We start from the raw sequence: 56,941 nt of genomic DNA, 5'->3' as shown, positions 1-56,941 counted from the left end.
CGCACCCTGGGAGCCCACGGCGGGCCGGCGGAAGACGAAGGTGTTCCCGCCGTCACCCCCTGCCTCACCGGAGGCGGAGCCTGATGCCGCTGCGGAAGCAGAAGGGGACGAGGAAGGAGAAGGAGAAGGGGAAGGAGAAGCGGAAGCGGAGGACGGAGCCGTACCGGACGCGGCGGCCGGAGCGGTCCGGGCGGCGTCACCCCGCGCACCCGCACCGCCCTCGGGGGACGGTGCCGCCTGCCGGGCGTGCGGGACCCTCGGGTCGGCGCCCCGCGCCGCACCCGGCCAGGCGACCGGCTGGTCCGGCCCGTCCGCGGAGCCCGAGGCGCCGGAGCGGTCGGCGCCCCAGGCGGTGGCGGACTCCGGACGGCTGCCGTGCTGGGACGCGGCGGCGGGCGGCGGGTCCTCGACCGGGTCCTCGTCGAAGAAGTGCGGTCCGGTCTCCTCGACGGAGGGCCGCGCGCCGGGCGGGGGCGCGAGCGGCTCTCCGTCCTTGGGGGCGGGCCGGCTCGTGCCCGCCACCCAGGAGGCGCCGTTCCAGTACCGGACATATCCGGGGATGGACGGGTCCGGGTAATACCCCTCGCGGGGCCTGTCGTCGCCGGGGGCCGGGGTTGGGGCGCTCATGTCCGTCGTCCCGTATCTGCTCGGGGGTTGATAGAGGGGCTCCAACATCTATCAGACGGGCGCAATCCGCACCGCCGGTCCCGCCGTACCCACCCCTTTCCGGGCAACCTCGTGCAGAGACCTTCACACCCGGGCCGGCAACCGCTCCCCCGGAGGCGGAAAAAAGTTCGGTGGACCCGCGTAATGCTCACGCCCCGGGCCGCTCTCCCTCGTGCACGGACCGCGCGAGACACGGGAGAGGAACCCGCCATGCACACCGACCCCACCGGCCCCAGCCGTCCCACCGGCCCGACCGTCGTGCAACGCGAGCTGGAGCTGCGGCTCGTCCTGTCGCCCGAGTGCGGCGTCCCCGTGCCGGCCCGGCTCGGCTACCACAGCGACGATCCCTACGCCGTCCACATCACCTTTCACATCGACTCCAGCCACCCGGTGCACTGGACGTTCGCCCGCGATCTGCTGGTGGAGGGCGTCTTCCGGCCGTCCGGGCACGGGGACGTGCGGGTGTGGCCGTCGAAGGCGGAGGGCCGCAGCGTCGTCCTGATCGCGCTGAGCAGCCCGGAGGGCGACGCCCTGCTGGAGGCGCCCGTACCGCAGGTGTCGGCCTGGCTGGAGCGCACCCTGCGGACGGTGCCGCCGGGGACCGAGGGAGCGCGGCTCGGCATCGACGACGGGCTGGCCGAGCTGCTGGCCCGGTGAGGAACGGCGCGGCCCCTCCGTCACCTGCTCAGAAGAGCTTGCCCGGGTTGAGGAGGCCCAGCGGGTCGAAGGCCTGTTTGACGGCCCGCTGCATCTCCAGGCCCACCGGTCCGAGCTCCCGCGCCAGCCACTCCTTCTTCAGCACGCCCACCCCGTGCTCACCGGTGATGGTGCCGTCGAGTTCCAGGCCGAGGGCCATGATCTCGTCGAAGGACTCGCGGGCCCGCCGGGACTCGTCGGGGTCCGAGGCGTCGAAGCAGACGGTGGGGTGGGTGTTGCCGTCGCCCGCGTGGGCGCAGACGCCGATGGTGAGGCCGTACTTCGCAGCGATCCGCTCGATGCCCGCCAGCATGTCGCCGAGCCGGGAGCGCGGCACGCACACGTCGTCGATCATCGTCGTGCCCTTGACGGCTTCGAGGGCGGTGAGCGCCAGGCGCCTGGCCTGGAGGAGGAGTTCGGACTCGGCCGCGTCCTCGGCCGGGACCACCTGGGTGGCGCCGGCGGCCTCGCACAGCGCGCCGACGGCGGCGAGGTCGGCGGCCGGGTCGGCGGTGTCGAAGGCGGCCAGCAGGAGGGCCTCGGTGGTCTCCGGCAGACCCATGCGGGCGAGGTCGTTGACCGCCTTGACGGTCGTACGGTCCATCAGTTCGAGGAGGGAGGGGACGTGCCCGCCCGCCGTGATCCGGCAGACGGCGTCGCAGGCGGCGGACGCGGAGGCGAACTCGGCGGCCAGCACCAGCTGCGCGGGGGGCCGGGGCCGCAGCGCGAGGACCGCCCGTACGACGATGCCGAGGGAGCCCTCGGAGCCGACGAAGAGCCGGGTGAGGTCGTACCCGGCGACGCCCTTGGCGGTGCGGCGGCCGGTGGACATCAGGCGGCCGTCGGCGAGGACGACGTCGAGACCGAGGACGTACTCGGCGGTCACCCCGTACTTGACGCAGCACAGCCCGCCGGAGGCGGTGCCGATGTTGCCGCCGATGGTGCACGTCTCCCAGCTGGAGGGGTCGGGAGGGTAATAGAGGCCGTGTTCGCCGACCGCGCGGGAGAGCGCGGCGTTGACGACACCCGGTTCGACGACGGCGACGCGGTCGACCGGGTTGATCTCCAGGATGCGGTCCATCCTGGTCAGGGAGAGGACCACGCAGCCCTCGGTGGCGTTGGCCGCGCCGGACAGGCCGGTGCGGGCGCCCTGCGGGACGACCGGGACGCGCAGCTCGGTGGCGGTGCGCATGACGTGCTGGACCTCCTCCACGGTGCGCGGCAGGACCACGACGGCGGGGGCGCCCGCCGGGCAGAAGCTCGCCATGTCGTGGGCGTAGGAGGCCGTGACGTCGGGGTCGGTGAGGACGGACCCGGCGGGGAGACCGGCCAGCAGCCGGTCGACGAGGGTGCTCCGGCCGCCGGGGGTGCTGTCGACCGCGGCGGCCGCGTCGTCTTCGTCGCGAGGCGCTTCGATACGGCTCATGATCAAAGGCTCGCATCCGGGGCCATCGGTGTGAACCCCGCGGGCGGCACCCGTCACCCTGCCCGGTGGGATCGTCGTATTGACGCACAGTGAGCGCCATGGACGCCAGGAACACCATGGACGCCGCGCACCGGAACACCGGAGACGGACGGCTGCCTCGCCCGGGGCGCGGGGGACGGCTGCCGCGCCCGGGACGCCCGGTGCTGATCGCCTCCGTCGCCGGGGCCGCCCTGCTCGGCGGTGCCCTGGTCCTCCTGGTGCCCTGGGACGGGGCCGACGCTCCCCCGCCCGCGCCGGGGCCTGCGGCGATGGCACGGGGCGCGGTCACCGCGGGGGCGCCCGCCGCGCTGCCCGACCTGGCCGCGCTGATCGGCGACCGGGAGTCCCACCTGCGGGCGCATCCGCTGGACGGTGCGTCGTGGGCGGTGCTCGGCGCGGCCTACGTCGAGCAGGGCCGCAGGACCGCGGACGGCGCGAACTGGCCCAGGGCCGAGAAGGCGCTGCGCACCTCCCTGAAGACGGGTCCCGAGCGCAACCCGCAGGCCCTGGAGGGGCTCGCGGCGCTGGCGGTGGCGCGCCGGGACTTCCCGGCGGCGAAGAAGTGGGGCGAGAGCGCGGTGAAGGCGGCGCCGAAGCGCTGGACGGCGCACGCGGTGCTGGTCGAGGCGTACACGGGGCTCGGCGACGGCAAGGGCGTGGGCCGTGCGCTGGACAAGGTGCTGGAGCTGCGTCCGGGCGATCCGGCCGTGGCGGCGCTGGCCGCGGCCGTCTACCGGGACCGGGGCTGGCGGGAGGACGCGGCGGCCCGGATCTCGGACGCCGCGGCGGCGGCCGGGGCGCCGGCCGAGCGGGCCGCGTACCTGGAGCAGGCCGGGCGGCTGGCGTTCGAGCGCGGGGACCGCGAGGAGGCGCTGCGGTTCTTCCAGGAGGCGCTGCGCACCGACCCGGACCAACGGGCCGCGCGGGCCGGGCAGGGCCGGGCGCTGGCGGCGCTGGGCCGCACGACGGAGGCGCTGTCCGCGTACCAGGCGGCGCTGGCCAAGCAGCCGATCCCCGAGTACGCGCTGGAGCTGGGCGAGCTGTACGAGTCGCTGGGCCTCGGGCAGGCGGCGCGGGTGGAGTACGACCTGCTGCGGGAGCGGGCGCGGGGCGCCGAGGCGGCCGGGGCCGACGAGCAGCTGGTGCTGGGGCTGCTCGACGCGGACCACGGTGATCCGGCGGCGGCGGTGGAGCGGCTGCGGGTGGAGTGGGGGCGGCAGCCGGGGACCGCGGTCGCCGACGCGCTGGGCTGGGCGTTGCACCGCAGCGGCGCGGACGAGGAGGCGCTGGAGTTCGCGACGATCGCGACCGACGGCGACAAGGGCGGCGGGGTGCGCAGCGCGCCGTACGTGTTCCACCGGGGAGTGATCGAGAAGGAGCTGGGGCGGTCCGGGCCCGCGCGGCGGCATCTGCGGGAGGCGCTGACGATCAACCCGTACTTCTCGCCGCTCGGGGTGCCGGAGGCGAAGCGGGCGCTGACGGAGCTGGGCGAGCCCCCGGTGGAGGGCCCGCCCGACTAGGGGGCGTCGTTCGGATCGTGCCGAGGGCCGCGGGCCGGCAACAGGGCACCGTCGCCCGGAGCCGGCCTGATCCGGACGACACCCCCTGGCCCGGCCGGCCCGAGCGGCCCGACCGGGTGGTGTGCGTCAGAGGTTGCCGCGCTTCTCCTGCTCGCGCTCGATGGCCTCGAACAGGGCCTTGAAGTTGCCCTTGCCGAAGCCCATGGAGCCGTGGCGTTCGATCATCTCGAAGAAGACGGTCGGCCGGTCCTGGACCGGCTTGGTGAAGATCTGCAGCAGGTAGCCGTCCTCGTCGCGGTCGACGAGGATCTTCAGCTCGCGCAGGATGTCGACCGGCACCCGGGTCTCGCCGGCCCACTCGCCGAGCGTGTCGTAGTACGAGTCGGGGGTGTCCAGGAACTCGACGCCGGCCGCCTTCATCGCGCGGACGGTCGACACGATGTCGTTGGTGTTCAGCGCGATGTGCTGGACGCCGGCGCCGCCGTAGAACTCCAGGTACTCGTCGATCTGGGACTTCTTCTTGGCGACGGCGGGCTCGTTGATCGGGAACTTGACCTTGAGGGTGCCGTCCGCGACCACCTTCGACATCAGCGCGCTGTACTCGGTGGCGATGTCGTCGCCCACGAACTCCTTCATGTTCGTGAAGCCCATGACCTTGTTGTAGAAGCCGACCCACTCGTTCATGCGGCCGAGTTCGACGTTGCCGACGCAGTGGTCCACGGCCTGGAAGACGCGCCGCTCGGGCGGGGCGACCATCGGCTTGGCGGTGACGTAGCCGGGCAGGTAGGGGCCGTCGTAGCCGGTGCGCTCGACGAGGGTGTGCCGGGTCTCGCCGTAGGTGGCGATGGCGGCGAGGACGACGGTGCCGTGCTCGTCCTTGACCTCGTGCGGCTCGGCGAGCGAGCGGGCGCCGTGCTCGACGGCGTAGGCGTGGGCGGCGCGCGCGTCCGGGACCTCGATGGCGAGGTCGACGACGCCGTCGCCGTGCTCGGCCACGTGCTGGGCGAGGAAGGTGCCCCAGTCGGTCAAGGGCTTGATCACCGAGGTGAACACGAAGCGGGCGGAGCCGCTCTCCAGGACGTAGCTCGCGGTCTCCCGGCTGCCGTTCTCCGGTCCGGAGTACGCGACCAGCTTCATGCCGAAGGCGGTGGAGTAGTAGTGCGCGGCCTGCTTGGCGTTGCCCACGGCGAAGACGACCGCGTCCATTCCCTTGACCGGGAAGGGATCGGCCTGCCGGGCGGTGTCGGGAGTGTGGTGTGTGGTCTGCGTCATAGCCGCAGGTTCTCCCGCCTCCGCAAGGTGCGCAATAGTTTGCGTTTTCACTGGGCAACCTGACCAGTGGTACGGCGCCGGTGACGGGCGATCTGTACAGGATGACCAGCCGGGAGGGTGAGGGGCATGGCGGGGACGGGCATCGACCGGCTGGACGGGCGGATCATCGGCCTGCTGGCGCGGGAGCCGCGGATCGGGGTGCTGGAGATGTCCCGGCGGCTGGGGGTGGCGCGCGGCACCGCGCAGGCGCGGCTGGACCGGCTTCAGTCGAACGGAGTCATCCGCGGCTTCGGTCCGGAAGTGGATCCGGCGGCGCTCGGCTACCCGGTGACCGCGTTCGCCACGCTGGAGATCCGGCAGGGCCAAGGGGCCGACGTACGGGCGCACTTGGCGAACGTGCCGGAGGTCCTGGAGTTGCACACCACGACCGGTACCGGGGACATGCTGTGCCGGCTGGTGGCCCGGTCCAACGCGGATCTCCAGCGGGTGATCGACCGGGTTGTCGGTTTTGATGGCATCGTCCGGGCCGCCACGGCGATCGTGATGGAGAACCCCGTTCCGCTGCGGATCATCCCGCTGGTGGAGCAGGCGGCCGAGGACAGCGTCGGACACGACTGAGGCCCGGACCGATCCCGGAGGTGAGCGGACGTGAACTTCTGGGACTTCCTGGGCAGCCGCCACCAGCAGCTGCTCGCCGACGCCTACCAGCACGCCAGCGCGGTCTTCCAGTGCATGGTCGTGGCGACCCTGCTCGGGGTGCTGATCGGCGTCGTCACCTACCGCAGCGACTGGGCGGGGAACGTGGCGACCCTGTCCACGTCGGCCATCCTCACCATCCCGTCGCTGGCCATGATCGGTCTGCTCATCCCGATCCTGGGGCTCGGCGTGCCGCCGACGGTGACCGCGCTGACCCTGTACGGGCTGCTGCCGATCGTGCGCAACTCGATCGTGGGCCTGCGCGGGGTCGACCCGTCGCTGGTGGACGCGGCCAAGGGCATCGGGATGTCGCGTGCGGCGCGGCTGCTGCGGGTGGAGCTGCCGCTGGCGTGGCCGCCGATCCTGACCGGCATCCGGGTCTCCACCCAGATGCTGATGGGCATCGCGGCGATCGCCGCCTACGCCTCCGGGCCCGGCCTCGGCAACGAGATCTTCCGCGGGATCGCCTCGCTGGGCAGCAAGAACGCGCTCAACCAGGTGCTCGCGGGCACGCTCGGGATCATCGTCCTGGCCCTGCTGTTCGACGCGGCGTACGTGCTGCTGGGACGGCTGACCATTCCGAGGGGGATCCGTGTCTGACGACCTCGTGTCCGAGAAGGCCGGCGCCGGGGCGGGCAGCGCCACCGGGGCGACCATCGAGCTGGACTGCCTCACCAAGCGCTACCCGGGCACTCCGCAGCCCGCCGTCGAGAACGTGTCGATGGAGATCAAGGCCGGGGAGACGGTCATCTTCGTGGGGCCCTCGGGCTGCGGGAAGTCCACCACCCTGAAGATGATCAACCGGCTGATCGAGCCCAGCGGCGGACGCATCCGCATCAACGGCGAGGACGTCACCGACATCGACCCGGTGAAGCTGCGCCGCAAGGTCGGCTACGCGATCCAGTCCTCCGGTCTCTTCCCGCACATGACCGTCGCCCAGAACATCGCGCTGGTGCCGAAGATGATCGGCTGGTCGAAGGCCCGCATCCGCTCCCGGGTGGAGGAGATGCTGGACCTGGTGGGTCTGGACGCCGGGGAGTTCCACGGCCGCTATCCGCGCCAGCTGTCCGGCGGCCAGCAGCAGCGGGTGGGCGTGGCGCGGGCGCTGGCGGCCGATCCGCCGGTGCTGCTGATGGACGAGCCGTTCGGCGCGGTCGACCCGATCACCCGGGACCACCTCCAGGACGAGCTGATCCGGCTCCAGCACGAGCTGCACAAGACGATCGTCTTCGTCACCCACGACTTCGACGAGGCGATCAAGCTGGGCGACCGGATCGCGGTGCTGCGCGAACGCTCCCACATCGCGCAGTTCGACACCCCGGAGGCGATCCTCACCAACCCGGCGGACGACTTCGTCTCGGGCTTCGTCGGCGCGGGCGCGGCCCTCAAGCGCCTGAACCTGACCCGGGTGCGGGACGTGGGCATCACGGACTACCCGACGGTGACCGTGGAGGACCCGCTCCAGCACATCTTCGCCCGGCTGCGGGAGTCGGGCACCAACGAGATCCTGCTCCTGGACCGGCGCGGGCGCCCCTACAAGTGGCTGCGGCGCGGCGACCTGATGCGGGCCAAGGGCTCGCTGGCGCGGGCCGGGACGCTGGTCCACGACACGGTGACCCGGGACGCGACGCTGCGGGACGCGCTGGAAGCGGTGCTGACCGACAACGCGGGGCGGGTGGCGGTCACCGGGCGGCGCGGGGCGTACGAGGGCGTCGTGGACATGGAGACGCTGATGAACTCCGTGCAGGAACTGCTGGAGGCCGACCGGCTCGACGCGCTGGAGCACCAGCACGACCTGGAGGAGACCCGGGCCACCCAGACGCACAGCGAGCAGGAGGGCTTCGGCGAGGTCGGGGGCCGCGCGTGAGCGGCTCCTCCGGCCCCTCCCCCGGCCGCCGGCCCGAGGGCGGGCACGAGGTCGACGGGCTCGCCACCCGGGACGAGCGGGACGACGGGGTCGAGCGGGACGAGGAAGAGGCCGGGACTCCCCCGCCGTCCCCGGCGGCGCGCCCCCGGGTCGGCTGGCGCAAGCTCACCTTCCTGCCCGTGGTCCTGATCGCCGTACTGCTGGCGACCTGGCTGTGGTTCCGGCAGGCCGACCTGGACGCGCTCAGCCGCAACGCGCTCGGCAACGGCCAGGTCACCAAGGCCCTGTGGCAGCACGTGCAGCTGACGGTGATCTCCACCTTCTTCGTACTGATCATCGCGATCCCGCTGGGCATCCTGCTGACCCGCAGGGCGTTCCGGAAGGCGACGCCGTTCGCGATGGCGTTCGCCAACATGGGCCAGGCGACCCCGGCGATCGGTCTGCTGGCGCTGCTGGTGATCTGGCTGGGCATCGGCCGCAGGGCCGCCCTGATCGGCATCATCATCTACGCCGTCCTGCCGGTCCTGTCCAACACCATCGCCGGTCTGAAGGCGAACGACCCGACCCTGCTGGAGGCGGCCCGCGGCATCGGCATGTCCCCGCTGGGCGTCCTCACCCGGGTGGAGCTGCCCCTGGCCGTCCCGCTCATCCTGGCCGGGGTGCGCACGGCGCTCGTCCTGAACGTCGGCACGGCGACGCTGGCGACCTTCGGCGGCGGTGGCGGGCTGGGCGTGCTGATCACCACGGGGATCACCAGCCAGCGGATGCCGGTGCTGGTGCTGGGCTCGATCCTCACCGTCGCCCTGGCCCTGCTGGTGGACTGGCTGGCGTCGCTGGCCGAACTGCTGCTGCGACCGCGGGGGCTGGAGGTGGGCACATGAGACGGCGCGTCTGCTGGGCGCTGGCCGCGGCGCTCCTCGCCGCTCCCGCCGGGTGCGGTCTGACCAGCGGCTCCCCGATGGTCGACGACGTGGAGCCGGGCACCATCGGCGAGGGCAAGCCGCTGGAGGGCGCCGATCTGACGGTCACCTCGAAGGAGTTCACCGAGCAGCTGGTCCTCGGCGCGATCATGGGCATCGCCTTCGAGGCGGCCGGCGCCGAAGTGCTCGACCGCACCGGCATCCAGGGTTCGGTCGGCACCCGCGCGGCGGTGGAGAACGGCGACGCCGACGCCACGTACGAGTACACGGGCACCGCGTGGATCACGTACCTGGGCAACAGCAAGCCGATCCCCGACCCCACGCAGCAGTGGGAGGCGGTGAAGGAGGCCGACGCGAAGAAGGGGCTGACGTGGCTGCCGCCGGCCCGCCTGAACAACACGTACGCGCTGGCGATGAACCAGGCGAACTACAAGAAGTACCGGACGAAGACCCTTTCGGAGGTCACCGCCCTGTCGAAGTCGGACCCGGACGCGGTGACGCTGTGCGTGGAGGGCGAGTTCGCCAACCGCGCGGACGGGCTGCCCGGCCTGGAGAAGGCGTACGGGATGTCGCTGCCCGCCGGGAACATCACGCAGATGGACACCGGCATCATCTACACCCAGACCGCGAAGGGCGCGTGCACCTACGGCGAGGTGTACACCACCGACGGACGGATCAAGTCCATGAACCTGGTGGTGATGGAGGACGACAAGAAGTTCTTCCCGAACTACAACGCGGCGCCCATGGTCCGCACGGCCACCCTGAAGAAGTGGCCGGCGATCGCCTCCGTCCTCGACCCGGTCACCAAGGCGCTGACCAACGACGTGGCCCGGACGCTGAACGCGAAGGTCGACGTGGACGGCGAGGACCCGCACCAGGTGGCGCTGGACTGGATGAAGGACGAGGGCTTCGTGACGGAGGGGTAGGCCCGGTCAGCAGGCGGGCACGTCGCCCTTCCCGCTCTCCAGTGCCTTCAGCGCGTCGATCGCGCCCTTGAGCGTCGTCACCGGGACCAGCCGCAGCCCCTCGGGCAGTTCGGACCGCGCGTCCGAGCACTCCGCCTTCGGCACCAGGAAGACGGTGGCCCCGTCCCGCCGGGCGGCCTGCGTCTTGAGCGGCACCCCGCCGACGGCGCCGACCTTGCCGTCGCCGGTGATGGTCCCCGTGCCGGCGACGACCTTGCCGCCGGTGAGGTCGCCGGCGCCGAGCTTGTCGACGATGCCGAGCGAGAACAGCAGCCCGGCGCTGGGCCCGCCGACGTCCTCCAGCCGGAGCTTGACGTCGACGTCGCCCTTGTCCATCCGCAGATAGCCGAGCGCGGCCGTGGTGGCCGAGTCCTGCGACTCCTTCATCTGCTCCTGGTTGTACTGCTCGATCTCGCTCACGTCGTCGCCGCTCGGGTAGACGGCGTCGCGCGGCATCACGGCCCGGTCGGTGTCGAACCAGCTGCCGAGCACGTCCCCGAGGTGGATGCTCGCGTCCGGCCCGGTCGCCTCGATCGTCGTCATCCGCAGCTGCCCGCTGGTCGCGTGCGTCGGCGCCCCGCTGATCGTGATCACCTCGGCCCCCTGGTTCTCGCCCAGCACGTCGGCCGTCAGCCCGGGCTGCGCCACGGAGAACGGCAACGGCGCGAACACGGCGGTCGCGAGCAGCGCCACGACGGGCACACCGCAGACGGCGAGGACCTGGGGACGCGTGAGACGAGAGAGCACGGGGTCAATCTAACGTGGTGCGGTCCCGCGGGCTCCGACGCCCGGGCACCGCGACGCCTCACCGCAGCGCTTCCGCCACCTCCCGGGCCGCGTGCATCACGCGCTCGCCGACCCGTTCCGGGACGACGTCGGCCAGCATGACCACCCCGACGCTGCCCTCGACGCCCGTGACGCCGAGCAGGGGCGCCGCCGCGCCGCAGGCCCCCGCTTCCAGTTCGCCGTGGGTGAGGGTGTAGCCGGGGCCGTCCACGGCCTCGCCGGCTGGCTGCGGGGGCCGGCGGGCGGCGAGGATGGCCTTGCCGGCGGCGCCCCGCTCCAGGGGGTGGCGGAAGCCCGCGCGGTAGGCGACGTGGTAGTCGGTCCACGTCGGTTCGACGACGGCGACGGCGAGGGCCTCGGCGCCGTCCACCAGCGTGAGGTGGGCCGTCGCCCCTATGTCCTCCGCCAGTGCGCGCAGGGCCGGCATCGCCGCCTCGCGGACCAGGGGGTGCACCTGGCGGCCCAGGCCGAGCACACCGAGGCCGACGCGGGCGCGGCCGCCCAGGTCGCGGCGGACGAGTGCGTGCTGTTCCAGGGTGGCCAGCAACCGGTACACGACGGTCCGGTTGACGCCCAGCTTGTGGGACAGCTCGGTGACGGTCAGCCCGTGGTCCGTATCGGCCAGCAGTTTGAGGACCCGCAGTCCCCGGTCGAGCGTCTGAGAGGTCTCCGCGGTCACGACGCCCACTCCTTCGTGGTGAGGTCGGCGGCCCTCCTCGCGGGGATGCGTCACCGAGTCCCGTCAGTGACGCGCTTCAGAGGCCGCCGATCGGCTGACGGCCCGGCGTTGTCGCGGGCCCAGTCGCTTCACGGCTGCGCTCCGCGGCGGCGCTGCCACGGGGCGTGTGCGTAGCGGGACAGTAACGACCAGGTCCGCTCAGCGGAAGGCTCCGTCCAGAATCCGGGCGCCAACCGTTACCGACGGTCTCCTTTTGTCCTCATACGTGCGACACCCGCCCGCGCGCGGCGGCGACGTCACTTCATGCGGGTCGCCCACTCCTGCACCTTGGCGATGCGCTGGCGCAGCTGGCCGCCGGTCGCCTCGGCGCTGGGCGGGCCGCCGCACACGCGGCGCAGCTCGGTGTGGATCACGCCGTGCGGCTTGCCGCTCTGGTGGACGTAGGCGCCGACCATGGTGTTGAGCTGCTTGCGCAGCTCCATCAGCTCCTTGTGGGAGACGACCGGGCGGCGGTCGGCGGGCAGTTCGAGCAGGTCGGCCTCTTCGTCGGGCTTCCTGCGGCTGTGCGCGATCTGCCGGGCCTGCCGCTTCTGGAGCAGCAACTGCACCTGGTCGGGCTCCAGCAGGCCGGGGATGCCGAGGTAGTCCTGCTCCTCCTCGCTGCCCGGGTGGGCCTGCATGCCGAACTCGGCGCCGTTGTACATCACCCGGTCGAAGGTGGCCTCGGACTCCAGGGCCTCGAAGGCGAACTGCTCCTGCTCACCGGTGTCCTCGTCCTGCTCCCGGTTCGCCTCGTCCATCTCCTTCTCGGACTCGGCGTAGGGGTCCTCCTCGCCCTCCTTCTTGGGCTTGTCGAGGACGTGGTCGCGCTCGCGCTCCATCTCGTTGGCGAAGGTGAGCAGGTCGGGCACGGTCGGCAGGAAGACGGAGGCGGTCTCGCCGCGCCGGCGGGAACGCACGAAGCGGCCCACGGCCTGGGCGAAGAAGAGGGGGGTGGAGATGGTCGTCGCGTAGACGCCGACCGCGAGCCGGGGGACGTCGACGCCCTCGGACACCATGCGGACGGCGACCATCCAGCGCTCGGTGCTCTGGCTGAACGTGTCGATGTTCTTCGAGGCGCCCGCGTCGTCGGACAGGACGACGGTGGCCCGGTCGCCGGTGATCTCGCGGATCAGCTTGGCGTAGGCGCGGGCGGAGTCCTGGTCGGCGGCGATGACGAGGGCGCCGGCGTCCGGGATGGCCTTCCTGACCTCGGTCAGCCGCTGGTCGGCGGCGCGCAGCACGGCCGGCATCCACTCGCCGCGCGGGTCGAGCGCGGTACGCCAGGCCTGGCTGACTGCGTCCTTGGTCATCGGTTCGCCGAGCCGGGCGGCGATCTCGTCGCCGGCCTTGGTGCGCCAGCGCATGTTGCCGCTGTAGCTCATGAAGATGACGGGGCGCACGACGCCGTCGGAGAGCGCCGAGCCGTAGCCGTAGGTGTAGTCGGCGGCGGAGCGGCGGATGCCGTCGTTGCCCTCCTCGTACGCCACGAAGGGGATCGGGTTGGTGTCGGAGCGGAAGGGCGTGCCGGTGAGCGCGAGACGGCGGGTGGCGGGCTCGAACGCCTCCAGGCAGGCCTCGCCCCAGGACTTGGAGTCACCGGCGTGGTGGATCTCGTCGAGGATGACCAGGGTCTTGCGCTGCTCGACGCGGTTGCGGTGCAGCATGGGGCGTACCCCGACGCCCGCGTACGTGATGGCGATGCCCTGGTACTCGCGGCTGAGCGGGCCCGCGCTGTACTCCGGGTCCAGCTTGATCCCTATCCGCGCCGCGGCCTCGGCCCACTGCTTCTTCAGGTGCTCGGTCGGCGCGACGACGGTCACCTGCTGCACGACGTGGTGGTGCAGCAGCCAGGACGCCAGCGTCAGCGCGAAGGTGGTCTTCCCGGCGCCGGGGGTGGCGACGGCCAGGAAGTCCCGGGGCTGGTCCTGGAGGTACTTCTCCATCGCCCCCTGCTGCCAGGCCCGCAGCTTGCCGGCGGTGCCCCAGGGGGCACGGCCGGGGAAGGCCGGGGACAGGTGGTGCGAGGTGCTGGAGCTGGCGGTGGTAGTCACGGTCTCCGAAAGGGGGTAGAGCGGCTCGGCCACGTATGACAACCGGGCCACCCTACCGGCGGGCCGCCGTGATCAACGCGCGCCCGGGGCCGGGTCACCCCCGGGTGGGACGGACGTCACAGCCGCCCCGCGCGTCGCACCGCGGTTCCTCCCGCTCACCGCTCCCGCACCCGGGTCGCCACCCACGCCCCCACCAGCGCCACCGCCGCCATGGGCAGGAACACCGCCGCGAAGGCCGCGGGGTGGGAGCCGGTGGCCTCGGTGGCCGCGTGGCTGACCGTGCCGCCGCCCAGGGCCGCGAAGGCGGCGCCGCCGGCCGACAGCAGGACGACGTTGGAGAGGCCGTCGGAGATCTGGAGGGCGGCGGAGTTGGCGCCGGCCTCCTCGGGGGCGGAGAGCTTGAGCAGGAGCACGCTGGTGGAGGAGATCACCAGACCCATGCCGAAGCAGCCGAAGCCCCAGGCGACGGCCACCGTCCAGGCCGGTACGCCGTCGATCAGCACGCTGGGGGCCGTGGCGACGGCCGCCGCGACCAGCACCATGCCGAGGGTCATCAGCCGCTCCCGGTGCGGTTCCAGGCGCGAGCGGGACTGGAGCCAGGACCCCGCGGCCCAGGTCGCGCCGCCCGCCGCCAGGGACAGTCCGGCGAGGGTCGGGCTGAGCCCGCGCTGGGTGACCAGCATCAGCGGGACGAAGGACTCGGCGGCGATGAAGGACCCCGCGGCCACCCCGCGCAGCAGGACCACGGAGGGCAGCCCGCGCACCGCCCGGTAGGTGCCGCGCGGCAGCAGCCCGAGGACGGCGGGGACGAGCAGCGCCAGGCCCGCCGCTCCCGGCAGCAGCGACACCCACCGCAGGTCCTGGGCGGCGTACTGGAGCAGGCCGGCGCCCAGCGAGATGCCCAGGGCGAGGCGGATGCGGCGGCGGTCGAAGGAGGCGGGCGCGTCCCCTCCCGCCACCGGGCCGGACGCGCGGCTGCGTATCTGGGGCAGCGCGAGGGCCAGCGGGACGACGACGAGCACCGGGATGCCGACGAACACCCAGCGCCAACCGAGGTGTTCGGTCACCGCGCCGGAGGCCAGCGGGCCGACGACCGAGGGGACCACCCAGCCCGCCGCGAACGCGCCATGATCGCGGGCCGCAGCCGCTCCGGGTAGGCCCGCCCCACCACGACGTACAGCGCGACGATCACCAGTCCGCCGCCGAGCCCCTGCACGGCCCGCCCGAGGATGAACAGCCACATCGCACCCGCGGTCCCGGAGAGCACGAGCCCGGCCGCGAAGGCGGCGATGCCGGCCGTCAGCGGCGCCAGCGGCCCACGCCGGTCCGACCACTGGCCGGAGAGCACCATCCCGAACAGGCTGGTCGTGAAGTATCCCGAGAACGCGAACGCGTACAGCGACACCCCGTCCAGCTCCCGCGCCGCCACCGGCATCGCCGTGCCGACCGCCGTCGCCTCGAAGGCGATCAGCACGATGACGGAGACGATGCCGACGCTCAGCGCCCGGTAGGCGCGGCTCAGCACGGTCTCGTCGGGGCCGGGGTCGGCGACGGTGGGCTCGACGGCGAGGGCGACCTCGGTGTCGCGGGGTTCGGGGATGGTCATGGTCGCCAGCGTAAGGTCCGCTGCCCGCTTTGACCCCTGTCGGGAGAAGGTGCGGGACCGGGACCCCGGTCGTACGGCCGGGGTCGCTTCATGAACGGGGTGTGGCGGTCGTGTTGCGGCCCGCCCGGATCCCTTGAGCCCCTCCCCCGCCCCGGCCTACCGTCGGATCACCGAGTCACAGACCCGGCCGTGTGCCCGAGTGGTTGAGGGGCTCGCCTGCAAAGCGAGTTACGCGGGTTCGATCCCCGCCACGGCCTCCATGCGCGTCGCGCGTCGCAGTGCCCAGAGGGTGAGGGCGAGGGCGGAGACGTCCGACATCAGGGGGTGGAGGGTGCCCGCGGGTGCCCGCCACGTCAGGACGGCGCCCGTGGTGCCGTCGACGGCCACGTGCGCGCCGTCCGCCAGCCGTCCCAGGCGTACGAGGTGGTCCGCGCCGGCCGGGACCGGGAGTCCGGGGTGCTCGTCGCAGTACTCCGCCAGGGTCGGCAGCGGCAGGTCGTCCGGGTCGTGGCGGAAGGGGTGGGCGTCCGCGGGCAGGCCCGTGTCGCGCAGGAAGCGGCGGGTGGGCCCGTGGCGGAGGGCCGCGGGGAAGTCGAGGTCCTCGAAGCGCGTCACCCGGGCGCGGCCGAACTCGCGGTCCAGGAACCGGGTCGGGAGGTCGTGGGAGGCGCCGGGTGCCGTGCGGTGGCTCACCGCCAGGAGCAGGCAGCTCATCAGGGTGGACGTGTTCCACAGGGACGGGCGCTCGCAGCCGCCCTGGGACCGGGTGGCGGCGCGCGTCCAGGACGGGTCCTCCACCGACGTCACGAGGCGGAGGCGGGTCACCAGCGAGGGCCCCGGTGTCCGGGCGTCGTCCGTCGCCGCGCCGGGCACGGTCCTCGCGCCGCACGGTGCACCACCGCTGACCGCGTGCATCGTCTCCCCCGAGAAAAGTATGGCCGTCGTGAGCCGACGGCTGCCGCTCGCACTCCTTCGGAGACTACGCGCCACCACTGACAACGCTCCTGCGCACGGACCCCGTCCGCCCGGTAGGACGCGCCCGGCCCCCCGTCCGTTGCCTCGCGCGCGGGCGGATCGGTGCCCGCGGCCACCGCGGCCTGCGGGCGGATCAGTTGCCCGCGGCCACCGCGGCCTGGGGGCGGATCGGCAGCCGGTTCACCGGGCGTCCGGTGGCGGCGCGTACGGCGGAGGCGACGGCGGCCGGGGAGGCCACCACGGGCACCGCGCTGACCGCCTTGGCGCCGAAGGGCGCGACCACGTCCCGCTCCTCGACGAGCTTCACGATCCGGATGTCCGGGGCGTCCAGCGCGGTCGGCAGGGCGTAGCCGGTCAGGTCGGGGTGGCGGATCAGACCGCGCGGGGTGCGGAGGTTCTCGGTGAGCGCGATGCCGACGCCCTGGGTGACGCCCGCCTCGATACGGGCGGTCAGCTGCGCCGGGTTGAGGACCCGGCCCACGTCCTGGGCGACGGCCAGTTCCACGACCCGTACCGAGCCGATCTCGATGTCGACGTCGACCACCGCGCGGATCGCGCAGAAGGCCATGCCGACGAACGCGTCGCCCTGTCCGGCCTCGTCGAGCGGCTCGGTCGGGTGCGGACGGCACTGCGCGGTGGCCCACAGCTCCTTGCCGTCCAGCGCCTCGGCGACGGTCGTCGAGAGCACGCCGTCGTACGAGGTGATCTTGCCGTCGGCGATCTGGAGCAGCTCGGTGGACATGCCGAACTGGTGGGCCAGCGGCTGGAGGAGCTGGGTGCGGACCATCTTGGCCGCGCGTTCCACCGCGCCGCCCGACACCCAGGTGTGCCGGCCGCGGCAGCCCGGGCCCGCCGGGGGCTGGTCGGTGTCGACCGGCGCCACCTGCACCTCGTCGACGCCGAGGGTCTCCTGCACGATCTGCCGGGCCAGCGTGGTGAAGCCCTGGCCGGTCTCGACGGCGGCGCACAGCACCGTGGCGACGCCGCCCTGGACCTTCACGGTGGCCGTGGAGACCTCGTCGGCGCCCTCGGCCCCCAGCATGTGCACCATGCCGATGCCGTAGCCCACGCCCCGGCGCACCGCGCCCGGTTCGCCCGCGCCCTCGGGGCCGCCGGGCAGCAGCCACTCGTCCTCGGGGGTGTCCTTGGGCAGCGCGGGGAGCGGGAAGTCGCGGACCGCCTGGAGGAGTTCGGCGACCGGGGCCGGGCACGTGACCGTCTGGCCGGTGGGGAGCACGTCACCGGTGGCCAGGACGTTGCGCAGCCGCACCTCGGCCGGGTCGAGGCCGAGTTTCCTGGCGACCTTGTCCATCTGCGCCTCGTACGCGGCGCACACCTGCATGGCGCCCTCGCCGCGCACGTGGCCGGAGGGCGGGTTGTTGGTGCGCACCGCCCAGCCCTCGATGAAGGCGTTCGGGACGACGTACGGGCCGCAGGCGAAGGCCACCGCGGCGGCCAGGGCGTCGGAGGAGGTGTCCGCGTAGGCGCCCGCGTCGAGCAGGATCTGCGCCTCGACCTTCACGATCCGGCCCTCGGCGTCCGCGTGGTGGCGGTAGCGCAGGAGGGTGGGGTGGCGGTGGGTGTGCCCGAGGAAGGACTCCTCGCGCGTGGCGGTCAGTTTCACCGGGCAGCCGGTCTTCAGCGCGAGCAGGCCGAGCGGCAGCTGGAAGCCCTGGTCCTCGCGGTCGGCGGTGGCGCCCGGCACCCCGGTGACCACGATCTTCACCTGTTCCGGCGCGAGGCCGTAGCACGCGGCGGCGATGTCCCGGTCGCCGTGCGGGTCGGTGGAGGCCAGGTACAGCTCCACACCACCGTCGGGACGCGGTACGGCCAGACCCGCCTCGGCTCCTATGGGTGCCGGGTCCTGGCGGCCGATGCGGTACAGGCCCTCGACGACGACGTCACCGGCCGCCTCGGGGTCGCCGTGGCGCAGCGGGATGTGCCGGATCAGGTTGCCGTCGGGGTGCAGCGGCTCGGCCTCGAAGGCCTGCTCCGGGTCGGTCACCGGGTCGAGCACCTCGTACTCGACGATGACGGCGGCGGCCGCCATCCGCGCGGTGTCCGGGTGGTCGGCGGCGACGGCGGCGAGGGGCTCGCCGTGGTGGCGTACGGCCTCGGAGGCGAACACCGGGCGGTCGGCGCGGTCTCCGCGGCCGTGCAGCGGGGTGCCGGGCACGTCCTCGTGGGTGACGACCGCCCGTACGCCGGGCATCTCGCGCGCGTGGGTGGTGTCGATGGACACGATGCGCGCGTGCGGGTGCGGCGAGCGCAGTACGGCCGCCCACAGCAGGCCCTCGGCCCACAGGTCGGCGGCGTACGGGAAGGTGCCCTCGGTCTTGGCGCGGGCGTCGGCGGGCGGCAGGGACGCGCCGAGGCCGTGCGGGATCGGCTCGGGCGCGGCGGGTGCCGCCTCGACGGTCCCCTCGGCCTCCGCAGTCGCGGCGTCGTTGCTCACGCGTGGCCTCCGTCCTGGCCGTGGTTGCCGTGGTCGCCGTAGGGCGCCTGGTCGTGCGGTCCCGTCGCGTCCGGCGGTCCCGGTGGCGGCTGGGAGCCGAACGCCGCCGGGTTGACGCCGCCCGCGCCCGGACCGGCCTGGTGCGGGATGCGGGGTTCGTCGGAGTCCGCGCCCGCCTGGGTGTCCTCGGCGTGCGCCTCGCGTTCGGCGACGACCTCCTTGACGGCCTCCAGGACGCCCCGGTAGCCGGAGCAGCGGCACAGGTTGCCGCACAGGGCCTGGCGGGTCTCCAGCTCGGTGGGGGCGGGGTTGCCCTCCAGGAGGTTGTGCACGGTCATCGCCATGCCGGGCACGCAGAAACCGCACTGCACCGCGCCGCGCCGGGCGAGCGCCCGCTGCACGTCCGAGGGCCTGCCGTCGGCGGCCAGGCCCTCGACGGTCCGCACCTCGCTGCCGGCGGCGGTCACGGAGGGGACCAGGCAGGAGGCGACGAGCCGTCCGTCGACCTGGACGTTGCAGGCGCCGCACTCGCCCTGCGAGCAGCCGTCCTTGGCGCCCGCGAGGCCGAGGCGCTCGCGCAGCACGTAGAGCAGCGACTCGCCGATCCAGGCGTCGGTGACGGGCCGGTCGGTGCCGTTGACGCGCAGCACGTAGGAGGCGAGGGGGTGCTCGTCCTGCGGGCCGGCCGGGGCGGACGGCTCCCCGGCGGCGGGGGCGGCCTCGGGGGCCTCCGGGTCCGCCTCGGGCCGGGCTTCGTCCTCGGGGCCGGTACGGGCGTCCACCGCGTCCGCGGGGGCGGCCGGAGCGTCGGGGTGCTGCCCGTCCGGGCGGTCCCGTCCGGACTCCGGCGCCGGGCCGTGCTCCTGTTCGGACTCGGGTGCCTGCTCGGGCACCTGCTCGTGCGCGGAGTCCGCGGGCTCTGGGGACTCCCCGGGGTCCGCGGCGTCCGCGTGGTCCACGGGGTCCCGGTCGGCGGTCTGTGCCGGGCCCGTCACGGGGCCCTCGGCGGCCTGTGCGTGGGGCTCGGGCGCCGCGGGTCCCCCGGAGCGCGCCGGGCGCTCTGCGGGGCCTTCAGGGGCCTCCCCGGACCCGCCCGGCTCACCGTGTCCACCGGTGACGCCGGTCTCGGCCACCCCGTCCGTCCCGTCGCCCGCCGGTGCGGCGGGGTCGGGCTCGGCGGGCGCCTCGGCGGCGTCGGCCGGGGGCTCGGCGGTCCGGTGGACGTACGGGTCGTCGGCCGGGGCGGACGCGTACGGATCGTGGGACGCGTCGGAGGTGTACGGGTCGTCGGACGCGTACCGCTCGTCGGCGGTGTCGGCGTACGGAGCCCCGGCGGGGCCGGGGTGGGGCGCCTCCTGCTCCCACGGCCGGTCTGCGGGCCGTTCCCCGGCGTCCGGTCGCGTCTGCGGCGCGCCCTCGTCCCAGGGCTGTCCGGCCGGCTGCGTCGCCCAGGGGGCGGGCGCGCCGCCGGGGAGGGTGGCCGGAGCGCCGGTCCCCCACTGCTCGGCCAGGGACGACGTGGTGAACTCGCCCGACTCGTCCGGCAGGTCGCCGCCGGCCACGGGGATGGACCACTGCCCGGTCACGTCCTGGCCGGGCGCGTGCCGCGCCGCCGCGGCCTCCGCCTCGGCCTGCGCGGCCTGCGAGAAGTCCCACTGTCCGGTGGCCCCGGGCCGGTAGCCGTACGGGTCGCCCTGCCCATGGACGTCCTGTCCGTGGACGTCCTGTCCGTGGACGTCCGGCCCGTGAACGCCCTGGCCGGCGTGCGTGTCGTAGGGCGCCGCCCCGCCGTACGGGTCGTGGTGGGCGGTGTAGTCGCCGTACCCCGGGTGGGCGGCGGGCTCCTGACCGGCGTCCGGAGCCTGCCACTGGGCACCGTCCACGGGCGCGGACGGCACCGACGGCATCGTCCAGGAGCCGGTGGCCGCCGGGTCGGTGTCCGCGGTGGGGGCGGAGGTGACCGTGATCTGGGGCGGCACGTAGCCGTGGCCGGGCGCGGCCAGCGGGCTGTCGGCGGAGGCGAGGAGCGCGTCCACGCCGCCCTCGGGGAGCTGCACGAAGGCGGTGGCGCCGTCGTCGTAGTCGCCCTGGGGCAGCGGGTCCCAGCGTCCGCCGCTCGGGGGCCTGCCCCCCGCGTGCCGGTCGTCGTGCCGTTCGCCGTACTCGTCGCCGTGCTGGTCGTCGGTCACGACAGCGCCCTCCCCAGTGCTCGTCGGGCCAGCGCGGCGACGGTGCGCCGCAGGTGCAGTACGGCGGGCGGCAGCGGCGGCACGGAGCCGTCCTCGGCCGGGTCCGCGTCGGGGATGCAGGCGGCGGCGACGTACTCGCCGAAGCCGTGCAGCGCCTCCGGGACGATGGCGCGGCCGTTGTCCCAGTCGATGAGCGAGGCCACCCACTGCTCGGCCTCCAGCGGCCGCAGCGGCATCGGCGCGATGGCGCCCACCGCGCACCGCACGCCGCGCCGGGCGGGGTCGAGGACCAGGGCGACGGAAGCCGTCGCGCGGCCGGGACCGGTGCGGCCGGTGGCCTTCAGGAAGACCTGCGGCGCGTGCAGCAGCGGCACGCGCACGTAGCCGATCAACTCGCCCGCGCGGAGCATCTCCATGCCCGCGAGCAGGTGCGAGACCGGCACCTCCCGGCGGGCTCCGTCCGGGCCCGCGATGATCAGGGTCGCCTCCAGGGCGGCCAGCACCGGCAGCGCGTCCCCGGTGGGGGCGGCCGAGGCGATGTTGCCGCCCAGGGTGCCCGCGTTGCGGATCTGCGGCGGCCCGGCGGCGCGCGCGGCGGCGGCGAGCGCCGGGATGAGCGCGGCGAAGTCCGGGCGGCCCATGCGGGCGTGGGTGAGGCCCGCGCCGAGCAGCGCGTGCCCGTCCTGGTACTGCCAGCCGCGGATCTCGCTGATCCGGCCGAGGCCCACCAGCGCGGCCGGCCTGAGCTGCCCGGAGTTGACGGCCGCCATCAGGTCGGTGCCGCCCGCGACCGGAACGGCCGCGGGCATCGCGGTGAGCGCCGCCACGGCCTCGTCCAGTGTCGTGGGCAGCGTGACGGCCTGCGCCGCCTGCGGTGCGTGCGTGGTCAAACCGACTGCCCCTTCCCGCTGTCCCACCTGGTCCCGCCCATGTGGCCGTACCGTACGGCCTGACAGGGCGGACGTGGCAACTCTGGCACATCTTCGCAGGGCCCGAACGCAGGGGTCCGCTAGGAGGCATTCGCCCGCCTCGTCGGGGAGATGGTCCGTTTTCGCACGGGATCTCCGACGATCGGAGCTACGCGCGATGCGCGCGAGTTGCCACTCTTCGGTGACGTTTAGGGGCGTTTCCCTTCCGTGTCGCGTGACGTGTCCGGAGTTTCCCTACAGGTGCGGCGGCGGGCCGTCGATCGGCCGGCCGAGCACGCCGGGCCGCCGCTGCCAGGGCCGCGGACCGGTGGGCGGCCGGTAGGCGACGCCCAGGGCGTCGAGTCGCCGGTAGTGGGCGGCCATCCGCCGCTCGAAGGCGGCGTAGTCCCGGTCGGCCGGGGCGGGCAGCGTGCTCCAGGCGACCTCGGCGAAGGCGGCGAGCCTCGGGAAGAGCTGGTAGTCCACCCGGTCCTGGTTCTCCGTCACCTCGGTCCACAGGTTCGCCTGGGTGCCGATCACGTGCGCGCGCTCCTGCGGTGTCAGTTCCGCCGGAACCGGCTCGAACCGGTAGACGTCCTCCAGGGTGCGCACGAAGGCGATCGGTACGGGTTCGTCCTCGCCCCCGTCCTCCCGGAAGTTCAGGTACACCTGCTGTTCCGGGCACATCACGACGTCGTGCCCCGCGCGCGCGGCGGCGACCCCGCCGGCGTATCCGCGCCAGGAGGCCACGGCCGCGCCCTCGGCCAGCCCGCCCTCCAGGATCTCGTCCCAGCCGATGAGCCGGCGCCCGCGTGCGGTGAGCCAGGTGTCGAAGTGCTGGATGAACCAGGCCTGCAGTTCGTCCTCGTCGGTGAGGCCGAGTTCCTCGATGCGCGCCTGCGCGGTGGCCGAGGCCCGCCACTGGTCCTTGGGGCATTCGTCGCCGCCGATGTGGACGAACTCCGAGGGGAAGAGCTCCAGGACCTCCTCGAACACGCCCTCGTAGAACCGCAGGGTGTGCTCGGTGGGCGCGAGGACGTTCGGGCAGACGCCCCAGGTGTCCCAGACGGACAGGGCGGTGGTGTCGATCACATCCGTGTTGCCGAGTTCCGGGTACGCGGCGATGGCGGCCTGCGAGTGTCCGGGTACGTCGATCTCCGGGACCACGGTGATGTGCCGTTCGGCGGCGTAGGCGACGATCTCCCGGATGTCGTCCCGGGTGTAGTAGCCGCCGTGGGGTTTGTCCTCCCACAGCGGTGAGGCGCGGTGGCCGTATTTCGTGCGCGAGCGCCAGGAGCCGGTCTCGGTGAGCTTCGGGTGGCGTTCGATCTCGATGCGCCAGCCCTGGTCGTCCGTCAGGTGGAAGTGCAGCACGTTGAGTTTGTGGGCGGCCATCAGGTCCAGGTAGCGCAGGACGCCGTCCTTCGGCATGAAGTGCCGGGCGACGTCCAGCATCAGGCCGCGCCAGTGGAACCGGGGCGCGTCCTCGATGCGGACCAGCGGCAGCCGCCACCGGCGGTCGGGCAGCGGGGCCCGCCGGAAGGCGTCCGGGCCGAGCAGCTGGCGCAGCGTCTGGGCGCCCCAGAAGAGACCGGCCGGATCACCGCCGGTGAGGTGCACGCCCTCCGGCGCGACGACGAGGCGGTAGCCCTCGGCGGGCAGTTCCGGGTCGAGCGCCAGCCGGACGGCGCCGCCGCCCCCGTCCGCCGCGGGCGCCAGCGGCAGCCCGGTGGCGGCGCCCAGCGTGGCGCGCAGCCAGCGCTCGGTGCGCCCGGTGCCCTCGCCGGCCACGAGGGTGGTGTCCGGGCCGAGGTCGAAGAAGGCGCCCTCCTGGGACGCCACGTGCTGTGGCTGGGGAAGAACGTCGCTCACGTCAGTCCTTTACCGCTCCGCCGAGGCCGGAGACGAGTCGTCGTTGTACGAGTACGAAGAAGACCAGCACCGGAATCGTCATCACCGTGGACGCGGCCATGACGCCGCCCCAGTCGGGATCGTCCGGCTTGTAGAAGACCAGCAGCGCCATCGGCAGCGTGGACTGGGAGGTGTCGCTGATGATGAACGACTTGGCGAACAGGAAGTCGTTCCAGGTCGAGATGAAGGAGAAGACGCTGGTGGCCACCAGTCCCGGCAGGACGAGCGGGAAGAGGATCTGCCAGAGGAAGCGGCTGCGGCTCGCCCCGTCGATGTAGGCGGCCTCCTCCAGGGCCTCGGGCACCGCTTTCACGAAGCCCCGCAGCATCCAGATCGCGAAGGGCAGCGAGAAGGCGATGTGGGGCAGGATCAGCGAGCCCAGCGTGTTCAGCTGGCCGAAGTCCCGCATGAGGAAGAACAGCGGGATCGTGAGCGCCTCCACGGGCACCATCTGGGCCACCAGGAACATGATCAGCAGGGTGGTGCGGAACCGGAACCGGAAACGCGTCACCGCGGTCGCCGCGAGGAAGGCGATCAGCGCCGAGGCGATCACGACGCAGCCCGCCACGATCAGGCTGTTGAGGAAGTAGCGGCCGAACTCCTGCTGTGCGAAGACGCGCCGGAAGGAATCCAGCGACGGGGCCAGCGTCCAGGGCCGGGGCCGGTCCGACTCGATCTCCCCGGCCGGTTTGAAGGCGCTCAGCACCATCCAGTACAGCGGGAAGGCGACCACCACGGCGGTCAGCAGCGCGGCGGCCTCGGCCGCGAGCCGCCACGGACGGCGCACTCGCGCGCGCGGAAGATTCACAGCTCCTCCCCCTGGCGGCGCAGCAGCCGCAGGTAGACCAGCGTCACGGCGAGCAGGATCAGCAGCATGACCACGCCGATCGCGGAGCCGAGGCTGTACTGCGAGGACGCGAAGGCCTTCTGGTAGGCGTAGACGTTGAGGACGAGGTTCTGGCCGGCGATGCCGCCTCCGTTGGTCATGACGTAGATCTGGGTGAAGACCTTGAAGTCCCAGATGACCGACTGGATGGTGACGACGACCAGGATCGGCCGGAGCATCGGCGCGAGCACCGAGCGCCAGATCCGCCACTGGGACGCCCCGTCGAGCGCGGCGGCCTCCAGGACCTCGGCCGGTACGGCCCGTATCCCGGCGTAGACGGTGACCATGACGAACGGGAAGGAGCACCAGACCACTTCGAGCAGCACCAGCAGGAAGGCGCTGTAGCGCCCGTACGTCCACGAGTGGTCGCCCAGGGCCAGCATCCGGTTGACGGGCCCGAAGTCCGGGTCGAACAGCAGCAGCCACACCGTGGACCCGGTGACCGCCGGGGTCGCCCACGCGCCGAGCCCCGCCAGCATCAGCGCCAGCCGCGGCACGGCCCGCACCCGGGTGAGCAGCACGGCGAGCGCGCATCCGACGGCCAGCGTCGACACCACACAGGCGGCGGCGAACACCACGGTGGCGAGCAGCACCCGCCAGAACTCACCGTCCCCGAACAGCTCCGCGTAGTTCCCGAACCCCTGGAAGGTCGTCGGCTCCCCACCACTGACCTGGGCCTGCGTGTACTCCAGGAAGGAGATCAGCCCGAGCTGGTAGACGGGGTAGACGAGCAGCCCGCCGAGGACGACGAGAGCGGGGGCGAGATAGATCCAGGGGGTGCGGGAAGCGCCCCTCAAGGGGCGCGGGGAACGGCGCGAGGAACCACGACTAACCGGCACCCGCGCACGCACCGCACCCTCCGAGCCGGAAGGCGACACACTCATCCGGCGGAGCCGAACGCGTCGTCCATCTTCTTCGCCGCGTCCCCGGAGGCCGCGGCCACGTCCTTCTTGCCGCTGACCACTTCCTGGAACATCGTCGGCAGCACCTGGGAGGAGTCGATCGTCGCCCACGCGGCGGACGCCGGGACGAACTTGGTGCCCGCGGCGAGCGTGTCGACGAACGGCTTCACGAACGGCTCCTTCGCCGCGACCTGCTGCCGTACGTCCGTGAAGGTCGGCAGGAAGCCCATCGCGTCGAACAGGTCGCCCTGCGCCTTCTTCGACGCGAGCCGCTTCATCAGGTCGACGGCGAGGGTGCGGTGCGAGGTGCTCTTCAGGACGCCGACGTTGTTGCCGCCCGCGAAGGCGGGGGCGATGGAACCGGGCTCGGCGCCGGGCAGCGGGACGACCGCGTACTTGCCCTTCACCTGGCCGGCCTCCACGGCCTGGTGGCTGAAGTCGCCGCCGATGGCCATGGCCGCCTTGCCGGAGGCGAAGGCGGTGACGGTGTCGTTGCCGCCCATGCCGGCGCACTTGGCGGCCGGGCAGTTGTCGTCCCCGAACAGGGACGTGTACGCCTCGATGCCCTTGCGGGCGGCGGCGCCGTCGATGGCGGAGGCGTAGGAGCCGCCCTTGCCGGTGGCGAGTTCGCCGCCGTTGGCCCAGATGAACGGCATCGCGCCGTAGGTGTAGGCGCCGCCGACCGCTATGCCGTACAGACCGGGCTTCGCGGCGTGCGCCTTCTTCGCGGTGGAGGCCAGTTCCGCCAGCGACTCGGGGGGTTCGAGACCGAGTTCGTCGAAGACGTCGGTGCGGTAGTAGAGGGCGCGGACGCCGACGAAGTAGGGGGCGCCGTAGACCTTGCCGTCCACGGTGACCGACTGGCGGGCGGTGGGGTCGGTGTCCGCCGCCTCGTCCCAGGCGTCGAACTCCCCGGTCACGTCGGCGAGTCCGCCGTCCTTGACGTATCCGGCGGTGTCGGTGTTGCCGTACTCGATGACGTCGGGGGCGCTCTTCGGGTCGTTGAAGGCGGCCTTGATGCGCTGGGCGCGGGTCTCGACCGGGATGTACTCCACGGTGACCTCGGTGTCCTCGTGCGCCTTCTCGAAGCCGGCGAGGACCGCGTCGACGACCTTCTCCTTCGGCTTGTTGTTGACCTCCTGGAACAGCCAGACGCGCAGCGTTCCGCTCTTCTCGTCCTCGCCGGAGGAGGAGTTGTCGGACGTCTGGGGTGCGCAGGCGGTCGCGGCGACGACGGCCGCGGCCAGCAGTACGGCCAGGCGGGGGGCGAGCTTCATGGAGTCTTTCCTCCGGGCGTGCGTTGCAACATATGCAATGACGGTTTCGCTCTGCACAACACCCAGGAGAGTAGGGAGTACATGAACACGTCCACAAGAGGTCTGAACCAGTTCGTGACCGGCGCGCGCACCGGCCCGGGACGCACGAAGGCCCCCGGAGTGCGCGCGGGCACACTCCGGGGGCCTTCGGGACGTTCCGAAAGGGCCGTACGGGCAGCGGCGCCGGTCGTCGGCGCCCGCCGCCCGGCGTCTACTTCTTGTCGCCGCCCTTGCCCTCGTCCCCGCCGCCGCTCATGGACTCGTAGATCTCCTTGCACATGGGGCAGACGGGATACTTCTTCGGGTCACGGCCCGGCACCCAGACCTTGCCGCACAGCGCCACGACGGGCGTGCCGTCGAGGGCGCTCGCCATGATCTTGTCCTTCTGGACGTAATGCGCGAAGCGCTCGTGATCGCCGTCGCCGTGGGACGTCTGCGGCGTCGGCTCGACGAGGGTTCCCGTACCTGTCCCGCGCTCGGGCTCGAGAGTGCTCATAACCGCCAAGGGTACTGAAGCTCACACGCTTCAGTTGAGCGACGGGTCGTCCGGGTAGGTCGCCACCATCGCCAGGTCGCCCCGCTGGCGGCGCAGCACCTCGCGCCAGAGTCTCTCGGGGAACGGCGAGGACACGTCACCCGGCTCGGACTCGACCACGTACCAGGCGCCCTCGGTCAGCTCGTCCTCCAGCTGACCGGGTCCCCAGCCCGCGTACCCGGCGAAGATCCGCAGGGCGCCCAGGGCGGACGCCAGCAGCTCCGGGGGTGCCTCCAGGTCCACCAGGCCGATCGCGCCGTGCACCCGGCGCCAGCCCAGCGGCGCCCGCTCGCCGGACGCCCCGCCGGGGACGACGGCGACACCGAGGGCCGAGTCCAGCGAGACCGGGCCGCCCTGGAAGACGACGCCCGGCTCGCCGGCCAGGTCCGCCCAGTCCTCCAGGATGTCGCCCACGTCGACCGGCGTGGGCCGGTTGAGGACGACACCGAGGGAACCCTCCTCGTCGTGGTCGAGGAGGAGCACCACCGCACGCTCGAAGTTCGGGTCCGCCAGGGCGGGTGTGGCCACGAGCAGCCGCCCCGTGAGCGAGGACACCTCGGTCATGCCAGACATGATCCCGCATGTTCCCCTCCCGTGGGGAGGCAATCGGAGGCACGGGGGTGAACACGCACCCGCGCACGCCGCCCGATCGTGACCCCCTGTACGCGCCGGTGAACACCGCGTGTTGTGACAAATCCATGACGTTGCCCGACCGTGCACAGGCGCCATGAAGGGGGGTACAAGACGATTACCCTTTCCCTTCTGGCCCCTGCCCAACCCCACGGAACGCGAGATTCATGACCGTCAACGGCGCTGATGACGTACTGCTTGTCCACGGCGGAACTCCGCTGGAGGGCGAGATCCGGGTTCGCGGTGCGAAGAACCTCGTGCCGAAGGCCATGGTGGCCGCCCTGCTGGGCAGTGCGCCGAGCCGGCTGCGCAATGTGCCGGACATCCGCGACGTGCGGGTCGTACGCGGACTGCTGCAGCTGCACGGGGTGACCGTCCGCCCGGGCGAGGAGCCCGGCGAGCTGGTGATGGACCCTTCCCACGTGGAGAGCGCGAACGTCGCCGACATCGATGCCCACGCGGGCTCGTCGCGCATCCCGATCCTGTTCTGCGGCCCCCTGCTGCACCGTCTCGGGCACGCCTTCATCCCGGGTCTGGGCGGCTGCGACATCGGGGGCCGGCCCATCGACTTCCACTTCGAGGTGCTGCGGCAGTTCGGCGCGAAGATCGAGAAGCGGGCGGACGGCCAGTACCTGGAGGCCCCGCAGCGGCTGCGCGGCACGAAGATCCGGCTGCCGTACCCGTCCGTCGGCGCGACCGAGCAGGTCCTGCTGACGGCCGTGCTCGCCGAGGGCGTCACGGAGCTGTCCAACGCGGCCGTGGAACCGGAGATCGAGGACCTGATCTGCGTCCTGCAGAAAATGGGCGCGATCATCGCCATGGACACCGACCGCACGATCCGCATCACCGGCGTGGACGAGCTGGGCGGTTACACCCACCGTGCCCTCTCGGACCGCCTGGAGGCGGCCTCCTGGGCCTCCGCGGCGCTGGCCACCGAGGGCAACGTCTATGTCCGCGGCGCCCAGCAGCGCTCGATGATGACGTTCCTGAACACCTTCCGGAAGGTGGGTGGCGCCTTCGAGATCGACGACGAGGGCATCCGGTTCTGGCACCCGGGCGGCCGGCTGAAGTCCATCGCCCTGGAGACGGACGTGCACCCCGGCTTCCAGACGGACTGGCAGCAGCCCCTGGTGGTCGCGCTGACGCAGGCCACGGGCCTGTCGATCGTCCACGAGACGGTCTACGAGTCCCGGCTAGGCTTCACCTCGGCGCTCAACCAGATGGGCGCCCACATCCAGCTCTACCGCGAGTGCCTGGGCGGCTCCGACTGCCGCTTCGGCCAGCGCAACTTCCTGCACTCGGCCGTGGTCTCCGGCCCGACCAAGCTGGAGGGCGCCGACCTGGTCATCCCGGACCTGCGCGGCGGCTTCTCGTACCTGATCGCCGCCCTCGCGGCCCAGGGCACCTCCCGGGTCCACGGCATCGACCTGATCAACCGCGGCTACGAGAACTTCATGGACAAGCTCGTCGAGCTGGGCGCGAAGGTGGAACTCCCGGGCAAGGCCCTGGGCTGACGCTCCCGCAGACACGCCGATGGGGCGGTCACCCGGACTCGGGTGACCGCCCCATCGGCGTTGCGAGGTGCGCCCCGAAGGGGCGCGGGGCTGTGTCGATGTGCGGCTCCGCCGCGCGGGCGCGACCAGCCACAACCGGTCCGCGGCCGCGAAACGACCGCAGCCCGACCGAACGGACCGCACAGCCCCCGGCGCTCACAGCGGAGCGCCCACGCGCCTACTTGCCCTTGGCGGCTTCCTTGAGCTTGGAGCCCGCGGAGACCTTGACGCTGTAGCCGGCCGGAATCTGGATCGGCTCGCCGGTCTGCGGGTTGCGGGCGGTGCGAGCGGCACGGTGGGTGCGCTCGAAGGTCAGGAAGCCGGGGATGGTGACCTTCTCGTCGCCCTTGGAGACGATGTCGCCGACAACCTCGGCGAACGCGGCCAGCACGGCGTCGGCGTCCTTGCGGGTCACCTCGGCGCGGTCGGCCAGCGCGGCCACCAGCTCACTGCGGTTCATGTTGTTACTCCCGTGTTCTACTTGCCGTTGAGGCGTGCCACGCGGCGGAGCCGCATGTTGGGCACAGCGATGCCGATGCTGCCAGGGCCCTCTGACATTCCCCGGACCCGGGTCGGTCGTCAGACCCTCGCGCCCAGGGAGGCATCCTGCCTCCACCTGCGGCGGTAAAGCCAATCCGGCACCCCCAGGAGTCGTGAGAACACCCTTGGGAGTCACACGCCGAGAGGGCCTGAGCCTTGCGCAACCCTAGAGGGCGACCCGAGGCCCGGCATCCCGCGACGCGCCGGAGGGGCGGCCCGCCGTGGTGATCCTCACCACCACGCCACGGGCCGCCTTCCCCGAGCGGGGGAACCTACGCCACCGCTCCGGCGGCCTTCGCCGCCTCCCGCACGGCGCCCGCGACGGCACCGGCGACCTTGTCGTTGAAGACGCTGGGAATGATGTAGTTCGGGTTGATCTCGTCCTCGGTCACCACGTTCGCGAGTGCGTGGGCGGCGGCGAGCATCATCTCGGTGTTGACGGTGCGGGACTGGGCGTCCAGCAGGCCGCGGAAGACACCCGGGAAGACCAGCACGTTGTTGATCTGGTTCGGGAAGTCCGACCGGCCGGTGGCCACGACCGCGGCCGTCTCACGGGCGATCGCCGGGTCCACCTCGGGGTCCGGGTTCGCGAGCGCGAACACGATCGCACCGTCGGCCATGGCGGCCACGTCGTCGCCGTCGAGGACGTTGGGGGCGGAGACGCCGATGAAGACGTCCGCGCCGTGCACGGCCTCCTTGAGGGTGCCGGTGAGGCCCTCGGGGTTGGTGTTGTCGGCGATCCAGCGCAGTGCCGACTGCGGGGCGGCGTCGACCAGGTCGGCGCGGCCGGCGTGCACCACGCCGTGGATGTCGGCGACGACGGCGTTCTTGACGCCCGCGGCCAGCAGCAGCTTCAGGATGGCGGTACCGGCCGCGCCCGCGCCGGACATGACGACCCGTACGTTCTCGATCGGCTTGTCCACCACGCGCAGGGCGTTGGTCAGCGCGGCGAGGACGACGATGGCGGTGCCGTGCTGGTCGTCGTGGAAGACCGGGATGTCGAGGGCCTCGCGCAGCCGGGCCTCGATCTCGAAGCAGCGCGGCGCGGAGATGTCCTCCAGGTTGATGCCGGCGAAGCCCGGGGCGATGGCCTTGACGATCTCGACGATCGCGTCGCTGTCCTGGGTGTCCAGGCAGATCGGCCAGGCGTCGATGCCGGCGAACCGCTTGAACAGGGCCGCCTTGCCCTCCATCACCGGCAGCGCGGCCTTCGGGCCGATGTTGCCGAGGCCGAGGACGGCGGAGCCGTCCGTCACGACCGCGACGGAGTTGCGCTTGATGGTCAGGCGGCGGGCGTCCTCGGGGTTCTCGGCGATCGCCATGCAGACGCGGGCCACGCCCGGCGTGTAGACCATGGACAGGTCGTCGCGGTTGCGGATGGGGTGCTTGGACGCCATCTCGATCTTGCCGCCGAGGTGCATGAGGAACGTACGGTCGGAGACCTTGCCGAGGCTGACGCCCTCGATGCCGCGCAGCTGCTCCACGATCTCGTCGGCGTGGGCCGTCGAGCCGGCCGCGATGGTGACGTCGATCCGGAGCTTGTCGTGGCCCGAGGCCGTGACGTCGAGGCCGGTGACCGAGCCGCCGGCGGACTCCACCGCGGTGGTGAGCTGCGAGACGGCGGTTCCGCCCGCGGGCACCTCCAGCCGGACCGTCATCGAGTAGGAGACGCTGGGCGCCGTTGCCATGGCCGACTTCCTCTGCTTTCACCGTGTAACTGGGTTGTGCCGTCCGATCGTCGCACCTACCACTCGGTACGCGGTAGCCGCCCCGGATTGCGAACTTTTTGTTCGCTCCGATTTCGGAAAACGACTTCCACCATACGAGAAACAGCCCGTCGGGGGAAGGGGGGAGCCGGTGCGGCCGGGAGACCGGCGCGGAGACCGCAGAAGGAACCCGCGGGACGGGAATTGCCTTGCGGGGATCGTTTGTTACCTTGGACGTGGCACCGGCTCGATCCAAGCCCCCGGGCCCAACCTTCGTCGCTACGAGCGACCACTTGCCGCGAGGCGAGCATGGCGGGTCGGTGCCACTCAAACGAGAACAGGAGGCCCGCGCCGAGGACGGCGCGGGCCTCCTGCACGTTCCGGGCCGGTGACCGGCCCGGACGCGCTCAGTCGCGCAGCAGGTCCGGCACCCCCGAGGCGTCCGGCTCGTCCCGCTCGCAGGAGACCACCGTCAGCTGCTGCGTGGCCCGGGTGAGGGCGACGTACAGCACGCGCAGCCCGGCGGGCGACTCGTCGGCGATCTCGGCCGGGGAGACGACGACCGTGGCGTCGTACTCCAGGCCCTTGGCCTCCAGGCTGCCCAGCGCCACCACGCGGTCGCCCAGCCCCGCCAGCCAGCGCCGGGCCTCCTCGCGCCGGTTCATGGCGACGACGACGCCGACGGTGCCGTCGACCAGGCCGAGCAGCCGGGCCGCCTCCGCGCGGACGGTCGGGGCGAGGGAGTCCGACACCACGGCGAAGCGCGGCTCCACGCCGGTGGACCGCACGGCCGAGGGGGAGTGCGAGCCGGGCATGGCGAGGGCGAGCACCTTCGCCGCCAGCTCGGCGATCTCGGCCGGGTTGCGGTAGTTCACGGTCAGCTCGAAGCGGCGGCGCGGGCGGGTGCCCAGGGCCTCGTCACGGGCGGCGGCCGCCTCGTCGGGGTCGGACCAGGACGACTGGGCCGGGTCGCCGACGACCGTCCAGGTGGCGTGCCGGCCGCGGCGGCCGACCATCCGCCACTGCATGGGCGTGAGGTCCTGTGCCTCGTCGACGATGACGTGCGCGTACTCGGTGCGTTCCTGGGCGAGGCGCTCGGCGCGCTCCCACTGGGTCTCCTCGCGCTGCGGCATCAGCTCCTCCAGGCCGGTGAGCTGGTCCAGCGGGTCCAGCTCGCGCCGCTTGCGGGGGCGGGCCGGCGTGCCGACGATCGCCTGGAGCTCGTCGAGCAGGGCGATGTCGTGCACGGAGTGACCCTCGCGCCGCAGCGAGCGCGCCACCTTGCGGACCTCGCCCGCGTTCAGCACCCGCCGGGCCCAGCGGCCGAGGCGCCGCTCGTCCGCCATGGCCGCCAGCACGGCGCCCGGGGTCAGCTCGGGCCACCAGGCGTCGAGGAAGGCGAGGAAGGAGTCCTCGGAGCTGACGTCCTCGTCGAAGGAGGAGCGCAGCTCGGCGGCGAGTTCCGGGTCGGTGTGCCGGGTCGCGGCGCCGGACTTCTCCCACAGGGCGTCGAGCAGCAGCCGGCGGGCACGGGGGCGCAGCAGGTTGACGGGCGCGGTGCCGCCGAGGACGGTGCGGCGGATGCCGGCCAGCTCCTCGGCCTCCAGTTCGAGGCGGCGGCCGAAGGCGACGACCCTGAGCAGGGTCGGCGAGTCGGCCGGCTCCAGCGCCCCGCGCGCGGCCTTGCGCAGCACCCTCAGCATGCGGGCGGAGCCCTTGGCGCGGGCGGTGGCCGGGGAGTCGTACAGCGTGGCCTCGGCGCCCTCGACCAGGGAGCCGATGGCGCGGATGGCGACCTGCCCCTCCTCGCCCAGCGAGGGCAGCACGCCCTCGGTGTACGCCACGAGCAGCGGCGTCGGCGAGACGATCAGGATGCCGCCCGCGTAGCGGCGCCGGTCCTGGTAGAGCAGGTACGCCGCCCGGTGCAGGGCGACGGCGGTCTTGCCGGTGCCGGGACCTCCCTCGACGTAGGTCACGGAGGCGGCGGGGGCGCGGATCACCCGGTCCTGCTCGGCCTGGATGGAGGCCACGATGTCCCGCATGGAGTGGGTGCGGGCCTGGCCGAGGGCGGCCATCAGGGCGCCGTCGCCGACGACGGCCAGTTCCTCGCCGTCCAGGCGGGCGGTGACCTCGGGCCGCATCAGGTCGTCCTCGACGCCGAGGACGCGCCGCCCCTTGGAGCGGATCACCCGGCGGCGCACGACCCGGCCCGGGTCGACCGGCGTGGACCGGTAGAACGGCGCGGCGGCGGGCGCCCGCCAGTCGATGACCAGCGGCGCGTAGTCCTCGTCGAGGACGCCGATGCGGCCGATGTGCAGGGTCTCCGCGATGTCGGCGGTGCGGTCGGGCCTGAGGGCGCCCTCGGCGGGCTCGACCGCCGTGTACGCGCCGTCCGGGCCCTTCTTGCCGTCCTTGCCGAGGAGCAGGTCGATACGGCCGAAGAGGAAGTCCTCGAACTCGTTGTTCAGGCGGTTGAGGTGGATGCCGGCCCGGAAGACCTGCGCGTCGCGTTCGGCCAGGGCACCGGGGGTGCCGACGTGGCCGCGCTGCGCGGCGTCGTGCATGAGGAACTCCGCCTCGTGGATCTTCTCCTCCAGGCGCCGGTACACCCGGTCGAGGTGTTCCTGTTCCACGCTGATCTCTCGGTCCCGCACGGAGTCCTCCCGTGCGGAGTCCCCGCGTACGGGGTCGTGCTCCGAGTCGACCGCTGAATCCTGTTGAGCCTGTGCGGCCACCGGGCCCCCTTCTGACGTGCTGGGCAGCCGTCAAAAATACGCGAAGGGGGCCTCGGAAGCTACGGCGCGCCCGCAGGGCGGGTCACGCGTCGACCTCCACCAGTCGCTTCCCGTCGAAGGTCATGACCTCGAAGTGGGAGATCTGGTTGGGCTCGAAGGCGGCGCCGCCGTGCACGTAGAGCGGCTTCTTGGCCTTCTCGGTGGTGGCGTCCGGGATGCCGTAGCCCCAGTCGGGGACCGTCCAGGAGGACAGGGTCTCCCGCTCGCCGTTCTTGCCGACGGCGACCAGGGAGCACTTCTGGGGACCCTTGAGGTTCTTCAGCTCCAGCACCGTCTCGGTGCCCCAGGCCTTCTTCTCCAGTGCCACGGTCGCGCTGACCTGCGTGGCCGGGTCGGTGGCGGTGACCCGGTCCGGCATGGCGGCGAAGGCGGACTCGGCGGGGCTCGCGGCCTGCTGCGACGCCTCGGTCCTGCGTCCGCCGCCGCCGCCGTCGTCGCCGCCCGAGCCGCCGGTGGTCGCCACCGCGGCGAACGGGCCGCCGATGATCAGCGCGGCCGCGGTGCCCACCAGGTAGAAGTTGCGGCGGCGCTTGCTCGCGCGGCGTTCGGCGACCTCGTCGACGAGCTTCTCCGAGAGCCGCGCGCTCGGCTTCACGGTGAGCGACTCCGCGAGCGCGGGCGTGCCGGTGCCCTGCATGTCCGCAAGCGCGGCCATCATCGGCTCCATGCCGGCCAGCTCGTCGAGCTGCTGGGCGCACCACTCGCAGGTGGCGAGGTGGGCCTCGAAGGCCGTCGCCTCGGCGTCGTCGAGGATCCCGAGGGCGTAGGCGCCGACGGTCTCGTGCTCGTTCGGCGCCGGTGGTCCCTCCATGGGGACAGGATTACCCGGGTCCCCCGGGCCGAATCCCCCGCCGAAACCCTGAACGCCCCCGTACCCGCTCATCACGCCGTCACCCCCCGCTCCTCCAGTGCCAGCTTCATCGAACGCAGGGCGTAGAACACCCGGGAGCGAACGGTGCCGCTGGGTATGCCCAGTGTCTGCGCCGCCTCATTGACGGTACGCCCCTTGAAGTACGTCTCGACGAGAACCTCCCGGTGGGCCGGGGTCAGGTCGTCGAGCGCGTCCGACAGCGTCATCAGCCACAGCGCCTTGTCGATCTCGTCCTCCGCGGGGATGACCTCCAGCGGCGACGGATCGACCTCCTGCGGCCGGGCCTGCCGGCTGCGGTGGCCGTCGATGACGATGCGCCGGGCGACCGTCACCAGCCAGGGGCGTACCGATCCGGTCGCACGGTTGAGCTGACCGGCGTTCTTCCAGGCACGGATGAGCGTCTCCTGGACGACGTCCTCGGCGCGCTGCCGGTCCCCCGCGACCAGCCGCAGCACATAGGCCAGCAAGGGCCCGGCGTGCTCGCGGTACAGCGCGCGCATCAACTCCTCGTCGGGCTCCGAGGACGTCTGTGACATGCGATGTCGGGCCCTCGCACCACGTTCACTGGCCACGACGGAATCCTTGCGCACGCCCACCTCCGATGTCCGGGGGTTCCCCCAGTCGGTCGCTCGCCCATTCGGTACGGGCCCGGGGTGCGGCGTGTTCAACGCGGACCGAAAGATTTCTGCGGCGCGCGGGACGAACCGGATGCGGGCGGATTTACCGGGCCAGAGCGGCGCGGCGGCGGTGCCGGGCGACGCGTTCGCGGTTGCCGCAGATCTCGCTGGAGCACCAGCGCCGGCGGTGGCCGCGGGAGGTGTCCACGTAGAGGATGGGGCAGTTGTCGCCCGCGCACTGCCGCAGACTCGCCCGTGCGACGGGGTCGGTGAGCAGTTCCACCGCGTCCCGGGCGAGGGCGCCGAGCAGCGCCGAGCACCGCGGCGGCCCGGTCAGCTCCCGCACCAGCGCGCCGTCCTCACCGGGTACGGCGCGGGGTGCGGGAGGTGCGGCGAGGGCGAGTTCGTTGACGCGGGCGAGCGCGAGGTCGTGGGCGCGGGTGCGGGGCGCCGGCCGGGAGCGCAGCAACCGCGCGGTCTCGCCGCGCAGTTCGCGGAAGCCGGACAGCCAGGAGGGGTCGGCGTGGGCCAGCGGGGTGCCGGGCGGGACGAGTCCGGAGCCGGCGATCCAGGCGCGCAGCGCGTCCAGGGAGCCGAGGCGTTCCACGGGGTGGGTGGTGGCGATGAGGTCCAGGCAGATCCGCCCGGTGTCGAACCGCAGCTCGTAGGGGTCGATGGCCGTACCCAGTGCCATGTTCCTGTCACCGCCTTGGGATGCCCGGTGGGGCGGGCCGGAGAGGGGAGCAGGGGAACCGCTCCCCCTACAGTGCCTGCCCGTACCCGCGCCCGGAACCCCTCGTACCGCCTCTGCCGGACGCGGCGGCGGCAGGGGTCCGCGGTCCCTGCCGCGACGGGCCGCCGCCGCGGCACACCGAAGCCGCGTCGCGGCACACCCGAACTCGACGCCCCGGCCCCAGCGGCCGCGGCCTCACCCCCGTGAAGTGCCTCACTCGTCCGTGTACTTGGCGTCGGTCGCCGGGTCCAGGGCCAGCCGGTAGCCGCGTTTCACCACCGTCTGGATCAGCTTCGGGGTGCCGAGGGAGGTGCGCAGGCGGGCCATGGCCGTCTCGACGGCGTGTTCGTCGCGGCCGGTGCCCGGCAGGGCGCGCAGCAGGTCGGCGCGGGGCACGACCCAGCCGGGCCGCCGGGCGAGGGCGCGCAGCAGCGACATGCCGGCCGGCGGCACGGCCCGCAGGTCCCCGTCGACCAGTACGGCGTGCCCGCGGATCTCCAGCCGGTGCCCGGCGACCGGCAGGGCACGGGCGCGGGCCGGCAGTTCCCGGCACAGCGACTGGACGAGGGGTCCGAGCCGGAAGCGTTCGGGCTGGACCGTGTCGACGCCGTGCGCCTGGAGCGGCACCGCGGTGACCGGTCCGACGCAGGCGGGCAGCACGTCGTGGCCGAAGGCGGCGAGCAGCTCCGGCAGCAGGCCCCGCTCCTCGGCCCGGCCCAGCAGGGACACCGCCGCGGGCGCGCTGGTGAAGGTCACGGCGTCCACGCCGTGCGAGACCGCGGCGTCCAGCAGCCGGTCCACGGGCGTGAGGTCCTCCGGCGGCAGCCACCGGTACACGGGCACCCCCACCACCTCGGCGCCGCCCTCCCGCAGCGCCTCCACGAACCCGGGCAGCGGCTCGCCGTGCAGCTGGACGGCGATCCGGCGGCCCGCCACGCCCTGCTCCAGGAGCCGGTCCAGGACCTCGGCCATGGACTCCGACGCGGGGGACCACCGCTCCGTCAGTCCGGCGGCCCGGACCGCGCCCTTGACCTTGGGCCCGCGCGCCAGCACCTCCACCGTGCGCAGCCGCTCCAGCAGGGCGTCACCGAGCCCCCAGCCGTCGGCGGCCTCGATCCAGCCCCGGAAGCCGATGGCGGTGGTGGCGACCACGACGTCCGGCGCCCGGTCGACGATCCGCTTGGTCGCGGCCATCAGCTCGCTGTCGTCGGCGAGCGGCACGATCCGCAGCGCCGGCGCGTGCAGGACGGCGGCACCGCGCCGCTGGAGCAGCGCGCCCAGTTCGTCGGCCCGCCGGGCGGCGGTCACGCCCACGGTGAACCCGGCCAGCGGTCCGTGCTCGGGCCGCCGCTCCTCGTCGCCCACGCCCACCACGTCGCCCGGGCGCTCCACGTCGCCCACGCCGTTCACGTCGCTCACGTCGTCCATCGCTCGCCGCGCTCCGTTCCGTCCACACCCACGTGCACAGTCACGTGGCGACCGAGCCTGCCAACGCCGCGTGACGGGCTCGGTTCCGCTTCATGTCACCAGTGTTACGTCACACCTCGGCATAGCTGAGCTGCGCCTCCGTCCTCGCCGCTCCCACCCGTGTCCCGCCGCGCGCGGCGGAGCGGCGGAGGTATACGGACCACGTCACCACGATGCACACGGCGTAGAAGGCCAGGAAGGCCACGAAGGCACCGGTGCCCGACCCGGAGGAGAGGAAGGACTGGCGGAAGGCCAGGTTGATCCCGACGCCTCCCAGGCCTCCCACCGCACCGATCAGCCCCATCGACGCACCCGACAGGCGCCGCCCGTGCAGCACCGCCTCCTCGCCGGTCAGCCCCCGGGCCAGCGCCTTGGAGTGGAAGATGCCCGGGATCATCTTGAACGTCGAGCCGTTGCCGAGACCGCTGAGCACGAACAGCGCCACGAACACGGTCACGAACAGCGCCAGTGACTTCTCCATGCTGGCAAGGACGAGGATCATGGTGGCGACGGCCATCGCGACGAAGTTCCACAGGGTGATCCGCGAACCGCCGTACCGGTCGGCGAGCCTGCCGCCCAGCGGGCGGACGAGGGAACCGAGCAGCGGTCCGATGAACGTGAGGTACGCCGCCTGCAGCGGCGTCCGCCCGAACTGGGTCGTCAGCACCTGTCCGAAGGCGAAGCTGTAGCCGATGAACGAGCCGAAGGTGCCGACATACAGCACCGCCATGATCCAGGTGTGGGCGTCCCTGGCCGCGTCCCGGGCGGCCCCGGTGTCGTTCTTCACCGTGGTGAGGTTGTCCATGAAACGGGCGGCGAGGACGACGGCCACGAGGATCAGCGGGATGTAGACGCCGAGCAGCACCCGCGGCCCGCCGCCGGCCCCGATGACCGCGAGGGCGACGAGCTGGATGACCGGCACGCCGACGTTCCCCCCGCCGGCGTTGAGGCCCAGTGCCCAGCCCTTCTCCCGGAGCGGGAAGAAGGCGTTGATGTTGGTCATGGAGGAGGCGAAGTTGCCGCCGCCGATCCCGGCCAGCAGCCCGATCAGCAGGAACGTCGAGTAGGACGTCCCGGGCTCCATCACGACGAAGGCGGCGAGCGTCGGGACCAGCAGCATGCTCGCCGAGACGATCGTCCAGTTCCGTCCGCCGAAGACCGCGACCGCGAAGGTGTACGGCACCCGGACGACGGCCCCGACGAGCGTCACCACGGACGTCAGCAGGAACTTGTCGGCCGGTGACAGCCCGTACTCCGGACCCATGAAGAGCACCAGCACGGACCACATCGTCCACACGGAGAACCCGATGTGCTCGGAGAGGACGGAGAAGAGCAGGTTCCGTCGTGCGGTTCGCCGCCCCGTCTCCCTCCAGAAGGTCTCGTTCTCGGGATCCCAGTACTCGATCCAGCGTCCGCCACGGGCTTTCATCGCGCCTCCACGGTGCTCCACAGCTCGGTGCGACCGACGCTAGGCAGGACGCGTTTCGGGCCGGTGGGGCTGTGGATGACCGGGAGGGAACGTTGCTCTCACCCGGCGCGGACGGGGGGTGAGAGGTCGCGGTCGGCCCTGCGGGGGCTGTGGTCGGACCCGCGAGGGCCGCGGTCAGCCCTGCGGGGGCCGGGGCTGCCAGTGCGGGTTCTGCTGCGCGTGGGGCTGCGGCGGGTACGGCTGCTGCTGTCCCGGTACGGGCGCGTACGGCTGCTGCGGCGGGTAGGGCTGCTGGGCCTGCGGGGGCGGGTAGGACTGCGGCGCGTACGGCTGCGGGGCCTGCTGGGGTCCGCCGTACGGCTGCTGCTGCGGGTAGGGCTGCGGAGTCTGCTGCGGCACGCCGTAGGGCTGCTGCTGCGGCCGGGGAGCGTACGGGCCGGGGGCCGGCTGCCCGTAGCCGCCGGGGGCCGCGCCGAAGGGATTGCCGTGGCCCGGCAGCTGTCCGCCCGGCGGCAGGTAGCGCACCCGCCCCGCCTCGTCGGCCATCGGCACGAACCCGGCGGCCTGCAAACGGGCCGCGAACTTGGCGTTGCGCTTGCGGGTGACGAGGAAGCCGATGCCCAGGGCCGCCATGAGGACCAGCCAGATGATCCCGGAGAGCACGAAGTCGTCGGACGATCCGCCCTCGCGGTAGGCGAGGAGCACACAGGCGACGGTGCCGCCGAGCGCGCCGTAGCCCATCGACTTCTGGGCGTTCTTGCCGGTGAGGTCGAAGTTGATCCGGGCCTTGAGGAGTTCGAGGGCGTCCGGCACGAGCGGCGGCAGCGAGACCCCGTCGCCCGCGTTCGGGTACTGCGCCCAGTTCTGCGCGGCCCGGGTGCGGGCCTGCGGGCCGGGGTCGGGGACGAGCAGCATGGTGAGCGCGGCGTTGTTCCCGCCGCTCTGGCGCACGTCGGCGTACTCGTACCCGAACTGCTGGGCTACGAAGGCGAGCTTGGCGAGCTTCTTCACGGACGACATCCGGCTGGTGAGCTGGACCGGCTCCCCGCTCGCCATCAGCTGAAGCATCTTCTGTGTCTGCCGCTTGCTCATCCCGCCCGCTCCCCCTGACCGGCTCACGCCACCGTGTTCACTTGCGCAACCGGGGCAGTCTCGCACGGAGCACCGACAGCCGTCAGCCCCGGTGCCCGGCGGCCCCGGCGGCGCGTCAGCCCCGGTGGGCGGCGCGGGCCCTGGGCTGCTTCGGTGCCGGGCGCTTGCCGCCGTCCGGCCACAGCTGGGGTTTGCGCTTGGCCGCCACGTCCTCCATCCAGCCGAACCAGACGATGCAGCTCCCGATGAGCAGCCAGGCGATGACGAGGACCGGCCAGGGGCTCTCCAGCAGCCACGGGACGTTCTCGTAGACGACGTCGAAGCCCCACAGCTGGTCCCAGAGCGTGGCCGCGACGAGGATGCAGATGTTGTGCCACAGGTAGATGGTCACGGCCCGCGAGTTGAGCAGGGTGATCAGCCGGTCCCAGCGGCGCAGCCGGCGCGGCCACTCGGTCCACGAGGGGCTGACGTGCAGGAGCAGCAGCACCGTCGCGAAGGACCAGACGGCCTGTGCGAAGGGGATGGAGTCCAGGTCGTACCCGGTCTTGAAGCCTTCCCGGAAGGCGTACCAGAGGCCCAGCGCGGCGATCACCGGCGCCACCGAGGGCACCACGTAGCGCGGCAGCCGTTTCAGGATGCCTTCCTGGTGGGCCATGCCGAGGATCCAGCAGGCGCCGAAGGTGCTGAAGTCCGTGAGTGCCGACGGGAAGCGCTCGCCCGGCAGTTCGAGGTAGCCGAACTGGAAGGCGGCCGACAGGACGAGCGGCGCCAGGATCGTCAGCCACGGCAGGGCCCGCAGCGCGCGCAGCAGGACCGGGGAGAGCAGGACGTACCAGAGGTAGGCGCGGATGTACCAGAGCGGCCCGGCGAGTTCCGAGGCCCAGTCCTCGCCCAGGATGCCGTGGACGCCCGGCAGTCCCTCGGCGAACGGCGGGTCGCTCAGCGGCAGGATCCAGTAGACGAGGTGGAACCACCACCAGCCCGGGTGCCCGTCGTCGCCGGGCCCCCAGCCCTGGATCACCATGCCGGTCACGCCCACGACGCCGAGCAGCCACAGCGGCGGCAGCAGGCGGCGCATGCGGCTGCGGACGACCTGGACGGCCGGACGCTTCAGGGAGCGGGCCATCAGGTTGCCGGCGAGGGCGAACATCACGCCCATGGACGGGAACACCACGGGCAGCCAGGCCCAGCCCATCAGGTGGTAGAGGACCACCCGGAAGAGGGCCACCGCCCGCAGCAGGTCGAAGTAGCGGTCGCGGACGGGACCGCGCCGGGCCTGCTTCTGCTCCGGCACCACCGGTACGGCGGTGTCCGCGCCGACGGGCGGGTGCAGGGGTGGTGCGGTCATGTGCGGGGCGCTCCGGGGCGGGACGGACGTGCTGGGGAAGGGTGTGGCCGGGAGGGGCGTGGTCGGGAGGGGACGGGCCGGACCGGGTGCGGGGACCGGTCGCGTCGGGTCGTACGGCGGGGTGGTCATCCGACCGGCCTCCCGTCCATGGCTCCGGACCGCCGCTGGGACGGGACGCCGTCGACGCCGGGCGGCGGTGCGGACACCCCTCCGCTGCGCCGCAGCTTCTGCCAGCGCAGCCGGCCGCCGGTGAGCGCGGTGATCCAGGACTGGAGCAGCACCACGTACATGATCTGGCGGTACAGGATCTGCTGGAGGGGCAGCGAGATGAGCGGGGTGAGCTTCTCCCGGTCGAGCCGGAAGGCGTACGCGGCGCACACCGCCTGGATGGCCAGCACCCCGAGCCAGGCCACGATCGTCTTCTCGGTGGGCCCGAAGACGATGCCGTAGAGCAGGAAGACGTCGATGAGCGGGGCGAGCAGCGGGGCCACGACCATGAACAGGGAGACGAAGGGCAGGCCCACCCGGCCGAAGCGGCCCGAGGGGCCCTTCTCGATCACCGCGCGGCGGTGCTTCCAGATCGCCTGCATGGTGCCGTACGACCAGCGGTAGCGCTGGGACCACAGCTGGCTGACGGACTCCGGGGCCTCGGTCCAGGCGCGGGCGTTCTCGGCGTAGACCACCCGCCACCCGGCGCGGTGCAGCGCCATGGTGACGTCGGTGTCCTCGGCGAGGGTGTCGTCGCTCATGCCGCCGAAGGGCTCCAGGGCGGAGCGGCGGAAGGCGCCGACCGCGCCGGGGATGGTCGGCATGCAGCCGAGGATGTCGTACATGCGGCGGTCCAGGTTGAAGCCCATCACGTACTCGATGTGCTGCCAGGCGCCGATGAGGCTGTCCTTGTTGCCGACCTTCGCGTTGCCCGCCACGGCGCCCACCTTCGGGTCGCCGAAGGGCTGGACGAGTTCGCGCACGGTGGAGGGCTCGAAGACGGTGTCGCCGTCCATCATCACGACGATGTCGTGACGGGCGTTGGCCAGGCCCCGGTTGAGTGCGGCCGGCTTGCCCGCGTTGAGCTGCCGGATCACCCGGACGTTCGGCAGGCCGAGACCCTCGACGATGCGGGCGGTGCCGTCACTGGAGCCGTCGTCGATGACGATGACCTCGATCGGGTGGTCGCTCTCCATGAGGGAACGCACCGTGTTCTCGATGCACTTGGCCTCGTTGTACGCCGGGACCAGTACCGTCACCGGTTCGGTCACCGCCGGTCCCCAGCGGAAGCGTCTGCGGCGCACCCGGCGGGCGTGGGCGCCGGACAGGAGCAGCATCAGGACGAAGCGTCCGATCACCAGGGTGCCGACGACCGCGAGGCCCACCACCAGGACGTCGGTGAGGTGCTCGGATGCCTGCACGAGGAAGACCCAGGCCCTGCCCTTCCACAGTTCGGCGCCGGTCACCGGGGTCATGGCGCTGGGTGCGTCCAGGGCCTCGGTGAGGTTGTCGAACGTGTAGCCCTTCGCCTTCAGGTCGGGCAGGAACCTGTCCAGGGCCTGCACGGTCTGGTGGCGGTCGCCGCCGGAGTCGTGCATCAGGACGATGGCGCCCTTGCCGCCGTGCGGTGTGGCACGCCGGATGATCTCGTCGACGCCGGGCTTCTGCCAGTCCTCGCTGTCGGTGTTGTTGACGACGGTGATGTAGCCGCGGCTGCCGATGTACTCGGTGACCGGCCAGGACTTGTCGTCCATGGCGTCGGCGAAGGAGGAGTACGGCGGCCGGAACAGCGAGGTGCGCACCCCGGCCGCGCCGGTGATCGCCAGCTGGTTCTGCGACAGCTCCCAGTCGATGCGCTTCTTGGACTGGAAGGAGAGGTCGGGGTGGTTGAAGGTGTGCAGGCCCACCTCGTGGCCCTCGTCGACCATGCGCTCGACGAGGTCCGGGTAGCGGGAGGCCATGGTGCCGGTGACGAAGAAGACCGCGTGCGCGTCGTGCTTCTTCAGCACGTCGAGCACCCGGGGCGTCCAGGTCGGGTCCGGACCGTCGTCGAAGGTGAGGACGAGCCGGTGGTCGGGCACGCTCAGGCTTTCGGTGCGGCCGCCGCGCACGTCGATGACCGGGCCGCCGTCCAGGATCTTCTCGGGTACGTCGGTGGTGGCGGCGGGCGGCTGGACCCGGTGGTCGGCGAGGATCTCGCTGTGCACGTATCCGCGCAGCATGAGCATGGCCGCCAGGGCGACCAGGACGAGCAGCGGGAGCAGCAGACGCAAGGGCAGGCGACGGCGGGAGCCCTCACGGGCGCTGCGCGCGGCCCCGTGACGGCGGGTGCGGGATGCCATCAGAGGGTGTTCTCCGGGGACAGGGAAGCGGACGTGGAGGTGTCGGCCGGGCCGGCGACCACGACGGGCGCGCCGGCCGGACCCGCGACGGGGTCGGGGTCGCCCGCGCCGTTGGCGTTGGTGCCGTCCACGCCGGGGTCGGTGCCCGTGGTGGAGCCGCCGGTGGGCTCGGTCGGGCCGACGGAGGTACCACCGCCCGCCGGGGCCGACGGGCCGGTGGGGGCGGAGGGCGTCGACTGCGTCGACTGGGCCGGGTCGGGGTCGGTCGCGCCGGAACCGCCCGCGGTCCGGCCGCTCCCGGACGACGACGTCTGGGGACCGGTGCTGGTGCCCGGCTGCTGTCCCGCGGTGCCGCCGGTCACGCCGGACGCGGGCGCCCCGGCACCCGGTGCGGTCGCCGCGCCGGAGTCCGCCGAGGGGCTGGCCTGCGGGGCGGCGTCACCGGTGCCCGAGGGCTGCGCCGACTGCGAGGGCACCGGCGTGGTGTCGACCTGCCCGGCGGGCGCGCCCTCCTGCTGGCCCGGTACGGGCATCCAGGGCGCGTCGGAGTTGCCGGAGAGCAGCGTGGAGACGATGACGACGGCGTAGACCGCGCAGGCGATGCCGACCAGGATGCCGAGGCGGCGGTACAGACGGCTGCGGCGGCCCGACGCGTCGACGAAGACGGGTCCGTCGGAGGGCTCCGGGCGGCTGCGGTGCCCGCCCTCGGCGCGCAGCAGCACGCCGTCGCCCAGGTGGACGGCGTCGAGTTGGACCGTGACCTCGTGCGGGTCGTGGGTGTGCTCGGCGGCACCCGGACCGGTGTGCGCGTCGCCGTCTGTGTCCGGCAGCTCCTGCCACGGGTCGCGGAGCGCGGCGGTGGCGGGCGCGGGTGCGGGTATCGGCGCGGGAGCGGGTGCGGGTGCGGGGAAGGCGCGGGTCGGTGCGGCGGGCCCGGCCGACGGGAGGACATCCGTCCGGTCAGGGTCCGGGCCGGAGCCGCGGGCCCCACGGGAGGACCCGGGGCCGGCTGCCGGGGAGGCGTAGGCAGCGTTGCCGAACGGATCGGCTCCCGGGAGGACATCCGTCCGGTCAGGGGCCGGGCCGGAGCCGCGGGCCCCACGGGAGGAGCCGGGGCCGGCTGCCGGGGAGGCGTAGGGAGCGTTGCCGAACGGAGCGGCCCCCGGGGCTGCGTCGGCCGGAACGGCGCGGCTCGGCGCGGCGCTGTACGGCGCGGCGCTGTGCGGCTGGCTGCCCGGAGCGGCGGCTTGGCCGGGGTGGTCCCCGGCCTGGTCCGGTCTGCCCCAGGTTATCCGCCCCTGGGCCAGCGGGTCCTGACCCGGTGCGCGGCGGCCGTGGCTCGCTATTCGGGAGCCGAGGATCTCCGTCCGGTCGGCGGCGGGACCGCCGTGGCCGCGCGGGCTCCCACCGGACGTCCCGAACCACCCCGCGCCCGACGCGGCCCCCTGGGACCCGCCGGAACCGGTGGACCCGGAGGGGACGGACTCGGACCGGCCGGCCCCGCCGGACTCCGCCGCGCTCATCGGGGAGACCCCGGACGACGGAAAGGCCCGGGTCGGGGGCAGCACCTCGGTGGCATCAGCATCTCGTCCTGCCTCCGAGCGATCACTAACCCCGGACTCGACCTCGGGCCACTCCGGTTGGGCGTCTTTTTGCCAGTTCTTCACGCGCGCGCACTTCCCCCCACGGGACACTTCCGGGTGCGCATACGACCCCGAGCACCCGTCGGCCGAACCGGCCCCCACCAGGTTCGAGCGCCCCCTGTATCACACCGTGCTCAGGCAAAGAATGTAGCGCACGCGGAGGAGCTGTGGTGGCCACGTGTCACTTGTCGACGGACATCACAGCGGCGTCGGCGGCCGGAATCCACCCTTCGTCCGGAACCTCGAGCCAACCCTTTTCGGTCGCGACCTGGGCCGCCGCCCGGCGCAGCGCGTCGAGCGCGGGATGCTTCAGTCCCTTTCGCCAGACGAGCGACACCGGTGAGAGCGGCACGGGGTCGACGAGGGGGCGCACGACGGTCGCGGGCATGGCCGGAAAGCTCTGTACGGCGAGGATGGGATTGCGCGTCTTGTCCATGATGCGCTGGAACTCCTCCTCGCCGACGGCCAGCGGCGCGGGGGGCGCGACCCGGATGCCGCGCCCCTCGAACAGGCGGTGCGCGAGGTCGGTCCACTCCGGCGTGCGCGGGTTGCCCGCTCCGGCGTACACGTCCTCCCCGGCGAGTGCGGACAGCGGCACGCGCGCCTGCCGGGCCAGCGGGTGGTCCTCGGGCAGCACGACCGCCATGGGCTCGTAACGCACCGGCTGGTGGCCGAGTCCCGCCCGCAACGCCGGGGGCAGCCCGGCGAACCGGCCGAAGGAGGCGTCGATGCGGCCCGCGATCAGTTCACCGGCGGCGTGGGTCAGTCCGCTCTCGTAACGCGCCATCAGCTCCTGCTCGGGCGCGAGCGCGCGGGCCCGCTCAAGTACCAGACGGCCGGTGAGGAGGCCCGGGGAGTTGAGGTCGACGAGCAGCGGGCGGGCCTGGCCGAAGGCGCCCAGCAGGTCGTCCTGTGCCTGGAGGACCCGGCGCGCGTACGGCAGCAGCCGCTCGCCGTCGGCCGTCAACGTCACCTGCCGGGTGGTACGGACGAACAGCTCGACGCCCAGCTCCCGCTCCAGGCGCCTCACGTCCCGGCTGAGCGCCTGCTGGGCGAGGTAGAGCCGGGCGGCGGCGCGGGTGAAGTGCAGTTCCTCGGCGACGGCGACGAAGGCGCGCAGGAGACGGGGATCGACGGAGGCGGGTGCGGGCATCCGGCGAACTTACAACGCTGCTGCGTGAATGGCGACGGAGAAGGTGTTGGACCCCGCGATCACCTCCGGGCGACGGTGGACGCATGCCGACACCGACCCCAGCGCGCCCGCCCCGTCCCGCTCAGCCCGCCCTCTTCCTGTCCGTCACCGCGGACGCCCTGGTCGCGGCCGACTTCCGCCCCCGTACCCGGCGCCGGCCGCCCGGCCCGTACCGGCGCCTCCTGTCCACGCCCGGAGCCCGGGGCTTCACGGTCGGGAACCTCGTCGCCCGGCTGCCCATGGGCATGTTCAGCGTGAGCGCGGTCGTGATGATCGCCGCCACCCGTGGTTCGTACGCCCTCGCCGGCGCCGTCACCGCGACGGGGCTGGCGGCGACGGCGCTGGTCGCCCCGTGGACGGCACGGCTCGTGGACCGGTACGGGCAGGCCCGGGTGGCCGTGCCCGCCACCCTGTTCGCCGCGCTGGGCTCCGTCGCCCTGCTGCTGTGCGTGCGGTACGAGGCGCCCGCCTGGACCCTGTTCGCCGCGTACGCCGCCACCGCGACGACGCCCAACACCGGCGGCATGGCCCGTGCCCGCTGGACCCACCTGCTGAAGGGCGACGCCGACGCGCTGCACACCGCGAACTCCTTCGAGCAGGCCACGGACGAGCTGTGCTTCATGCTGGGTCCGGTCCTCGCGGCGTTCCTGTGCACCGCATTGTTCCCGGAGGCGGGGACGCTGGTGGGCGTGGTGCTGCTGGTGGCCGGCATGCTGCTGTTCGCCGCCCAGCGCTCGACCGAGCCGCCGGCCCGCCCGCGGCCTACGGCGAAGTCGCCCGTCCGGGCCCCGGGTATCCCGCCGCTCCTGGTGGTGTGCCTGGCGATGGGCGGGATCTTCGGGGCCATGGAGGTCGTCACCATCGCGTTCGCGGACGCACAGGGACACCGCGCGGCGGCCGGCACCGTCCTCGCCCTTCAGGCGGCCGGGTCCTGTGCGGCGGGGCTGCTGTACGGCGCCGTCCGGCCGACCGGGCCGGCCGAGCACCGTCTGCCCTGGTGCGTGGCCGCGATGACGGTCCTGCTGACACTGCCCCTGCTCGCGGCCTCGCTCAGCGGCTCGCTGCCCCTGCTGGCGCTCACGCTCCTGGTCGGCGGGATGGCGACGGCCCCGACCATGGTCACCACCATGACCCTGGTCCAGCACCGCACCCCGGAGGGGCGCCTGAACGAGGGCATGACCCTGGCAGCGACCGGGCTGCTCGGCGGCATCGCCTGCGGCAGCGCGGTGGGCGGCTGGACGGTGGAGCACGTCTCCCCCACCGCCGCCTACACCGTCCCGGTCACCGCGGCCGCGACGGCCCTCCTCCTGACCCTGCTGCCGCCCCGCCGGACCTCGTGAACACGGAAAACCCCTGGGCCCCCGGACGTGTCCGGGGGCCCAGGGGTTTCCTGGGAATGTGGAGATGGCGGGAATCGAACCCGCGTCCAACGGTGCGGAATCAGGGCTTCTCCGTGTGCAGTTCGCTTCGATTTTCTCGGCCCCGGAGATCACGCGAACAAGTCTCCGACGGGCCCAGTCACTGTTTGGTTTCCCTCTTCACCCCGTGACCGGGATCAAGGTTTAGTCCCCTAGCTGATGCCAGGATCCGGGTCGGGAACAGCCCCGGGCTGACACTCCCTTAGTAGGAGGCTCGCTTCGCTACCTGAGATCAGGCAGCGAGGGCGAAGGCCTGCTGGGAGGAATCGCGCTTGGTGTTGGCGATTATTTTTTTCGGCCTGTGGTTTACGAGATCATGGCCGCTTCCTCGACACGCTTCCCCTGCTTCGACAGCCGCTGTCGAAACCGATCATCCCCATGTTGATTTTTCAAACCCTCCGAAGAGGGGGCGCGCACCCGCTGTGGGGTGCAGATGCCATCGTACGTGACCAACGCGTACGCGTGCCAGCCTATTCCCCCGGCTCAGGCCCGCTGCTTGCGGCGGATCGCCGAGATCGTCCGCTCCGCCTCACGGCGGTCCTGCTTCTCCCGGAGGGTCTGCCGCTTGTCGTACTCCTTCTTGCCGCGCGCCAGCGCGATCTCGACCTTGGCCCGGCCGTCCTTGAAGTAGAGCGCCAGCGGGACGATGGTGTGCCCCGTCTCCTGGGACTTCGACTCCAGCTTGTCGATCTCCACGCGGTGCAGCAGCAGCTTCCGCTTGCGGCGCGCGCTGTGGTTGGTCCAGGTGCCCTGGCTGTACTCCGGCACGTGCACGTTGTGCAGCCACGCCTCGTGCCCGTCCAGCTGCACGAACCCGTCGGCCAGCGAGGCCCGCCCCTGGCGCAGCGACTTCACCTCGGTGCCCGACAGCACGAGGCCGGCCTCGTAGGTGTCGAGGATCTGGTAGTCGTGCCGCGCCTTCTTGTTCTGCGCGATCAGCTTGCGCCCTTTTTCCTTAGCCATAGTGCGGTCCATTTTGGCACTACGGAGGGGTCCTGCGGAAAGCCGATTACGCGGGGTCCTGCGCCTGGCGTCCCAGTCCGCTCAGCACCGTCCGGGCCCGGTCCAGGGCGGCCGGGTCCGCCGGGTCGACCTCCAGGTCGGGCGTGATGCCCGTACCGTCGACGCCGCGCCCGGAGGGGGTGCGGTAGTGGCCGACGGTCAGCTCGGCCACCGAGCCGCCGGGCAGCCGGCTCGGCATCTGCACCGAGCCCTTGCCGAAGGTGCGCGAGCCCAGGACGACCGCCCGGCCGCGGTCCTGGAGGGCGCCGGTGAGGAGCTCGGCCGCGCTCATCGTGCCGCCGTCGACGAGCGCGACCAGGGGGCGGGCGGTGTCGCCGCCCGGATCGGCGTGCAGGGCCCGCTGGTCGCCGTCGACGTCGTACGTGGCGACCAGGCCGCCGTCGAGGAAGGCGGAGGCGGCGGTCACGGCCTCGGTGACCAGACCGCCGGAGTTGCCGCGCAGGTCGAGGACGACGCCGACGCCGGACGGCACCCGCGCCACGGCCTCGCGCACCTGCCCGCCGACGCCCTTGCTGAAGGAGGTGACCTTGACGACGGTGAGACCCTCGGCGGGCCTGCGGACGGTCACCGGGTCCGTGGACAGCCGGGCACGCCGCAGGGTCTCGGTCCACGCGCGCGTGCCCCGCTCCAGGCCCAGCCGGACCGCGGTGCCGGCGGGCTCGCGCTCGGCGTCGCCGCGCAGTATGGAGACGACCTCGGTGACGGGCCGCCCGTCGACCCGCTCGCCGTCGACACTGCGCAGCCGGTCGCCCCGGCGGATGCCGGCGTCGGCGGCGGGCGAGCCGGAGCGCACCCGGGTCACCTCGATGCGTCCGTCGCGCTCGCGGCGCGCGGAGAGTCCGACGCCGGTGTACCGGCCGTCGAGGGCGTCCTCCAACTCCTCGTACTCGCCCTGGGAGTAGACGGATCCCCAGCGGTCCCCGCTGCGGCTGACCGCGCGTTCGGCGGCCTCCACCGGGGACTTGCCGTCGGCCATCGCCTCGGCCGCCGCGCGGGCGACGTCGTCGTTCCGCGCCTGCGGTCCGGCCGGGGCCGCCGAACGGGCCGCGCCGGGCTCGGACTTCCGGTCGGTCCCGGGGAGCGAGCCGCTGGCCGCGCCCGCGACGAGCACGCTCGCGAACACCAAGGTCAGGGCGGCCCCGTGGCGTGCGCGACGGGGCTGACAGAACAGGTCACGACCTGACATGCCGGTGAGTCTAGGACAACGCACAAGGGCCGCACGGTCGCTTGACCGTGCGACCCCCTTGGGATGTGTCACACCTTCAGGTACTTGCGCAGCGCGAAGAACGCGGCCAACGCGGGCATCAGCAGACTCGTGGCCAGGATGAGCGGCAGCTTCGTCAGGACGGCGTCCCAGCCGATGAAGTTGATCAGGTTCAGCTTCTCGGACAGGGCGAGTCCGTGGTCGATGATGAAGTACCTGGCGATCACCAGGAAGCCGCAGGCGACACCGCCGCCGATGAGACCGGCGACCGCCGCCTCCATGATGAACGGCGCCTGGATGTAGAAGCCCGAGGCGCCCACGAGGCGCATGATGCCGGTCTCGCGGCGCCGGCTGAACGCCGAGACGCGCACGGTGTTGACGATCAGCATCAGCGCGACGACCAGCATGAGGGCCATCACCGCGCGGGCCGCCCAGTTCATGCCGTTGAGGAGGCCGAAGAGGTTGTCCAGGATGCCCTTCTGGTCCTGCACGGACTGCACGCCCTCACGGCCGTCGAAGGCGGTCGCGATGACCTGGTACTTCTCCGGGTCCTTGAGCTTGATCCGGTACGACTCCTGCATCTGGTCCGGCGTGAGGGAGCTGGCCAGCGGCGAGTCGCCGAACTGCTCCTTGTAGTGCTTGTACGCCTCGTCCTGGGACTCGTACGTCACCTTGTCGACGACGGTCATCTCGTCGAGGTCGGCCATGATCTGCTTCTTCTGGTCCTCGGTCACCGCGCCCTTGGCGCAGTTGGGGTCGGACTCCGCGTCGCTCTTGTTGCAGAGGAAGACGGAGACGTTGACCTTGTCGTACCAGTAGCCCTTCATGGTGTTGACCTGGTCGCTCATCAGCAGGGAGCCGCCGAACAGGGCCAGTGACAGGGCGACCGAGACGATGACCGCGAAGGTCATCGTGAGATTGCGGCGAAGACCGACACCGATCTCCGAGACTACGAACTGGGCGCGCATGGCGTCTCGTTAAGCCTTTCGTTCCTCGTCGTCAGTGCTGGTAGCCGTAGACACCGCGTGCCTGGTCCCGGACGAGGCGGCCCTTCTCCAGCTCGATGACGCGCTTGCGCATCTGGTCCACGATGTTCTGGTCGTGCGTGGCCATCACCACGGTGGTGCCCGTCCGGTTGATGCGGTCGAGCAGCTTCATGATGCCGACGGAGGTCTGCGGGTCCAGGTTGCCCGTGGGCTCGTCGGCGATCAGCAGCTTGGGCCGGTTGACGAAGGCGCGGGCGATGGCGACGCGCTGCTGCTCACCGCCGGACAGCTCGCCCGGCCTGCGGTCCTCCTTGCCGCCGAGCCCGACGAGGTCGAGCACCTGCGGCACGGACTTGCGGATCTCGCCGCGGGACTTGCCGATGACCTCCTGGGCGAAGGCGACGTTCTCGCCGACCGTCTTGTTCGGCAGCAGGCGGAAGTCCTGGAAGACCGTCCCCAGCTGGCGCCGCATCTGCGGCACCTTCCAGTTGGACAGGCGGGCGAGGTCCTTGCCCAGCACGTGCACCTGACCGTGGCTGCACCGCTCCTCGCGGAGGATCAGCCGCAGGAAGGTGGACTTTCCGGAGCCGGAGGATCCCACGAGGAAGACGAACTCGCCCTTCTCGACCTCCAGGGAGACGTCCCTGAGGGCTGGGTGGCTCTGTTTGGGGTAGACCTTGGAGACGTTGTCGAATCGGATCACGGATGCACCACGGGTCGCCGGGGGTAGATGTGCGTGACCATACGCGAACCGGGGAGCCGACCGCAGTCACCGGTCGGGGTTGCGTATCAGTTGCACGTTTTGTCCCCGCAGGAGGGCGCGCGGGGCCTCGCGGAACCTGGCACAGTGGAAGGGGAACGTTCGCGCCGTCGCGGACGTTGTTCCGGACGGAGCCGGTGGCAAGGAGGGCGAGCGCATGACGTACGACCGGTTGGTGTGCGCGAACTGCGCGGCGCCCGTGAGCGAGGGCAGGTGCCCGGTGTGCCGGGCCAACCGCGAGCGGTTGCAGCAGGAGAGCAACTTCTTCGCGGGGCTGAACCCGATGGCGCTGATCGCCTTGCTGGCGGTGCTGATCGCCGCGGTGGCCCTGCTGGCCCAGCAGACCGCCTGACGGTCCTGGAGCGGCCCTGAGGCCCGCCGGGGCGCGCGGTCGGGGCGCGGGGCCGAGAGCGCGAGAAGACGCAAGAAGACACGGAGAAGACACGAAGGGGCCCGGAGCGGTTGCGCTCCGGGCCCCTTCGTGTACGCACACCGCGTGAGCGGTGCGTACGCGGACGGCTACCGTCAGGCGGCAGCGCCGCCGCGGCCGTTCATCAGACGCGGCAGGAAGCGGAAGCCGATGCCGCCGGCGATCATCGTCGCGGCGCCGACCAGCAGGAACGTGGTCTCCGCGGCGCCGGTCTCGGCGAGCTCCTTGCCGTTGCCCTGGGCAGCGGTGTCGGAGGCCGGAGCCTGCTCGCCGGTGTCGGTCAGCGCGGAGGAACCCTGCTCCTGAGCGACGTTGTCGTTGCTGCCGCCGTTCGGGTCGGTGTTGTTGCCGCCACCGCCGTTGCCCGCAGCGTCCGTCGGGTCCGGGGTCGGCTCAGCCGGGACACTGGGGTCGGACGTCGGAGGCTCCTCGGTCGGAGGCTCCTCCGTGGGAGGCTCCTCGGTGGGGGGCTCCTCCGTGGGAGGCTCTTCGGTCGGAGGCTCCTCGGTGGGGGGCTCCTCCGTGGGAGGCTCCTCGGTCGGAGGCTCCTCGGTTTCGCAGTCGGGACCGGTGCCGATGTCGCACGGGTCGGGGTCGTCGTCGTCACCCGTGACGCTCAGGCCGAGACCGATACCGCTGTCGCTGGTGCCGGCGCTGACGCCGATCTCGAGCGCCGATGCGGCACCCGCGGCGGTCAGCGAGGCGCCGGCCGCGATCACGGCGCCGGCCGCTATACGCGCGACACGGATGCGCGTCTTCTTCGTCATGTGGTTGCTACCCCCAGTAGCCGATCAGTAGGTGAGGCCGCACTCGGGGGCCGTGATCGACGGGGGTAGCTGTGCGTACTCAAGCCCCCCGGTTCACATGCGCCCCAGAAATACGCATGCCGCGCCTCACCATTCCGAATGTTCAAAGCAACGTCAAGGCCATTGCGTACGCGATGTCCCCGTACGGGACTTATGCCGGACACAAAGGGTGTGAGTGTGATGTAAAACCCAGACATCACCGGCGAACGGCGGACCGGGAAAAGGCAACTGCCGCCGATGGGGCGGCAGTTGCCTTGTCGACAAAGCGGCGACTTCGCGTCGCGCTACTTCTCCTGCTGCTTGCGCCAGCGAATGCCGGCCTCCAGGAAACCGTCGATCTCGCCGTTGAACACGGCCTCGGGGTTGCCCACTTCGTGCTCCGTGCGCAGGTCCTTGACCATCTGGTACGGGTGCAGCACGTACGAACGCATCTGGTTGCCCCAGGAGTTGCCCCCGTCGCCCTTGAGGGCGTCCATCTTGGCCTGCTCCTCCTGGCGGCGCCGCTCCAGGAGCTTGGCCTGGAGGACGTTCATGGCGGTGGCCTTGTTCTGGATCTGGGAGCGCTCGTTCTGACAGGAGACGACGATGCCGGTGGGGAGGTGGGTGAGGCGCACCGCCGAGTCGGTGGTGTTGACGCCCTGGCCGCCGGGACCGGAGGACCGGTACACGTCGACCCGCAGCTCGGACTCGTCGATCTCGATGTGGTCGGTCTGCTCGACCACGGGGAGGATCTCGACGCCCGCGAAGGAGGTCTGGCGGCGCCCCTGGTTGTCGAAGGGCGAAATGCGCACCAGCCGGTGCGTGCCCTGCTCGACGGAGAGGGTGCCGTAGGCGTACGGCGACTGCACGGCGAAGGTGGTCGACTTGATGCCGGCCTCTTCCGCGTACGACGTCTCGTAGACCTCGGTCTTGTAGCCGTGCTGCTCGGCCCAGCGCAGGTACATGCGCTGGAGCTTCTCGGCGAAGTCGGCGGCGTCCACGCCGCCCGCCTCCGCCCGGATGTTCACGAGTGCCTCGCGCGCGTCGTACTCGCCCGAGAGCAGGGTGCGGACCTCCATCTCGTCCAGCGCCTTGCGGACGGCCGCGAGCTCGGACTCGGCCTCGGCGCGGGTGTCCGGGTCGTCCTCCTCCTCGGCCATCTCGAAGAGCACGCCGAGATCGTCGATCCGGCCGCGCAGGGCCTCGGCCTTCCGCACCTCGGCCTGGAGGTGCGAGAGCTTGCTCGTGATCTTCTGCGCCGCCTCCGGGTCGTCCCACAGGGAGGGCGCGGCCGCCTGCTCCTCGAGCACGGCGACGTCTGCCCTCAACTTGTCGAGGTCCAGGACGGCCTCGATCGACTCCATGGTCGAGGAGAGGGACTTCAGCTCTTCGGATACATCGACGACTGCCACGCATCCAGCGTAACGGCTCCGGCCGGCGGTCCACGCCCGGCGGGTGCGGGTGCGGACCGCCGGTGCTGGTCCGGGGCTCAGGGAGAGGCCGGTGCCGAGTTCCGTGTGTCCTGGGGTCCGGTGTCCCCGTCGTCACCGCCCGTGGCCAGCCACGTACCGACTCCGATCGCCGCCACCAGGGCGACCGCGCCGGTGCCCAGTGCGATCCGGCGGCGCCTCGCGGTGGCGCGGTTGCGGGCCGATCCGGGGCGCGGGGCGCCGGCCGCGCGCGGGGCGCGGGCGGTGCCGCGGGCGCCGCCGGCCAGCTCGTCCGGGGCCGGTACGCGCATCGACGTGTGGGTGTCCCGGTTGGAGTCGGCCGGTTTGGCCCCCGGCACCAGAGGCACCGCTCCCCGGCGCCGTACCGGCTCTCCCGAGGACGCGGAGGCGGCCGCGGGGTCCTCGGACGGCGTGTCCTCGTCCTGCTCGGCGTCGGGCTCGTCCACGTCGAGCGGGGCCATTCCGGCGAGCAGCGGCAGCAGTTCGCGCAGCCGGGCGCTCAGCTCGGAGGCGCGCAGCCGGGACGCCGGGGCCTTGGCGAGGCACTGGACGAGGAGCTGCCACAGCTCGTCGGGGATGCCGGGGAGCGGGACGACGGTCTCGGTCACGTGGCGGCGCAGCACCGCGCCGGGGTGGCCGCCGCCGAACGGCGTGAAGCCGGCCAGCAGCTCGTACAGCACGGTGGCCAGCGCGTAGATGTCGACCGCAGCGCGCGGGGGCAGGCCCTCGACGATCTCCGGGGCCAGGTAGTCCGGGGTACCGATGATCTTCGTGGCGCGGGTGCGCCGCGGGGTGTCGATGAGCTTGGCGACCCCGAAGTCCGTCAGCAGGGCGGGGTGCGCGCCGCCGGGGCCGAGCGGGCCCTGCATGTCGAGGAGCACGTTCTCGGGCTTCACGTCGCGGTGCACGACCCCGGCGGCGTGCGCGGCGGCCAGTCCGTCGGCGACGTCCGCGACGACGGCCACCGCGGCCTCGGGCGCCAGGCGCCGCTCCCGGTCCAGGCGGGTGCGCAGGTCCGTGCCCCGGACCAGGTCCATCACCAGCGCGAGGTCGTTGCCGTCCACGACGAGGTCGCGCACGGAGACGACGTGCGGGTGTTCGAGGCCGAGCAGGGCGGTGCGCTCCTGCACGAAGCGGGAGACCAGCTCCTGGTCGGACGCCAGGTCCTCGCGCAGCAGCTTGATCGCGACGGGTCCGTCGGGACCCTCGCCCAGCCACACCGTGCCGGCGCTGCCCCGCCCGAGGATCTGATGGGCGGTGTACCGGCTGCCGATCTTCCGTGCCAAGACTGCTCCTACCGACGCGTGTTGCGCCTAAAAGTACGCGTTGCAGGAGCCGGCCTTCACGGCGGAGGCGGAAATCACCCTCCAGATGTCGACAAGTCTCCGGACTCAGCTTCCGCTGGAGCCGCCCAGGTCCCCGATCCAGCCGGTCACGGTGGTGAACCAGTCGCTGAGCTGGTCCCAGTAGCCCTTGCCGGTGCCGATCCAGTCCTGCAGCGGGCTCAGCTCCCAGACCAGCCAGCCGGCCACGAACAGGATGACGAGCGTGACCAGGCAGCCCTTGAGGCAGCCGAGGCCCGGGATGCGCATGGGGTTGGCACTGCGCTGCCGGGGCGCCCTCGGCTCGC

Annotated in this window: 47 protein-coding genes, 1 tRNA gene, 1 other RNA gene and 1 pseudogene (2 of these 50 only partly in view); 11 read left to right on the top strand and 39 right to left on the bottom strand. The window is 72.6% G+C overall.

Annotated elements, in window-relative coordinates; translation table 11 throughout:
- A protein-coding gene (locus tag ACIBCJ_RS06025) for an RDD family protein (RefSeq protein ID WP_365978972.1) crosses the window boundary here: on the bottom strand, positions 1–627 show its start. The gene continues 933 nt to the left of window position 1, outside the view; 627 of the gene's 1,560 nt are visible here — the first part of the coding sequence; the start codon lies at positions 625–627; its stop codon lies off the left edge, out of view.
- Between the two features lie 249 nt (positions 628–876).
- Between ACIBCJ_RS06025 and ACIBCJ_RS06020 the strand changes: the two genes are divergently transcribed.
- On the top strand, positions 877–1,323 hold the full coding sequence (locus ACIBCJ_RS06020; protein ID WP_365978971.1) for an SsgA family sporulation/cell division regulator: 447 nt from the start codon (positions 877–879) through the stop codon (positions 1,321–1,323).
- A 28-nt stretch (positions 1,324–1,351) separates the two neighbouring features.
- Here ACIBCJ_RS06020 and ACIBCJ_RS06015 read toward each other — a convergent pair whose 3' ends face one another.
- A complete protein-coding gene (locus tag ACIBCJ_RS06015; protein ID WP_393522273.1) occupies positions 1,352–2,794 on the bottom strand; it encodes an FAD-binding oxidoreductase in 1,443 nt (480 codons plus the stop codon).
- A gap of 92 nt (positions 2,795–2,886) precedes the next feature.
- Between ACIBCJ_RS06015 and ACIBCJ_RS06010 the strand changes: the two genes are divergently transcribed.
- On the top strand, positions 2,887–4,347 hold the full coding sequence (locus ACIBCJ_RS06010) for a tetratricopeptide repeat protein (protein WP_365978970.1): 1,461 nt from the start codon (positions 2,887–2,889) through the stop codon (positions 4,345–4,347).
- 126 nt (positions 4,348–4,473) lie between these two features.
- Here the strand turns inward: ACIBCJ_RS06010 and hppD are convergent, their stop codons facing one another.
- A complete protein-coding gene (gene hppD, locus ACIBCJ_RS06005) occupies positions 4,474–5,619 on the bottom strand; it encodes a 4-hydroxyphenylpyruvate dioxygenase (RefSeq protein WP_362094400.1) in 1,146 nt (381 codons plus the stop codon).
- 126 nt (positions 5,620–5,745) lie between these two features.
- On the opposite strand from hppD, the gene ACIBCJ_RS06000 reads away from it, so the two are divergent.
- From ACIBCJ_RS06000 to ACIBCJ_RS05980, 5 genes are read left to right on the top strand one after another with little or no spacing between them, the layout of a single operon-like run.
- Complete coding sequence (locus tag ACIBCJ_RS06000; protein WP_133886016.1) at positions 5,746–6,237, top strand: Lrp/AsnC family transcriptional regulator; 492 nt, start codon at positions 5,746–5,748, stop codon at positions 6,235–6,237.
- A gap of 30 nt (positions 6,238–6,267) precedes the next feature.
- Positions 6,268–6,915, top strand: a complete 648-nt coding sequence (locus tag ACIBCJ_RS05995) for an ABC transporter permease (protein WP_362094395.1) — start codon at positions 6,268–6,270, stop codon at positions 6,913–6,915.
- Positions 6,908–8,182: a betaine/proline/choline family ABC transporter ATP-binding protein gene (locus ACIBCJ_RS05990; RefSeq protein WP_362094392.1), complete on the top strand. Its 1,275-nt coding sequence runs from the start codon at positions 6,908–6,910 to the stop codon at positions 8,180–8,182. The genes ACIBCJ_RS05995 and ACIBCJ_RS05990 overlap by 8 nt, the downstream gene beginning before the upstream one ends.
- Positions 8,179–9,063, top strand: coding sequence for an ABC transporter permease (locus ACIBCJ_RS05985; protein ID WP_362094389.1), 885 nt, complete (start codon positions 8,179–8,181; stop codon positions 9,061–9,063). Before ACIBCJ_RS05990 ends, ACIBCJ_RS05985 begins: the two co-directional genes overlap by 4 nt.
- Positions 9,060–10,028: a glycine betaine ABC transporter substrate-binding protein gene (locus ACIBCJ_RS05980; RefSeq protein WP_365978969.1), complete on the top strand. Its 969-nt coding sequence runs from the start codon at positions 9,060–9,062 to the stop codon at positions 10,026–10,028. The genes ACIBCJ_RS05985 and ACIBCJ_RS05980 overlap by 4 nt, the downstream gene beginning before the upstream one ends.
- 6 nt (positions 10,029–10,034) lie before the next feature.
- On the opposite strand, the gene ACIBCJ_RS05975 is transcribed toward ACIBCJ_RS05980, so the two are convergent.
- The 4 genes and pseudogenes from ACIBCJ_RS05975 to ACIBCJ_RS05960 form a co-directional block, all read right to left on the bottom strand.
- Positions 10,035–10,814 (bottom strand): S16 family serine protease, encoded by a 780-nt coding sequence (locus tag ACIBCJ_RS05975; protein WP_365978968.1) that lies wholly within the window; start codon positions 10,812–10,814, stop codon positions 10,035–10,037.
- A 58-nt stretch (positions 10,815–10,872) separates the two neighbouring features.
- Entirely contained in the window at positions 10,873–11,532 is a 660-nt protein-coding gene (locus tag ACIBCJ_RS05970) for an IclR family transcriptional regulator (RefSeq protein WP_133885446.1), read from the bottom strand.
- A gap of 296 nt (positions 11,533–11,828) precedes the next feature.
- Positions 11,829–13,625: a DEAD/DEAH box helicase gene (locus ACIBCJ_RS05965; RefSeq protein WP_365978967.1), complete on the bottom strand. Its 1,797-nt coding sequence runs from the start codon at positions 13,623–13,625 to the stop codon at positions 11,829–11,831.
- A gap of 155 nt (positions 13,626–13,780) precedes the next feature.
- Positions 13,781–15,231 (bottom strand): annotated as a pseudogene (locus ACIBCJ_RS05960) (MFS transporter).
- A 185-nt stretch (positions 15,232–15,416) separates the two neighbouring features.
- On the opposite strand from ACIBCJ_RS05960, the gene ACIBCJ_RS05955 reads away from it, so the two are divergent.
- Positions 15,417–15,491, top strand: a tRNA-Cys gene (locus ACIBCJ_RS05955).
- Here the strand turns inward: ACIBCJ_RS05955 and ACIBCJ_RS05950 are convergent.
- From ACIBCJ_RS05950 to ACIBCJ_RS05905, 10 genes are all read right to left on the bottom strand, one after another.
- Positions 15,460–16,146: an SUKH-4 family immunity protein gene (locus ACIBCJ_RS05950; protein WP_365978966.1), complete on the bottom strand. Its 687-nt coding sequence runs from the start codon at positions 16,144–16,146 to the stop codon at positions 15,460–15,462. The two genes, ACIBCJ_RS05955 and ACIBCJ_RS05950, sit on opposite strands and share 32 nt — an antisense overlap.
- Before the next feature lie 193 nt (positions 16,147–16,339).
- Complete coding sequence (locus tag ACIBCJ_RS05945; protein ID WP_365978965.1) at positions 16,340–18,661, bottom strand: molybdopterin cofactor-binding domain-containing protein; 2,322 nt, start codon at positions 18,659–18,661, stop codon at positions 16,340–16,342.
- Positions 18,658–20,850, bottom strand: coding sequence for a 2Fe-2S iron-sulfur cluster-binding protein (locus ACIBCJ_RS05940; RefSeq protein WP_365978964.1), 2,193 nt, complete (start codon positions 20,848–20,850; stop codon positions 18,658–18,660). The genes ACIBCJ_RS05945 and ACIBCJ_RS05940 overlap by 4 nt, the downstream gene beginning before the upstream one ends.
- Positions 20,847–21,740 (bottom strand): xanthine dehydrogenase family protein subunit M, encoded by an 894-nt coding sequence (locus ACIBCJ_RS05935; protein WP_133885440.1) that lies wholly within the window; start codon positions 21,738–21,740, stop codon positions 20,847–20,849. Before ACIBCJ_RS05935 ends, ACIBCJ_RS05940 begins: the two co-directional genes overlap by 4 nt.
- A 273-nt stretch (positions 21,741–22,013) precedes the next feature.
- Positions 22,014–23,630: a beta-N-acetylhexosaminidase gene (locus ACIBCJ_RS05930; RefSeq protein ID WP_365978963.1), complete on the bottom strand. Its 1,617-nt coding sequence runs from the start codon at positions 23,628–23,630 to the stop codon at positions 22,014–22,016.
- A 1-nt stretch (position 23,631) separates the two neighbouring features.
- Positions 23,632–24,477 carry a carbohydrate ABC transporter permease gene (locus ACIBCJ_RS05925; protein WP_362094313.1) on the bottom strand — a complete coding sequence of 282 codons (846 nt, stop codon included), beginning with the start codon at positions 24,475–24,477 and terminating at the stop codon, positions 23,632–23,634.
- Entirely contained in the window at positions 24,474–25,439 is a 966-nt protein-coding gene (locus tag ACIBCJ_RS05920) for a sugar ABC transporter permease (protein ID WP_365978962.1), read from the bottom strand. The genes ACIBCJ_RS05925 and ACIBCJ_RS05920 overlap by 4 nt, the downstream gene beginning before the upstream one ends.
- Entirely contained in the window at positions 25,436–26,734 is a 1,299-nt protein-coding gene (locus ACIBCJ_RS05915) for an extracellular solute-binding protein (RefSeq protein ID WP_365978961.1), read from the bottom strand. Before ACIBCJ_RS05915 ends, ACIBCJ_RS05920 begins: the two co-directional genes overlap by 4 nt.
- Before the next feature lie 250 nt (positions 26,735–26,984).
- Positions 26,985–27,269, bottom strand: coding sequence for a DUF3039 domain-containing protein (locus tag ACIBCJ_RS05910; RefSeq protein ID WP_030402030.1), 285 nt, complete (start codon positions 27,267–27,269; stop codon positions 26,985–26,987).
- Positions 27,270–27,299: 30 nt separating this feature from the next.
- A complete protein-coding gene (locus ACIBCJ_RS05905; protein ID WP_166661593.1) occupies positions 27,300–27,872 on the bottom strand; it encodes a YqgE/AlgH family protein in 573 nt (190 codons plus the stop codon).
- A 233-nt stretch (positions 27,873–28,105) separates the two neighbouring features.
- Between ACIBCJ_RS05905 and murA the strand changes: the two genes are divergently transcribed.
- Complete coding sequence (murA, locus tag ACIBCJ_RS05900; protein ID WP_153179616.1) at positions 28,106–29,452, top strand: UDP-N-acetylglucosamine 1-carboxyvinyltransferase; 1,347 nt, start codon at positions 28,106–28,108, stop codon at positions 29,450–29,452.
- A 217-nt stretch (positions 29,453–29,669) separates the two neighbouring features.
- Here murA and ACIBCJ_RS05895 read toward each other — a convergent pair whose 3' ends face one another.
- The 13 genes from ACIBCJ_RS05895 to ACIBCJ_RS05835 all read right to left on the bottom strand — a co-directional run bounded on the left by ACIBCJ_RS05895 (position 29,670) and on the right by ACIBCJ_RS05835 (position 47,215).
- Positions 29,670–29,951: an HU family DNA-binding protein gene (locus ACIBCJ_RS05895; RefSeq protein ID WP_003950507.1), complete on the bottom strand. Its 282-nt coding sequence runs from the start codon at positions 29,949–29,951 to the stop codon at positions 29,670–29,672.
- 352 nt (positions 29,952–30,303) lie between these two features.
- On the bottom strand, positions 30,304–31,719 hold the full coding sequence (locus ACIBCJ_RS05890; protein ID WP_362094301.1) for an NAD-dependent malic enzyme: 1,416 nt from the start codon (positions 31,717–31,719) through the stop codon (positions 30,304–30,306).
- A gap of 425 nt (positions 31,720–32,144) precedes the next feature.
- The gene (locus ACIBCJ_RS05885) at positions 32,145–34,472 is read right to left on the bottom strand and encodes a UvrD-helicase domain-containing protein (protein WP_362094299.1); all 2,328 of its coding nucleotides are present in this window, start codon (positions 34,470–34,472) and stop codon (positions 32,145–32,147) included.
- A gap of 82 nt (positions 34,473–34,554) precedes the next feature.
- Positions 34,555–35,343 (bottom strand): zf-HC2 domain-containing protein, encoded by a 789-nt coding sequence (locus ACIBCJ_RS05880; RefSeq protein WP_365978959.1) that lies wholly within the window; start codon positions 35,341–35,343, stop codon positions 34,555–34,557.
- Positions 35,344–35,414: 71 nt separating this feature from the next.
- Entirely contained in the window at positions 35,415–35,939 is a 525-nt protein-coding gene (locus tag ACIBCJ_RS05875) for a sigma-70 family RNA polymerase sigma factor (RefSeq protein WP_166661591.1), read from the bottom strand.
- 184 nt (positions 35,940–36,123) lie between these two features.
- Entirely contained in the window at positions 36,124–36,714 is a 591-nt protein-coding gene (locus ACIBCJ_RS05870; RefSeq protein WP_365978958.1) for a CGNR zinc finger domain-containing protein, read from the bottom strand.
- Positions 36,715–36,966: 252 nt separating this feature from the next.
- Positions 36,967–38,181: a uroporphyrinogen-III synthase gene (locus ACIBCJ_RS05865; protein ID WP_399281899.1), complete on the bottom strand. Its 1,215-nt coding sequence runs from the start codon at positions 38,179–38,181 to the stop codon at positions 36,967–36,969.
- A 109-nt stretch (positions 38,182–38,290) separates the two neighbouring features.
- The gene (locus ACIBCJ_RS05860; protein WP_362094289.1) at positions 38,291–39,649 is read right to left on the bottom strand and encodes a nitrate/nitrite transporter; all 1,359 of its coding nucleotides are present in this window, start codon (positions 39,647–39,649) and stop codon (positions 38,291–38,293) included.
- A 174-nt stretch (positions 39,650–39,823) separates the two neighbouring features.
- On the bottom strand, positions 39,824–40,741 hold the full coding sequence (locus ACIBCJ_RS05855; RefSeq protein ID WP_365978957.1) for a hypothetical protein: 918 nt from the start codon (positions 40,739–40,741) through the stop codon (positions 39,824–39,826).
- A gap of 115 nt (positions 40,742–40,856) precedes the next feature.
- The gene (locus ACIBCJ_RS05850; RefSeq protein WP_365978956.1) at positions 40,857–42,089 is read right to left on the bottom strand and encodes an acyltransferase; all 1,233 of its coding nucleotides are present in this window, start codon (positions 42,087–42,089) and stop codon (positions 40,857–40,859) included.
- Between the two features lie 125 nt (positions 42,090–42,214).
- Entirely contained in the window at positions 42,215–44,419 is a 2,205-nt protein-coding gene (locus tag ACIBCJ_RS05845; protein WP_362094280.1) for a glycosyltransferase, read from the bottom strand.
- Positions 44,419–45,942 carry a hypothetical protein gene (locus ACIBCJ_RS05840; protein ID WP_365978955.1) on the bottom strand — a complete coding sequence of 508 codons (1,524 nt, stop codon included), beginning with the start codon at positions 45,940–45,942 and terminating at the stop codon, positions 44,419–44,421. The genes ACIBCJ_RS05845 and ACIBCJ_RS05840 overlap by 1 nt, the downstream gene beginning before the upstream one ends.
- Positions 45,943–46,243: 301 nt before the next feature.
- A complete protein-coding gene (locus ACIBCJ_RS05835) occupies positions 46,244–47,215 on the bottom strand; it encodes a LysR family transcriptional regulator (RefSeq protein WP_362094274.1) in 972 nt (323 codons plus the stop codon).
- Between the two features lie 83 nt (positions 47,216–47,298).
- On the opposite strand from ACIBCJ_RS05835, the gene ACIBCJ_RS05830 reads away from it, so the two are divergent.
- The gene (locus ACIBCJ_RS05830; protein WP_365978954.1) at positions 47,299–48,594 is read left to right on the top strand and encodes an MFS transporter; all 1,296 of its coding nucleotides are present in this window, start codon (positions 47,299–47,301) and stop codon (positions 48,592–48,594) included.
- Between the two features lie 56 nt (positions 48,595–48,650).
- Here ACIBCJ_RS05830 and ssrA read toward each other — a convergent pair.
- The 5 genes from ssrA to ftsE all read right to left on the bottom strand — a co-directional run bounded on the left by ssrA (position 48,651) and on the right by ftsE (position 52,588).
- Positions 48,651–49,050, bottom strand: a transfer-messenger RNA (tmRNA) gene (gene ssrA / locus ACIBCJ_RS05825).
- A gap of 105 nt (positions 49,051–49,155) precedes the next feature.
- A complete protein-coding gene (gene smpB / locus ACIBCJ_RS05820) occupies positions 49,156–49,635 on the bottom strand; it encodes an SsrA-binding protein SmpB (protein WP_052841735.1) in 480 nt (159 codons plus the stop codon).
- Between the two features lie 46 nt (positions 49,636–49,681).
- Positions 49,682–50,881, bottom strand: a complete 1,200-nt coding sequence (locus ACIBCJ_RS05815; RefSeq protein ID WP_365978953.1) for a S41 family peptidase — start codon at positions 50,879–50,881, stop codon at positions 49,682–49,684.
- Positions 50,882–50,949: 68 nt separating this feature from the next.
- Complete coding sequence (ftsX, locus tag ACIBCJ_RS05810; RefSeq protein ID WP_362094264.1) at positions 50,950–51,867, bottom strand: permease-like cell division protein FtsX; 918 nt, start codon at positions 51,865–51,867, stop codon at positions 50,950–50,952.
- Positions 51,868–51,898: 31 nt separating this feature from the next.
- Positions 51,899–52,588, bottom strand: coding sequence for a cell division ATP-binding protein FtsE (gene ftsE, locus ACIBCJ_RS05805; protein ID WP_003975843.1), 690 nt, complete (start codon positions 52,586–52,588; stop codon positions 51,899–51,901).
- A 214-nt stretch (positions 52,589–52,802) separates the two neighbouring features.
- Here ftsE and ACIBCJ_RS05800 point away from each other — a divergent pair, with 214 nt between their 5' ends.
- Complete coding sequence (locus ACIBCJ_RS05800) at positions 52,803–52,997, top strand: hypothetical protein (RefSeq protein WP_133885421.1); 195 nt, start codon at positions 52,803–52,805, stop codon at positions 52,995–52,997.
- A 173-nt stretch (positions 52,998–53,170) separates the two neighbouring features.
- On the opposite strand, the gene ACIBCJ_RS05795 is transcribed toward ACIBCJ_RS05800, so the two are convergent.
- The 4 genes from ACIBCJ_RS05795 to ACIBCJ_RS05780 all read right to left on the bottom strand — a co-directional run.
- Positions 53,171–53,842, bottom strand: coding sequence for a hypothetical protein (locus ACIBCJ_RS05795; protein ID WP_362094260.1), 672 nt, complete (start codon positions 53,840–53,842; stop codon positions 53,171–53,173).
- Positions 53,843–54,165: 323 nt separating this feature from the next.
- Positions 54,166–55,272: a peptide chain release factor 2 gene (gene prfB, locus ACIBCJ_RS05790; RefSeq protein ID WP_133885420.1), complete on the bottom strand. Its 1,107-nt coding sequence runs from the start codon at positions 55,270–55,272 to the stop codon at positions 54,166–54,168.
- Positions 55,273–55,349: 77 nt separating this feature from the next.
- Entirely contained in the window at positions 55,350–56,597 is a 1,248-nt protein-coding gene (locus tag ACIBCJ_RS05785; RefSeq protein WP_362094255.1) for a serine/threonine-protein kinase, read from the bottom strand.
- A 105-nt stretch (positions 56,598–56,702) separates the two neighbouring features.
- Positions 56,703–56,941, bottom strand: the final stretch of a protein-coding gene (locus tag ACIBCJ_RS05780; RefSeq protein WP_362094252.1) for a serine/threonine-protein kinase. The gene runs 1,399 nt beyond the window's last position; 239 of the gene's 1,638 nt are visible here — the last part of the coding sequence; its start codon lies beyond the right edge, outside the window; its stop codon occupies positions 56,703–56,705.

The organism is Streptomyces sp. NPDC051136, assembly GCF_044455745.1.
Taxonomy (GTDB): domain Bacteria; phylum Actinomycetota; class Actinomycetes; order Streptomycetales; family Streptomycetaceae; genus Streptomyces.
The sequence above is the reverse complement of the archived record's forward strand: the minus strand, read 5'-3'. Positions and strand labels throughout refer to the sequence as shown.

Bases quoted from the DNA above. Each gene is read 5' to 3' on its own strand.
- ACIBCJ_RS05910 (WP_030402030.1), bottom strand. From the start codon at position 27,269: ATGAGCACTCTCGAGCCCGAGCGCGGGACAGGTACGGGAACCCTCGTC.
- ACIBCJ_RS05880 (WP_365978959.1), bottom strand. From the start codon at position 35,343: ATGGAGGGACCACCGGCGCCGAACGAGCACGAGACCGTCGGCGCCTAC.
- ACIBCJ_RS05905 (WP_166661593.1), bottom strand. From the start codon at position 27,872: ATGACCGAGGTGTCCTCGCTCACGGGGCGGCTGCTCGTGGCCACACCC.
- ACIBCJ_RS05895 (WP_003950507.1), bottom strand. From the start codon at position 29,951: ATGAACCGCAGTGAGCTGGTGGCCGCGCTGGCCGACCGCGCCGAGGTG.
- ACIBCJ_RS05845 (WP_362094280.1), bottom strand. From the start codon at position 44,419: ATGGCATCCCGCACCCGCCGTCACGGGGCCGCGCGCAGCGCCCGTGAG.
- ACIBCJ_RS05865 (WP_399281899.1), bottom strand. From the start codon at position 38,181: ATGGACGACGTGAGCGACGTGAACGGCGTGGGCGACGTGGAGCGCCCG.
- ACIBCJ_RS05800 (WP_133885421.1), top strand. From the start codon at position 52,803: ATGACGTACGACCGGTTGGTGTGCGCGAACTGCGCGGCGCCCGTGAGC.
- ACIBCJ_RS05875 (WP_166661591.1), bottom strand. From the start codon at position 35,939: ATGTCACAGACGTCCTCGGAGCCCGACGAGGAGTTGATGCGCGCGCTG.
- ftsX (WP_362094264.1), bottom strand. From the start codon at position 51,867: ATGCGCGCCCAGTTCGTAGTCTCGGAGATCGGTGTCGGTCTTCGCCGC.
- ACIBCJ_RS05950 (WP_365978966.1), bottom strand. From the start codon at position 16,146: ATGCACGCGGTCAGCGGTGGTGCACCGTGCGGCGCGAGGACCGTGCCC.
- ACIBCJ_RS05795 (WP_362094260.1), bottom strand. From the start codon at position 53,842: ATGACGAAGAAGACGCGCATCCGTGTCGCGCGTATAGCGGCCGGCGCC.
- ACIBCJ_RS05860 (WP_362094289.1), bottom strand. From the start codon at position 39,649: ATGAAAGCCCGTGGCGGACGCTGGATCGAGTACTGGGATCCCGAGAAC.
- smpB (WP_052841735.1), bottom strand. From the start codon at position 49,635: ATGGCTAAGGAAAAAGGGCGCAAGCTGATCGCGCAGAACAAGAAGGCG.
- ACIBCJ_RS05920 (WP_365978962.1), bottom strand. From the start codon at position 25,439: ATGAGTGTGTCGCCTTCCGGCTCGGAGGGTGCGGTGCGTGCGCGGGTG.
- ACIBCJ_RS06020 (WP_365978971.1), top strand. From the start codon at position 877: ATGCACACCGACCCCACCGGCCCCAGCCGTCCCACCGGCCCGACCGTC.
- ACIBCJ_RS05980 (WP_365978969.1), top strand. From the start codon at position 9,060: ATGAGACGGCGCGTCTGCTGGGCGCTGGCCGCGGCGCTCCTCGCCGCT.
- ACIBCJ_RS05835 (WP_362094274.1), bottom strand. From the start codon at position 47,215: ATGCCCGCACCCGCCTCCGTCGATCCCCGTCTCCTGCGCGCCTTCGTC.
- murA (WP_153179616.1), top strand. From the start codon at position 28,106: ATGACCGTCAACGGCGCTGATGACGTACTGCTTGTCCACGGCGGAACT.
- hppD (WP_362094400.1), bottom strand. From the start codon at position 5,619: ATGACGCAGACCACACACCACACTCCCGACACCGCCCGGCAGGCCGAT.
- ACIBCJ_RS05850 (WP_365978956.1), bottom strand. From the start codon at position 42,089: ATGACCGCACCACCCCTGCACCCGCCCGTCGGCGCGGACACCGCCGTA.
- ACIBCJ_RS05870 (WP_365978958.1), bottom strand. From the start codon at position 36,714: ATGGCACTGGGTACGGCCATCGACCCCTACGAGCTGCGGTTCGACACC.
- ACIBCJ_RS05855 (WP_365978957.1), bottom strand. From the start codon at position 40,741: ATGAGCAAGCGGCAGACACAGAAGATGCTTCAGCTGATGGCGAGCGGG.
- ACIBCJ_RS06000 (WP_133886016.1), top strand. From the start codon at position 5,746: ATGGCGGGGACGGGCATCGACCGGCTGGACGGGCGGATCATCGGCCTG.
- ACIBCJ_RS06010 (WP_365978970.1), top strand. From the start codon at position 2,887: ATGGACGCCAGGAACACCATGGACGCCGCGCACCGGAACACCGGAGAC.
- ACIBCJ_RS05890 (WP_362094301.1), bottom strand. From the start codon at position 31,719: ATGGCAACGGCGCCCAGCGTCTCCTACTCGATGACGGTCCGGCTGGAG.
- ACIBCJ_RS05840 (WP_365978955.1), bottom strand. From the start codon at position 45,942: ATGAGCGCGGCGGAGTCCGGCGGGGCCGGCCGGTCCGAGTCCGTCCCC.
- ACIBCJ_RS05815 (WP_365978953.1), bottom strand. From the start codon at position 50,881: ATGTCAGGTCGTGACCTGTTCTGTCAGCCCCGTCGCGCACGCCACGGG.
- ACIBCJ_RS05915 (WP_365978961.1), bottom strand. From the start codon at position 26,734: ATGAAGCTCGCCCCCCGCCTGGCCGTACTGCTGGCCGCGGCCGTCGTC.
- ACIBCJ_RS05830 (WP_365978954.1), top strand. From the start codon at position 47,299: ATGCCGACACCGACCCCAGCGCGCCCGCCCCGTCCCGCTCAGCCCGCC.